The following is a 54937-nucleotide window of genomic DNA, read 5'->3' as shown; positions in this document are numbered from 1 at the left end:
CCTATGCCTGCCGGTCTGTGATCTGCGACACGGGGTCAGGCATCTCGTTTGTGATCTCCACCACCACACGAACGATCATGAAGTCGGATGAGCGGTGATCTACATACGCGAAGCGCCCGGGCGGTCACCAGATGTGACATCTGGAGGTGTTACCGCTGGTCGGAGGGGTTGTTCACTATCAAGGAGCGGCACGCTCAGGCAAATTGGCGATGGACCGCATCGGGTGATAGTGGACGCCTGTTCACTCGACAGTGGGACGCCGTGGACGGGGGTGGACAGAGGGATGGCGCGTGCACACGTTCACGAAGTCCTCGCACCCCCCGCACGTTGACCATTCTGTGACCTGCGTCACCCGTTACCGGATCGCGATAAAAGCGGGCTTGGCCAACGGTGCGAAGCGGTGGTAGGTGCGGGGCAATCCGGACCTTTTATTTAAAGCACATGATCACGGCCCTGATCGCGCGTGCCGGTTTTGTCCGTTACGGCGTCAATAAGGGCCGCTGGAGGGCGGATTCAGAGGTTCCGGCCGTAACTGTGGCGCAACACACGTTTCTTGAAGGGAACCGCCAACCCCTGATAGCGGTTGTCCTCATGTCCCGTACCGCTCACATACCCAGCCACCGGAAACCCCGCCGGAGCGCCTCGACGATGGCGATCCGCGCCGGAGTTGCCGGTGGCTTCCTCGGCACCATCGCGGTGGCCGGTGCTGCCGGGCCGGCGAACGCCGACCCGGTGACCGAGACCATCGAGATCCCCGTTCTCACCTCCGAGATCTCCGCCGCGGTGGAGAAGTCCGCGGAGGCCACGCAGCAGGTCGCGCTCGACCTCCAGCTGCAGGCCCACGAGGACGCCGCCGCGGCCAAGGCCGCGAAGGCCGCCAAGAAGGCCAAGGCCGAGGCGGACCGCAAGGCGGAGGCCAAGGAGAAGGCAGAGGCCAAGGCGCGCGCGGCAGCAGCGGCGAAGGAGCGTGCCTCCCGCACCGCGGAGCGCACGACGCTCTCCGCGCCGAGCTCCGGCAGTTCCGCCTCCGCGCCCGCGAGCGGCTCGGCAGCCACCGTCGTGGCCTTCCTCAAGGCGCAGCTCGGCGACGCGTACATCATGGGCGCCACCGGCCCGAACGCCTGGGACTGCTCCTCCCTGGTCCAGGCCGCGTTCCGCACCGTCGGTGTCGACCTGCCGCGCGTCTCGCAGGACCAGTCGGTCGCGGGCACCCAGGTGGGCACCTCCAACCTTCAGGTCGGCGACATCCTGTACTGGGGCAGCGCGGGTTCCGCGTACCACACGGGTGTCTACATCGGTAACGGCCAGTACCTGGACGCCGCGAACCCGGGCAAGGGTGTCGTGATCCAGGACCTCTCCGGCTACCCGGCGACGGGCGCGGTCCGGGTCCTCTGACACCACCCTGCACATCTGTGCCGAAGGCCGTCGCTCCCCGAGGGGAGCGACGGCCTTTCGCGCATCCGCCTGCCACACTGCCCTGGTGATCCGTTTCCGGTTCGACCTGCACCCGGTCGCCGGCATCCGGGCGTGGGGCGGCGATGACCCTTCCCTGCACCGGTTCGCGCTGACGGAGGGTGGTACTGGATCGCGGCGGGCGGTCACGAGCTGCTGCGACCGCGCTCTGCTCGCCGCGATGGACGAACACATCACCGCACTGGAGGCCGCGGGCCCGCCTCCCGGTGTCGACCTGGACCTGCGGCATCTCCGCCGTGACCAGCGAGAGCGAGCGGGGAGGCTGCGGCAGGCACGGGCGCGCGAGTGCGACACGGACCGGGACGTGATCAGGGCCGGAGCCCGTGAACTCCTCGCCTCCGGGGCCGGCCCCGCGCCCGGATCCTCGTGACTCGAGGCCCCGGGCGACGTGGGCCGGCCATCACGCCTTCGGAGCCACCTTCGACAGGCCGTTGATGATGCGGTCCATCGCGTCGCCGCCCGTCGGGTCCGTCAGATTGGCCAGCATCTTCAGCGTGAACTTCATCAGCGTCGGGTGCGTCAGACCGCGCTGCGTCGCGATCTTCATGACCTTCGGGCTGCCGATGATCTTCACGAAGGCACGGCCGAGCGTGTAGTAGCCGCCGTACGTGTCCTTGAGGATCTTCGGGTAGCGGTGCAGGGCCAGTTCGCGCTGGGCGTCCGTCGCGCGGGCGTGCGCCTGGACGATGACGTCCGCGACGATCTGGCCGGACTCCATCGCGTACGCGATGCCCTCGCCGTTGAACGGGTTGACCAGGCCGCCCGCGTCACCGACCAGAAGCAGGCCCCGGGTGTAGTGGGGCTGCCGGTTGAACGCCATCGGAAGGGCGGCGCCGCGGATCGGGCCGGTCATGTTCTCCGGCGTGTACCCCCAGTCCTCGGGCATCGAGGCGCACCAGGCCTTGAGGATCTCGCGCCAGTCCAGCTCCTTGAAGGACGAGGAGGTGTTCAGCACGCCGAGGCCGACGTTCGACGTGCCGTCGCCCATGCCGAAGACCCAGCCGTAGCCCGGCAGCAGCCGGTCCTCGCCCGGACCGCGGCGGTCCCACAGCTCCAGCCAGGACTCCAGGTAGTCGTCGTCGTGGCGGGGAGAGGTGAAATAGGTGCGGACGGCGACGCCCATGGGGCGGTCCTCGCGGCGGTGCAGGCCCATCGCCAGTGAGATGCGCGAGGAGTTGCCGTCGGCCGCGACGACCAGTGGGGCGTGGAAGGTGACCGGGGTCTTGTCCTCGCCGAGCTTCGCCTCGACACCCGTGATGTGCCCGGTGCGGTCGTCGATGACCGGCGCGCCGACGTTGCAGCGCTCGTACAGCCGCGCACCCGCCTTCTGTGCCTGCCGGGCCAGCTGCTCATCGAAGTCGTCCCGCTTGCGGACCAGTCCGTAGTCCGGGTACGAGGCGAGATCCGGCCAGTCCAGCTGGAGCCGGACCCCGCCGCCGATGATCCGCAGACCCTTGTTGCGGAGCCAGCCGGCCTCTTCCGAGATGTCGATGCCCATGGCGACGAGCTGCTTGGTGGCGCGCGGGGTGAGCCCGTCGCCGCAGACCTTCTCGCGCGGGAACGCGGTCTTCTCGAGGAGCAGGACGTCGAGGCCTGCCTTGGCCAGGTAGTACGCGGTCGTGGAGCCGGCCGGGCCTGCCCCGACGACGATCACATCGGCAGTGTGCTCGGAGAGGGCTTCGGTCACGGCGGGTTCTCCCGAGGATTCGATTCGATATTGCGTACCGAACGGCACAGGACGTGTGCAGTCTATGGGGGCGTACTGATCAGCCGACTGAAGGGCTCCGTCTATGAGCAGCAGGCCGCTCCCCGTCGTACAGCTGCGTGTGCCCACCGATGAGGACGCCCTGGCGTGGCACCGGGTCTTCGACGACCCCGACGTCATGGAGTTCCATGGCGGCGCCACGGCGGAACTGTCCGTGTACGAGGAGCTGACGGCGCGCCAGCGGCGGCACGACGCGGAGCGCGGTTTCTGCCTGTGGACCCTGCTGGACGAGGACGGAGAGGTCGTCGGCTTCACCGGCGCGCAGCCATGGCCGCACGAGGGCTTCGGGCCGTACGGCGAGATCGAGATCGGCTGGCGGCTCGCCCGGGCGGCGTGGGGCAAGGGGTACGCGACGGCCGCCGCCCGCACCACGCTGGAGCGGGTACGGGCGGCGGGTGTGGAGCGGGTGTTCTCGATGATCGACGCTCGCAACGAGCGGTCCATCGCCGTGACCCGGCGGCTCGGCATGGAGGTCGTCGAGACCTTCGCGACGCCGGATTCCGGGCGGAAGGGGTACTGCTTCCGGCTGGACCTCAGTCGATCCTGAACGTCCTCAGGGCGGTGGAGAACACCACGTCCTTGTCGGCGTCCCAGCGGTCGGCGCGGCCGGCGGCGAGGATCGCGTACTCCGTGCCGTCCGGGGCGACGAACGCCTGGTCGATGACGTGCCGCTGGAGCACGCCCTCCTCCGGCTCAGGGACGTGGACGAACTCCCAGAGCGCCCCCGGCCGGTCCTGATAGGTGTTCTCGGTCAGCTGCTTGCGCTCGTACCGGGTCTCCGGGGTCTCCAGGTGCTTCTTCTCCAGGCCCACGAAGTTCTCGTACGACGTCATGGGGGTGTCCTTGATGACGCCGATCTGGAGGTAGTCGCCGCCGGTCGGCGCCTCGTAGAAGACCTGGCTGCCGGCCTGCCGGCGCGTCCAGCCGTCCATCACCGCAACCGTGAAACCCGCCGGGTCCTGCTTGAGCACCATTCCGGCGGGCAGCGGGCCGTCGTCCGCCTGGGTCGCGGAAGGGGACGCAGATGCGGACGGGGACGGGGATACGGAGGCGGAAGCGGATCCGGAGGGGGAAGGCGAGGGGGACCGGGTCGCCCGGGCCTTGCTGTCGGCCTCCTGGGACGGCTGGGACACGGTGGTGTCGTCCTTCTTGTCCTGGAACAGCAGCAGACCGGCCGTGGCACCGCCGCCGACGACGAACGCTGCGACGAGGGTTGCCGTCCAGACGAGGACCTTCCGACGCCGGCCGCTGCCGGCCTCGGCGTCCGGGGCGGGGGCGACGTGCGCGGTGGCGGTCTGCGCGACGGCGACGGCGTACGGGTCGGGAGCCGCGTACGGCGTACCGGTCTGAGCCGCGACCTGGGGATGCGAGCCGTACGGCTGCGCCGTGGGACCGGGTTCGGCCGCCTGCCCGGCTGCACCCGGAACGAACCCGGCGGCTGACGCCGCCGCCGGGCCCGCGGGCGCGGGCGGCATCCCAGGTGCAGCCGGTCCGGTCGGCGTTCCAGCAGGTGCCGGGACGCCTGCCCCGGGCACCGCGGGCGACCCGGCCTGTGCCTCGGGCACGGCGGGAGCCGCGGCCGCCCCGGGCCCCGCAGGCGCCATGGGTACGGAGTCGGGAGCCACCGCCGGGGCCTGCGCTTCGACCGCGCCCGCAGGCGTGGGGAGCGTCCCCGGTGCAGCCGGTCCGGCCGGCGACGTGAACGGCGGCGTCGGCACTCCCGGCGGCCATACCTGGCCGGGGCCGTGTACCGGCGGAGCCGGGTGGCCGCCCGTCAGCCGCAGCGCGTACGGGCCCAGCAACGTCGCCCCGCCCACCCACAGCAGACCGAACAACAGCACGTCCGGGACGCTCGGCGCGAGCTCGGAGCTGCCGGGCGACCCGAAGTCCCGGACACCGCCCCCGAGTTCGACGGAGAGTCCGCCGAGGCCCGCGCCCAGCAGGATCAGCCCCAGAGCGAACGCCCCGGCCAGCACCTGCTCCCGCCGGTCGGCCGAGCGGCGGGCCGCCAGGACGCCGATGACCAGTGCACACACCGCGCCGAGGGCCAGCGCCCCGGCCACCGCGCCGCCGCCCCACACGTCGGAGATCTCGCCGAGTCCGAAGCTGCCGTGCCCCGCACCGGACCCGAGCACGCTGAAGTGCTGCCCGTCGATGGCGTAGTCGACGGGCGCGCCCCAGCTCAGGCCGAGCACCGCGAAGCCGATGTTGGGCAGGATCGGCAGGGCGATCAGCAGCGCCTGACCGTCGACGTCATCCGCATTGGCGTACAGGACGAACCCGGTCAGCGAACACAGCGCCAGCACCACACCGAGCGCGCGCACCGCCGTGCCCAGTGCGCGCACCGCCGACCGGACTCCCGGCCGCTGTGCCGTCCACGCGGCGAGCCGATCGCGCTGCAGCACACCCGCACTCACCACAAGGGAGATGCCGAGCGCACCGAGCGCGGCGAGCAACGGCGCCGAGGAGATCGCGACACCCTGGACCTCGGGCTGGGCGAACAGGCCGAGGACGAGTACCTCGCCGGTGACCAGCAGCGACATCCGTACGGCAGCCTCCAGGCCCTCGCCGCGTCCGCGCAGCATCCTGGCGCCCACGAGCAGTGCCGCCACGAACAGCACGGTCACCGTCATAGGCACCAGGGAGAACGACACCACGCCCTGGCCGATCGACTCCGTGCCGGAGCGGGAGTAGTCGGATCCGGAGTAGCCGCCGCCCGAGTAGCCGCCCGGGCCGTACGGCGAAGAACCCGCCGCCGCCAGCTCGATGCCTCCGCCGACGCCCTGCAGCAGCATCGCGAGGGCGATCCTCATCCGGTCGCTCCAGCCGACGACGATGTCGTCGTCCTGCCCGTACGTGGGCAGGGCGAGCACGGCCGCGAGCACGAGCAGCAGCCCGGCCGGCCAGATCGTCGCCTTGGCCGCGCTCAGCCAGTCACCGCGGAGGACCCGGCCGATGAACTCCCCCACCGGGGAAGGCTGCATCGGCCCCGGCGCATACGCGGGCGGTGCGGCATACGACGGGGCCGGCACGGACGGGACGGCAGGCGCGGACGGGGGAACCGGCGGTGGCGCCGCGGGCTCCGGCAGTCGCTCGCGACCGCACTTCATGCAGAAGCGTGCCTCGTCCGGGGACGGGTTGCCGCAGTGCGGGCAGTACGACGCCATAGGGGACTCCGAAGTGGCAGGTGGGGACAGCGAGATAAGGAAGCCGTAAACAACTGACTCATCTTCCCCGTCCACCGGTTCCCGTCAACTTGCCTTTCCGGCACGGGAGATGGGCTGCAGGTCAGAACACCGACAGACCGGTCAGCGTCGTGAAGCGGTCCAGCGCCGCCACCCCCGCCACCGAGTTGCCCCGTGCATCGAGGCCGGGGCTCCACACGCACAGGGTGCAGCGCCCCGGCACCACCGCCACGATGCCGCCGCCCACGCCGCTCTTGCCCGGCAGCCCGACCCGGTAGGCGAAGTCGCCGGCCGCGTCGTACGTACCGCAGGTGAGCATCACGGCGTTGATCTGCTTGGCCTCACTGCGGGTCAGCAGCCGGGAGCCGTCGGCGCGCAGCCCGTGCCGGGCCAGGAACCGGGCCGCGAGCGTCAGGTCCGCACAGCTCATCTCGATCGAGCACTGCCAGAAGTAGTGGTCGAGGAGGGTGGGCACCGGGTTGGCGATGTTGCTGTACGAGGCCATGAAGTGGGCCAGGGCGGCGTTGCGGTCGCCGTAGGCGGACTCGGACTCGGCGACCTTCGGGTCGAACGCCAGGTCGGGGTTGCCGCTCTCCTGCCGCAGGAAGTCGAGGAGCTCGCTGCTCGCGTCGCCGGTCAGGCTCTGCAGGGCGTCCGTGACGACGAGTGCGCCCGCATTGATGAACGGGTTGCGCGGGATGCCGTTCTCGTACTCCAGCTGCACCAGGGAGTTGAACGGGTTGCCCGAGGGTTCGCGGCCGACGCGCTCCCAGAGACTGTCGCCGCCGCTGGCGAGAGCCAGGGCGAGGGTGAAGACCTTGGTGATCGACTGGGTGGAGAACGGGTGCCGCCAGTCACCGACCCCGTACACCGTTCCGTTCAGATCCGCGACGGCCATACCGAAGCGGCGGGGGTCGACGGCGGCGAGCGCGGGGATGTACTCCGCGGGCGTCCCGCTGCCGACCAGCGATGCCACGTCGGCGGCGATCTGCTCCAGGAGTGCCTGGTAGTCCACGGCGAGTGCCGCCGAGCTCTCCACCGCGGTCTGCCTAGAGGGGCTTGGTGCCGCGGTGCAGCGCGACCACGCCGCCGGTCAGATTGCGCCAGGCGACCTGGGCCCAGCCCGCCTTCTGCAGCAGCCCGGCGAGTTCCGCCTGCTCGGGCCACGACTGGATGGACTCGGCGAGATAGACGTACGCGTCCGGGTTGGACGACACGGCCCGAGCCACCGGCGGCAGGGCCCGCATCAGGTACTCCTCGTACACGACCCGGAACGGATTCCACGTCGGGTGCGAGAACTCGCAGATGACGACGCGCCCGCCCGGCTTGGTCACCCGGAACAGCTCGCGCAGCGCCGCGTCCGTGTCCTGCACATTGCGCAGCCCGAAGGAGATGGTCACGGCGTCGAAGACGTCGTCGCGGAACGGCAGCCTCGTCGCATCGCCCGCGGTGAGCGGCAGCCACGGGTTGCGCTTCTTGCCCTCACGCAGCATGCCGAGCGAAAAGTCGCACGGCACGACATATGCACCGGTCCTGGTGAACGGCAGTGACGAGGTACCGGTGCCGGCGGCCAGATCGAGGATCTTCTGCGCCGGGCGGGCGTCCACCGCCTTGGCGACCTCCTTGCGCCACCGCCGGTCCTGGCCGAGCGAGAGCACGTCGTTGGTGAGGTCGTAGTTCGCCGCCACGTCGTCGAACATCGAGGCGACTTCGTGCGGCTGCTTGTCCAGGGTTGCTCGGGTCACGCCCCCCATTGTGCAGCCCGGCCGGTCCCGGCAGCCGACCAGGGCCGGTCGGCGCGCGGAGCACGGCCCCGCTGCCGGATCCGCATGCAGGCTTCACCGCGCGCGGGCGCTCAGGACAGGGATGACGGCCACGATCCGATGACTGCCGCGATCAGCACGGTCAGAGGGGGCCGATGCCACCCGACAGCGAGCACGCCGTCGAGGCATTCGCCCGGTCGAGCCTGCGCAAGCCGTACCGGACGGCGTACCTGCTGTGCGGCAACGCCGATACGGCGCGCGATCTCACCCGGACCACCCTTGCCGGGCTGTGCCGGCACTGGCGCCGGGGCGCCGCCGCCGGCCCCGCACTCCTCGATCTCGTCCGGTACGCCGACGAGCAGCCGACGGAACAGGACGGCACACCGGTCAAGGGCGGCTGACGGCCGTACGGCACAGGGGGCGCGCGGACACGGCCACGGCGAGGCACCGGGGAGTCCTCGCGGTGGTCATCCGCCGGCCACCGGGCCGCCCTCGGTGTCGCGGGGGCCGACGCAGGTGTCGTGCGCGGCGATCAGCTTCGGGTCGTGGCTCTTCATGGCCTTGGTGAGCTCGGGGGTCATCTCGAGCTCACCGGTGGTCGGGTCGGGGTCCGGGTAGCCGGGGAAGCCGTTCTTCCGGATGCACTCGCTGGTCTTGCGGGCGGACGCCAGCGTCTCCTCGTCGACCTGCCGGTCCTCACCGGACAGCAGGTGCTTGCAGGCGTCCTGAGCCTTCAGCAGCTCTGGCTCCTTCATATTGTCCTTGTCCACCCGCAAGTGGCCCGCATCGGACCTCGTCAGAGCGATGCCGTTCTCTTCCAGGCACCGGTAGCGGGCCACGTCCTCCCTGCTCTGCGGCGGCGACTTCTCCGCGTCGGGTTCGCCCGGACCTCCACAGCCGGCGAGAGCGGTCAGCAGCAGGACAGCCGCGGCGCAGTGCCGCGGTGAGGCGAGAGGCATCAAGGTACTCCCGAGAGCAACTGAGGGAACTCCAGGCGAAGTTAAGACCTCGAACACAGGTGCGTCTACTGCCCCGGAGGACAGTAGACGCACCGCCCGGCGGCTTGTTTCACTGCTCTGCCGTTGACCGTCGAGCAACAAACCGACGCAAGGATGTGGAGCATGAGCAAGCCGTCGCTCGGACGCCGTCTGACCACCCTCGCCGCAGCGTTCTCGGCGGCCGGCGGACTGGCCTTCGCCACGGGAGGCACGGCGCTGGCCGCCAACCAGGACGGAAGACTGGAGGCGAACGAGTTCGGCCTGTACTACTCGGCCGGCCGCGCGGGCTGCGTCCATGACTCGTTCACCGATGACAGGACGCTCGACAACAACGAGTTCAAGGGAAGCTGCACCGGTACCGGCGACGAAGTCGAGGACAACACCGAGTCGTACTGGAACCGCTCCCTGCTCCAGTGGTGCGTGTACACGAACACCGACTGGGGCGGCTCGTACGGCGCGCTCCCCGCAGGTCACATCGGCAATGCCTCCAGCACGTTCAAGAACAAGATCTCGTCCCATCACTGGGGCCGGTGCGGCAGCTGATCCGCCGATGCCCGTGTCCGCCCTCCGCCGTCTCGCCCCCGCCGTGCTCATGCTGCTCGCCGTACCGCTCGGCGGCTGCGGCGCCGGGGGCGGGGACGGCGGCACGCACGGCGAGCCGGTCGTGACCTCGACGCCCGCCGTGCTGCGCACTCAGGACCTCCGTTTCCCGCTGAGCGCCTACGACCGCAGCGAGGCCGACCAGGAGCAGCTCGGCCAGGCCCAGCAGATGCTGATCAGCCGCTGCATGGCGCGCTACGGCTTCACCTTCCGCGCACCGTCCGGCCTCGGCGGCGCACCGCACGGCCAGGCAGGAGCCCGCCGCTACGGGGTCTCGGACGCACAGACCGCCGCACGCTACGGCTATGCACCGCCGCCCCGCCCCGGGGCCGCCAGGCGACCGCCGTCGCAGCCGGAGCTGAGCGAGAGCGGCATGCTGGCCCTGCACGGGGCGGCGGACCTGCGGCCCGAGGACGTACCCAAGAGCCAGCAGGAGGCCGAACGCCGCCCCGGCGACGTCAAGGTCAACGGCAGGGCGATCCCGATCGGCGGCTGTCTGCGCGAGTCGTATCTCAAGCTGTACGCCCCGAGACCGGACAGCGTCGATCTGCTCTTCGTCTTCGAGCTCACCGCCGAGGCCGAGACGCGGTCCCGTGAGGATTCGCGGGTCCGGGCCGCATTCGGCACATGGGCGGCGTGCATGAAGGAGAGCGGATTCTCGGTGAGCAATCCGGCCGCCGTTCCGGAACAACTCGGGTTCGACGAGGCGGAATTGTCGAGTCCGCGGGCTGTCACCGCGGCAAAGGCCGATGTCGCCTGCAAGCAGCGAGTGAATCTTGTCGGCGTGACATACGCGGTGGAATCGGCGTACCAGCGTGAGCTCATCGACGAGCACGCGGAGGCACTCGAACTCATCAGGAAACAGGGTGAGGAACGGCTCCGACTCGCCGCGTCGCTCGTCGGCGAATAGGCCGCACAGGCAAAGGGACCGCACACGAAAAGGGAAAACGGGCGAAGGGAAAACGGGCGGACAGCCCAACAGCCGGAATACGCCGTCCCGTTGTTTGCCCGAAAACCGTCCAGCCCATACGTCACGGTGATCGTAGGATTACGCGGCGCGACTGATCCAATCCAGGGCTGGGGGGCGGATGCCGGATACGCACACATGGACCGCGTACATTGCGGGACGGGACGACGCGCACGCTTTACGGAGCGCGGCCGAGCGGATCGCCGACTTCACCGGCCAGGAAGTCATGCTGTTCGCCCGGCTGCACACCGCTCCGTCGAACGAGGAACTCGCGGCATCACTGCACATCTCCGTGCGCACCGTGAAGTTCCATGTCGCCAACATGCGCAGGAAGCTGGGAGACGTGTCCCGGCTCCAGTTGTGCCTGCTGGCGGCGCTGCGGGACCTGGACGCCGCTACGCGCGGAACCCGGACCCCTTGCGCAGGCGGTACAGGGCCAGGCCGCCGAACACGACGACGATCGTGACGACGATGCCGAGCGCGGTCCGGCCGGACATCGTGTTCTTGCGGTCGTCCTCGTCCTCGTCGTCGGTCGAGCCGTTCTCCTCGTCGTACTGCTCCTCGGCCGTCCCCGAGACGACCGCGTCCACGAAGCGCGGCAGCGAGACGTCGAGCGGCTCGTCGTACTCGCCCAGCAGTTCGGCGGTGGCCGCATCGCGGTCGACGCCGTACTCCTGGGAGACCGGCTGGTCACCGTCCTCGCTCGCCGCGACATAGACGCCGTCGCGACGCAGCCGGTCGTGGACGAAGGACAGCAGGATCTCGGGATCGCCTTCGTACGGGTCCCGCGAGTCGTAGTTGCTGCGGGCGACGACGACGAAGACCGGCACCTTGGAATCACGGATCTGCCGGCGCATGCGCTGCTGCACCGACGCGGCGAGCTGCCCCGCACTCTCCGCGTCGACGTAGACGGGGTCCTCGGCGAGCCGCTCGGCGATCACCCGGGCCCGATCGGGCTGATCGGCGGCAGCTGCGGGTGCCGCGCCCGCCAGGGCGGCGAGCAGCGCCGGCGGCACCAGCGCAGAGAGACGGCGTACGGCGGTCATCGGACTCCCTCCAGCCGGGCGTCGAGCTCGGCCATGGCCCGCCGGGCCTTACGGGTGGGCTGGGGTCGGCGGCGTACGAGCCGGACCACCAGCAGCACCAGCGGCCTCAGCACATACGCACCGACAAGCGCGCCCGGGATCAGCACGGCCGAGATCCTGGCCCAGTCGCCGAGGGACAGCCGGTCGTCGGGGTGCTCGCTCGCGCTCTCGTCGGTGTCGTCGTCGGTGGCCGGCTCGTTCCAGGTGGTCGGGCCGCTCAGCTTGCCGGGCGGGGCATCTGCGAGCCGGTCGGCGGCCCGCGCGTAGTCGAGCGTGAGATCGCGGATCGCGGCGCTGGTGGCCTCGCACTGCTGCGGGATCTCCGGAGGGTCCTTCTTGGGCAGCGTCTGGGTGTTGACGCCGAAGCAGCCTTGGTCGGTGACCAGGATGTACGCGCCGTCCCGGCCCGTCTGCTCGGCGAGCAGGCGGTTGCGGGGTGCGTTGATGTAGCCCTGGGGCACGCCGGGCAGCACCGCGAGGAACACCGGGGCCTCGAGTTTCCTCAGCCCGTCCTCGACCTTCGTCCGGTCCTCGGGCGTGAGGAGGTAGCCGAGATCGGGATCGACATGCACGGGCCGTTCGCGCAGCGCGGCGGCAGCCCGCTCGACGGGGTCGTAGGGGGCGGACGCGCCGACGCCGAGCAGTGCGGCGGCGGCCAGCACAAGCCCTGCCGTCCTTCTCATGAGCGGGCCTCCCCTTGGTGGTCGGTGCCCGGTGCGGCGGTAGGGGCGGTGCCCTGATCCCGGGCGTCGTCCGGCTCCACGTCCGGCTCGTCGTCGTCGAACTCCTCGGCCCACCTCCCCAGGAACTCGATCAGGTCCTCCGGAGGCCAGTCGGGCGATGTGGCTCCGTACCCGGTCACCGACCACATGGCGTTCGTGTGCTCGGCCCCGTAGTACGGCACCATCCCCTCCTCCGTCGCCACCAGCAGCGGATCGGGTCCGTGCTCGGCGCACGCGGGGCAGACGGCGATCTCCGTGACCTCGCCGTCGTCGCGGGTCCACGGGGTGCGGGCGATCCCGCGCTCGTGCAACGGGTTGTGGTAGCAGGGCGGTTCGACGGTCAGCGGCACCCCGTCGCGCTGGGCGGCCAGGGCCAGCATGCCGGTCCTGCTGACCTCGATCGCGGCAAGAAGGTCGGGCAGATCGATGCCCTGCACCAGCGCCAGCCGCTCCTCCCAGAAGGCCAGGCCCTTCTCGGCGACGATCTCCGGGTCGGGTTCGAGCGTCGGCGGCAGTGAGGAGATGACCAGGTCGTCGGCGAGGTCCCAGGCCTTGTCGGCGAGCGAGGCCACCATCTTCAGCCCGGCCGACTCCGCCGTCACCACCGCATCCCTCAGGGCGTCCGTGCGACGCTTCGCCAGGTCGTAAAGCGTGTCGTACGAGTGGTCCGGAAGAGCCGGGGCGGAACTCCAGTCGACATCGGGCAGCGGCTGCGGCGTGCGCCTGCGCCTCGGCCACAGCGGCACATCCGTGAAGCGGTGCAGCAGCATGAGAGCGGCCACTGCGGCCGCACCGGCCGACCCGACCCACAAAGCTGCCTTCTCCGCCCGGTACTCGGGGCCCCGGTGGGCCCGCTCCTCCGCGATCTGATTCCTGTTGCGCGGCACTTGGCCGGTGCGCAGCCCGTCGAGCGCGACCACGGCGATGTCGGCGAGCGAGGCGCTCTCGTCGTCACTCCAGTCCTGGACCTTGCTCTCGATGTCCGAATCACGGCCACCGGACGCCAGGGCACCGTACTCGCGCAGGCGCGCATCGCCGTCCTCTGCGACATGGAGGTAGACGCCGTCCTTGCCGAGCCGGTCGTGCAGCAGCGCGAGATACGCGACGCCGAACTCTCCGCTGCCGTCTCCGTCCCACACCGGGCTGACGGATACGTAGACGGGCGTACCGCCGGCCTCCACCTTTCTGGCCGCCGCCCGGATGCGCTCGATGTCCTTCGGACCCAGCGCGCTCGGGTCGATGTGCGGGCTGATGTGGACGGAGTCCTTGCGCAGCGCCTCGGCGGCGATGTCGGCGCGTGTGGGCGGACGTTCGACGGCGTGCGCGGCACCGGCCGTTCCGGTGAGGCCGACGGCCGCGGCCGCCATCAGCAGACCGAGCGCAACACCCGCCACTCGTATCACGTACGCCACATCAGCCCCTCCCGTCATGTGGTCGTCCACCCTAGCGGTGGGCCTGTCGGCGACAATCGTCGGCGCTCTTCCCCGGGCGGGCGGACTGTCAACGGGCAGGCGGAGCAGCCCGGTTCACCGCCGCCGGAAGACCAGCCGGCCGCCGAGCACCGTCGCGACGCAACTGCCCGCACCGCTCAGCCGCAGTGCACGGGACGGGAGTTCATCCACCGGAACGTCGAAGACGGCAAAGTCCGCAGGCCCGCCGACCGTGATCTCCCCGTCGATCAGGGCACTGAGCGGGAAGCCGGCGAACGGATCGAGCGAGAGCGTCTCGCGCCCCTGAAGGACCCGTGGTGCGCGCACCCGCAGCCCCGACCTGGCGACCGCCGTACGTACCGCGGGCCGTTCGAACGGCCCGGCGACCGCGGTCACTCCGTGCCCGAGCAGCCGCTGCAGCCCGCGCCGGGCGCTCGCGCCCCAGCGCGCCTCGTCCATCGCAAGGGCCGCCAGAGCGCCGCCCGTGAGCGGTTCGGTGCCGAGCTCGTCGGCCTCGCGCGGATCGGGGTGGTAGGCCGCCTCCAGCAGGGCGACGGCCTGCGGGTGCCGCAGACCGGGCATCAGCAGCCCGGGCCATCGCCGTACCCGGGCGTGCGGGCGCGCCGCGACCATCGCCTCGTGCGTGCCCACCGCGATGATCAGCCCGGCATCCACGGTGACGGCCGCTGCCTCGTCGCGTCCGCAGAAGACCCGGTCCGCGACGTGAATCGTCAGCAAAACGGCCTCAGTTGGAGGCGAGCAGCTTCAGCTCGGGATGCGCCGTGCCGCCCGCGATCGCCGTGGACGAGATGTGCGAGGCGACCCGCTCGTCGACCGGGTCGTTCGCCGGGTCGTCGTGCACGACGAGGTGCTCGTACGTCGTGGTGCGCTGCGCCGGGACCCGGTCCGCCTTGCGGATCATGTCGATGATCTCGAGGAGGTTAGAGCGGTGCTTGGCCCCCGCCGAGGAGACCACGTTCTCCTCCAGCATGATCGAGCCGAGGTCGTCCGCGCCGTAGTGCAGCGACAGCTGACCGATCTCCTTGCCCGTGGTCAGCCACGAGCCCTGGATGTGGGCGACGTTGTCCAGGAAGAGCCGCGCGATCGCGATCATCCGCAGGTACTCGAAGATCGTCGCCTGCGTACGGCCCTTGAGGTGGTTGTTCTCAGGCTGGTACGTGTACGGGATGAACGCGCGGAAGCCGCCCGTACGGTCCTGCACCTCACGGATCATCCGCAGATGCTCGATGCGCTCGGCGTTGGTCTCGCCCGTGCCCATCAGCATGGTGGAGGTGGACTCGACACCGAGGCCGTGCGCGATCTCCATGATCTCCAGCCACCGCTCACCCGACTCCTTGAGCGGGGCGATCGCCTTCCGCGGCCGCTCGGGCAGCAGCTCGGCGCCGGCACCCGCGAAGGAGTCGAGACCGGCCCGGTGGATCCGGGTGATGGCCTCCTCGACGGAGACCTTGGAGATCCGGGCCATGTGCTCGACCTCGGAGGCACCCAGCGAGTGGATCACCAGCTGCGGGAAGTCCTTCTTGATGGCGGCGAAGTGCTTCTCGTAGTACTCGACACCGAAGTCCGGGTGATGGCCGCCCTGGAACATGATCTGCGTCCCGCCGAGCTCGACGGTCTCGGCGCACCGGCGCAGGATGTCGTCCAGGTCGCGCGTCCAGCCCTTGGCGGTGTCCTTCGGCGGGGCGTAGAAGGCGCAGAACTTGCACGCCGTCACACACACGTTGGTGTAGTTGATGTTGCGCTCGATGATGTACGTCGCGATGTGCTCCGTACCCGCGTACCGCCGGCGCCGTACAGCGTCCGCGGCCGCGCCCAGGGCGTGCAGGGGCGCGGACCGGTACAGCTCGAGCGCCTCCTCGGGCGTGATCCGTCCGCCTGCGGCGGCACGGTCCAGGACGGCTGCGACATCAACGGTCGTAAGGTCGGCCTTCTCGGTCACCGGGCGTCACCCTTCGGCGGTTCTGCTGTGGATCTACGGACCGATCCAGGCTACGCCACGGCCCCGGATGACTCGGCTGCGCCTCCCGCCCGCGCCTACCTCGCCGGCGCCGAGGCACGCCTGCGCAGTCCGGCGCAGAGGACCGCACCGCTCGTCGCGCCGAACAGACCGGCGCCGATCAGCAGCGTCAGCCGCGTGGTTCCCTCCTGGTCCGGACCGTCCGGAAGCCGCGGCTCCAGCAGGCCCAGCGGGTCGACGTGCAGCGTCACACGCTGGAGCATCCGGATGTGCCCGAAGCAGTTCTGTTGCTGCGACACCTCGTGCACGGTCCGGCTCTCGATCTCGACGACCCGGCAGTGCAGCACCTCCTCCTTCTCCTCGATCGCGGAGACCATCGCGGGGACGGGTTCGCCGAGCCGCTTCATGTACAGCTCGTAGAGCCCCGGGCCCGCGAAGAACATCAGCGCGAAGCCGCACACGCAAGCGAGCGTCGCGGCACCCGCCCGGTGCCAGCGGCCGCCGAGCAGCACGGGGGTCACCGCCAGGGTGCCGAGCCCGAGGACCACACCGACCGGTGTCCCGAAGGGGTACTGGGCGGCGAGGCTTGCGAGGGTGAGCAGCCCGGGGACGATGAGCGCCCACATCAGTGAGTTCCTCCGGATCTGCGCCCGGGTCGGAGGCGGCGGCAGCTCCTGGCCCGCCGCCGGCTTGTTCTGGGTCATGTCCACAGTTCAGTCAGCACCCTTGGTGAGCGTGGCGGACGGCCGTGCGGCCGCCGATTCCTGCACGGTCGCCGATTCCTACACGGCCGGCAGCGCGTACAGATGGTCCTCGTGGGCCACCAGGATCCGGTTGCCGGCACGGGCGATCTGCCATTCGCTGTCGGCCTCGACCCCGTCGTTGTACGTCCACCGCAGGGTGCCTGTCTTCGCGTCGAAAGCGTAGACGCCACCATGTTCGAAGAACGAACCGATGTAGAGGGAGTCGGCGGCGCGCACGATCCGGTCGCCGAAGGGACGGCGGCCCATGTCCTCGTTCCGCCAGATCCTCTTGCCGGACGTGGGGTCGACGGCCCAGACACCGCTCTCGTAATCCATGGCGTACAGCACGCCGTCGAGAACCGAGGGCCGCTGGAAGCCTCGCCGCCCATCGGCGGACAGGGACCAGCTGTCCCGGCCGGACTTCAGGTCCACGGCCAGCAGCCGCTCGTCGCCGCCGAGGTACACCCTCCCGCCGAAGAGGGTCGGCTCCACCTCGTCGTCGGTGATCCTGCGGTTCCACACCTGCCTGCCGGTGGCGGCGCTGCGCACGGTGAGGTTGTACCGCTCGTCGGCGATCGAGCCGTGTGCGTAGACCAGGTAGCCCCCTCCCACGGTGAGCGCCACCTTGTCCTGGGTCCCCTCGTCGCGCTGCTCCTGCCAGACCACCTTGCGGCTTGCGATGTCGACCGCCGCGATGGCGTTGAGGCTCCTGGCCGGGTCGCTGTGGTCGAGATCGGCGATCACATAGATCCGTTTGCCGTCGACGGCCGCGACCTGGACGCCCGTGGTCATCTTTCCGCCGAGCTGGGCACGCCAGTGCTCCTTGCCCGTGCGGATGTCGTAGCCGACGATGGTCCCGTCGTAGTCCCCGCCGGGCAGGAAGAGGGTGTTGCCGGACACGGTCATGGTGTCCGCGGGGCCGGAGATCTCCTTCCGGGACCACTTCTGCCTGCCTGTCCTGACGTCGTACGCGGACGTGGTCTCGCCGAGCACCAGGAAGAGGTCACCGAACGCCTGTGGCGGAACGTCGTAGTGGCGGGAGAGGCCTGGCGCCTGCTTGTGCCAGAGAGGCTGCGGGGCAACACCGTTCGGCGGAGTGGTGAAGACCTCCGGCTCCTGGCTCTTGCGGCCGTCCTTGTCCGTGGTGTCCTTCGCCTCGGGCCGGTCACGGTCCCCGGCCAGCCACCAGGCCGCACCCCCGCCCGCCAGTGCCACGCCTGCGGCACCACCCGCTGCCAGCCCGAGGAATCGCCGGCGGGACGGCACGGCAGTCGTCCGGCCATCGATCCGCACCGTGCCGGCGAGCGATGAGCCCGCGGTCGGTGAAGCGCCTGCCGCTGTGCGCGGGCCGGGGGTGTCCAGCGTCGTCGGGGTACGGCCGGGACCTGCCGGGGCCGGTGCGGCGGCGGACGGTGTTGCCCGCGGGTTCCCGTGGGCCGGAGTCTCCAGGTCCAGGATGCCTGCGGCATGGGTCGCGATCGTCGACGAGACCGCTGAGGGAAGCCAGTCCGCCAGGATGCTGCCCGTACCCTCCGGAGCCAGGGACCGCAGGATCTCCGCCGGGGCCGGCCGGGCAGCCGGGTCCTTGGCGAGGCATGCCCGTATCAGGCCGGTCAACTGCTGGGGGGCCCCGGCGAGATCGGGCTCCGCGTGGACAACCTGGTAGAGCATGGCCGCCGGTGCCAGCTCGCCGAACACGTTGTGCCCCGTGGCCGCGAAGGCCAGCACCGCGCCGAGCGAGAAGACATCGCCCGCCGGGCCGAGATCCTGCCCCAGCGCCTGCTCCGGAGGCATGTAGCCGGGCGACCCGACCACAACTCCCGTCTGTGTCATACGGCTTCCGTCCACGGCCCGCGCGATGCCGAAGTCGATGACGCGGGGCCCGTCGGGGGCGAGCAGTACGTTCGACGGCTTGAGGTCACGGTGGATCAGACCGGCCGCATGGATCTCCTGCAGAGCGGCGGCGAGCCCGGCGCCGAGCGCACGCACCGTGTGCTCGGGCAACGCACCATGCACGGAGACGACGTCGGTGAGATCGGGGCCCAGGACGTACGACGTGGCGAGCCACGGCAACCGGGCCTCCGGGTCCGCATCGACGACCGGGGCGGTGTGGCGTCCGGAGACGGCCTTCGCGATGTCGACCTCGTGCCGGAACCGCTGCCGGAAGCTCTGATCCGCTGCCAGGTCGGGTCGGACCACCTTCACCGCGACCGTACGTCCGCCGGGCGAACGGGCGAGGTACACGCGCCCCATGCCACCCGCACCGAGCCGCGCCAGCAGCCGATAGGTACCCAACTCCTGTGGATCGTCCGCCTGCAGCGGTTCCATGTCCGCATCCCCCGAGCGTTTGCGCTGCCGAATTCCTGTGACTTCGGTCCACAGTAGAGGTGCAGGGGATCACCGGGTCTGCTGGGTATCGTTCGCCGACGCTGCGAGGCCCGGGTGCGGCACCGGGCCACGAAAGCGGGTTCACATCCACAACTGGGGGAGAGCATGGGCAGTTCGGCCAAGCCGGTTCGGCGAAGGGCGGCCGCGCCGTCGCTCGTCCGGACTCCGCAGAAGTCCCGGCCCCGCCGGGGCCCGAGCAGGAACAAGAGCAAGGACAAGGACAAGTTCACGGCGGCGGGCTGCGGAGCTGTTCTGGGCATCATCGCCCTGGTCGTCCTCTGGATCCTGGGGGGCATCACATGGGGCGAGACGCTGTGGAGGGAGGTCGGTCAGGACTGGCCGGGCGGAGGGTACGGGTTCGGGGCCACGGCGGGAGCGCTGCTGCCCTGCGCGCTGGCCGCCACGGGAATGGCCGTGGCGCGTATCAACTGGCGCACGCAGAAGGTTCGTTCACTTGGCCTGGGCACACTCGCATCGGGCGCCGCGGGTGCGGCACTGGCGATATCCTTCGTGGCCGTCGCAGCCCTACCGCCCAAGAGGCGGAGCAGCCGCGCAGATCACTGGGTCCACAGCCACTACCCCTCCGTCTGGCTCGTCGGCCTGCTGGCCACCGTAGCGGCGACAGCCCTGCTTCTGTGGCTGTACGACATCTCCCGACGGGCCGCAAAGTCCGCAGTGACGTCCGACGCCTCGCAGCCGCAACCGTGAGAACGGTCATCGACGGCGGCCACACGCACCGCAGCAACTGCCTCAGCCCGTCGGCTTCTTCACCAGCGTCGCGTACGGGTTGCCCGCAGCGTCCTCCTGGGACCGGTAGCGCAGGGTCCCGCCCTTGGCGAGTGTGTACGTCACCGTCGTGGTGCCGCTCGTGCACAGCGGCGACGGCGGTCGGTCCGGATCCGTTCTCTCCGTGACACGCAGCTCCCGTTCCGTCCCGGAGGCGAGCTCCCCCACACCGTTGCATTCGAGCGGGCCGAGTGTCACGGAGGTGCGGACGACGTTCTCACCCTTCTTGCCCTTGGTGATCACTGCGGTGAGCAGGCCTCCCGAGAGGCCGTTGTCCTGGGTGATCTCCCCCTGCCAGGTGCCGACGAAGGCCGCCGGAACCGCATCGACCAGCCTGGGCGCGGTGGACGAAGAGCCGCTGCGGGTGGGGGCAGGCCCGGTCGACGCGGGCGGCTCCACCGCCACGTCGCTGCCTCTGTCCGCGTCAGCTCCGCGCCACAGGTCGTTCAGCATTCCGGTGCCGAGCGTCACCGCGGCGAGTGCGCCCGCGACGGTCAGCGCCACCGTGCAACTGATGCGCCGGCCCCGCCGGGCTCCGTCCGTGCCCGGGTCCGGGACGGCGCTCGCCGATACGGAGAACCCGGTGCCCCGCCCGGAGCCGGTCCCGGTCTGCGGTGTGCGTGCCGGCGGCACCTCCGGGCCGGCCGACGGCCGCAGTGCGGACGGCCGCGGTGCCGGCTGCGCCACGGGCGGCCCCGGTTGCGGCTCGACCGGCGGCCCGAAGACGCCGATCGCCGGGCTGCTGAACGCCACCGGCCCGGACACCACCGGGTCGGGTACCGGCCGCGCCTCCAGGTTCAGCAGTTCCACGGCCGCCCGGCTGATCTGCTCGACCAGCGGCCCCGGCAGCCGGCCCGCCCTGATCAGCGCCGCCGTCCCGTCCGGCGCCAGCCGGGTCACGATCTCGTCGGGCGTCGGGCGCGCCGCCGGGTCCTTGGCGAGACACGCCGCCACGAGCTCCCGCAACCCACCTTCCAGCGTGCCCAGCTCCGGCTCTCCGTGCACGACCTGGTAGAGCAGCGCGGCCGACGAGTCACCCGGGAAGGGGGCTTCGCCCGTTGCCGCGTACGCCAGGACGGCGCCCAGCGAGAAGACGTCCGCCGCGCCGGTGACGCCCTTGCCGAGGATCTGCTCCGGGGACATGTAGCCGGGAGAACCCACCGAGACACCGGTCGAGGTGAGCGAGGCCGTGCTGTCCGTGGCCCGGGCGATCCCGAAGTCGATCAGCCTCGGGCCCTCCAGGGTCAGCAGCACATTGGACGGCTTCACGTCCCGGTGGACCAGGTCCAGGGCATGGACCGCCACGAGGGCCTGCGCAAGTCCGGCGCCCAGCGCCCGTACCACCGCATCAGGAAGCGCGCCGTGCTCGGCGACCGCCTGGGACAGCGACGGTCCGGCCACGTACCCGGTGACCACCCAGGGCGTGGTGGCGTCCGGGTCGGCGTCCAGCACCGGCGCGGTCCATTCACCGCCGACACGCCGCGCCGCGGCCACCTCGCGCCGGAACCGGGCCCGGAACTCCTCGTCGAGCGCGTAGTGGGGGTGGACGACCTTCACCGCGACCGTACGGCCGCCGGTGCTGCGGCCGAGGTAGACGCGGCCCATGCCGCCCGCGCCCAGCCTGCCGAGCAGCCGGTAGGCACCGATACTCCTCGGCTCACCCGGATCCAGCGGCTGCATTCGAACTCCCCCGGTCGCGCTGCCGATTACGAGAACTCAGCCTAGGGGCGGCCCGGCCCCGTGCGCAGCACGCGAAGGACACGGCCGACAGCGGGCGAAGGACACAGCCGGCGGCACACCAGGAACTCAGCCGTCGAGCAGATGCACCACGACATCGGCCGGGAACCCGGTCGTCGGCCCGGTACGCCGCGCGAACTCCCGCACACCGGCCAGCTGCTGCGCCCCGAAGCGGAAGTCCAGTGTCGTGAAGTAGCGTTCCAGCAGCTCGGCGTCGAACGCCTCCCAGCGCGCGGCCTGTTCGGCGACCTTGGTGACCTCCTCGAGGGACAGGTCCCGGGAGGCGAGAAACGCCTCGTGCACCTTGCGTACGACGAGGGGCTCTCGCGCCAGGTAGTCCTTGCGCGCCGCCCACACGGCGAACACGAACGGCAGCCCGGTCCACTCCTTCCACATCTGCCCGAGGTCATGGACATGGAGGCCGAGGCGCGGTGCGTCGTGCAGCGAGGCACGCAGCGCGGCGTCGCCGATCAGGACGGCCGCTTCCGCCTCCTGCATCATCAGGCCGAGGTCGGGCGGGCAGGTGTAGTAGACGGGCTCCACCTTGTACTGCTCCGCGAGCAGCAGCTGGGCGAGCCGTACGGAGGTACGGGAGGTCGAGCCGAGCGCCACCCGGGCCCCGTCGAGCCGCTCCAGCGGCAGCTGCGAGACGATCACACAGGACATCACCGGACCGTCGCAGCCGACCGCCAGGTCGGGAAAGGCGACCAGCTGATCCGCATTGCGCAGGAATTCCACAAGGGTGATCGGCGCGATGTCGAGATCGCCGTTCACAAGCCGCTCGCTGAGCTTCTCCGGGGTGTCCTTGGTGAGCTCGAGATCGAGAAGAGTTCCGGTTCTGGCCAGCCCCCAGTAAAGAGGCAAACAGTTCAGGAACTGGATGTGTCCCACACGTGGCCGACTGCGACGGTGATCGGTTGCGGTTGCTGTGCTTTCTCCAAGGCTGTCCACAGCGCGAGGCTAGACCCGCGGCATACCGACGACACCGCCGGGGCTCGGCGATCCGCGCGCACCCCCCGTCCGAGCTGCGGTTCCTCGCCGCGGACGGTCAACACATCAAGATCAAGTCAAACATCCGGGTGACGTGATCTTTCCCTCTACCGCTGCGCACACGCTGCGTGCTAGGCTCGACGCAAGTTGCAGTTTGGTTTCCCTTGCAGTACAGAGCCTGCGGAGCATGTAACCCGCAGGCTTTTGTAGTTTTCAGACTTCTTGCAGGTTCTGGAGCAGGGCAACCCTTTGGCCCAAGGAGGGCTTATGGCTACCGGAACCGTCAAGTGGTTCAACGCTGAAAAGGGCTTCGGCTTCATCGCCCAGGACGGCGGCGGCCCGGATGTCTTCGTCCACTACTCCGCGATCAACGCGTCCGGGTTCCGCTCCCTCGAGGAGAACCAGGTCGTGAACTTCGACGTCACTCAGGGCCCGAAGGGCCCGCAGGCGGAGAACGTCACCCCGGCCTAAGTTGCCTGGGTCGGCGATCGCGAACGACTTAGCAGTACCCAAGGAGCCCCGCTCCGTACGGTTTCGTACGGCTCGGGGCTCCTGCCTTTCCCCAGGGCGGCCTGCGCGCATGACCGCCGCCGATGTCGCTGAAGCGCGTCCCGGACGACTGCCAGGCCCGCCACGCGGACTCGATGCGCCGTCTCTGCACCGCGGGGCGTGACGGAAGCGCCGGAGCGCCACGCCCCACTCCCACTTCTCGACCCGTGGTGTCGGACGGGAACTGTCTGCTGCGGCTGATCGGCGGCCGGCGGGGCTTCGTAACCCCGGGCGTGCCCATGGATCGCCCCTGGCGGATGCGGAGCGGGCAGGCGGACCGGCGGCAGCCGCCGAGGCGGAGTTCCCGAACTGCTCCCGGCCGACGTCACCTACGCGGCCCGCAGAACCGCGCCCGGCACGGTCTTCCGGCTGCGCGGCGCCGACGGCCGCATGCATCTCGCCGATGGTGTCAGCGGTGGGACCAGCGCTCACCGCGCATGAGGCCGCCCAGGCCCGTCCAGGCGAAGTTCATCATCATGCCCGCGGCCTCCTTGGCCGAGACCCCGCCGGTCTCGTTCGCCCACCCGGCGAGCGACTCGGCGGCGCCCACCAGCGCCTGGGCGAGGCCGGCCATGTCGCGGTCGGCCAAGTCGGCTTCCCGGCGCGAGGCCCGGGGCACGCCCTGGCGGGCTGCGGCACCGATGAGACCGGTCACGAAGTCGGCGATCTCCTCCCGCATCCTGGTGACCTCGGCGGCGAACGGCTCGCCGTGGGTACGGGCCTGGCGGTGCAGCACGGACCAGCCGTCCGGATTCTCGGCAGTGTGCCGGAAGAACGCCTTCAGCCCCGCCCACATCTGCTCGTCGGCCGGCAGCTCCGGCTGGATGGCCGCCTGCACCGCCTCGGTGAGCGCCTTCGCCTCGCGCCGGATGCAGGCGGTGAAGAGCTCTTCCTTGGAGTTCAGGTACAGATAGACCAGCGGCTTGGACACCCCGGCCAGCTCGGCGATCTCGTCCATCGACGCCGCCCGGTAGCCCCGTTGCCCGAAGGTCTGCACGGCGGCGTCCATCATCTGCTGCTCGCGCACCGCGCGCGGCATGCGCTTGGCCTTCGCGCCCTTCACAGCATCCATGTCAGAGATCCTCCCCCACGCCTTACTCGGCGGTAAGCCTACGGCCCCCCTTCACGGCGACCGTAGCGTGGTGCGGTGAGCGGCCGCAGCGAGCACCGTCGCGCAGATGTGGTGGCGGCAGGCGCCGGCGCCGCGCACGACCCTGGCAGAGCCCCGGAACACGGCCCCGTAACCGCCGCACACGAAGACGCGTGCTGCACCCGCGGAACGGGCACAGCACGCGTCGTCACGATCCCGACCGGGTCAGGAACGCTTCATGCTCCTCGGGAGGGAGTTCAGCGCGCCCAGAGCACCTTCGAACTCGCTCGCACCGAAGGCGAGCGGCGGTCCTCCTGCCGGCGGAGTCTGAACCCAGGGTTCGTCCCAGGTGATGTCGTCAGCGAGAACGTCTCCGTGTGTCTCCCACAGGCTTCCGTCCGGGGCGACCACTCTGACCCACGCGTTTACCCCGTCCACCGAGATGTCGACGCTGCAGGAGCCCACGGGGAAGAGCAGGTTGTTGGCGTCGTCGAGGTCCTCCCACACCGGGCCGTCGGCCTCGTCCTTGATGAACGCTCCGTCGTCGTTGACCACGGCGACGTGCTCACGGCCGGTGTCGAAGGTGAACGAGTCGGTGTCGTGGCAGTGCCCGGTCGGACCCGTCGGACCCGTCGGACCCGTCGGACCCGTCGGACCCGTCGGACCCGTCGGACCCGTCGGGCCGGTCGGACCCGTGTCGCCCGTCGCACCCGTCGGGCCGGTCGGACCCGTGTCGCCCGTCGCACCCGTCGGGCCGGTCGGACCCGTCGGACCCGTCGGACCCGTGTCGCCCGTCGGACCCGTCGGACCCGTCGGACCGGTCGGACCCGTGTCGCCCGTCGGGCCGGTCGGACCCGTCGGACCCGTCGGACCGGTCGGACCCGTGTCGCCCGTCGGACCCGTCGGACCCGTCGGACCGGTCGGACCCGTGTCGCCCGTCGCACCCGTCACACCCTGCGGACCCGTCGGACCCGTGACACCCGGGTCACCCTGCGGACCCGTCGGCCCGGTCGGACCCGTGACACCCGGGTCACCCTGCGGACCCGTCGGCCCGGTCGGACCCGTGTCACCCGGGTCACCCTGCGGACCGGTCGGACCCGTGTCACCCGTATCACCCGTATCACCGGTGTCACCAGTGTCACCGGTGTCACCCTGCGGACCCGTCGGGCCGGTGGGACCTGTGGGGCCCACCTTGCACTTCTCGTCCTTGCCCTTGTCCCTGTCCTGCGGCGAGGCCTCCGCCGCCCTGGGCCTCGGCTTGGCGACGACACACTTGTCCCTGTCCCTGTCCGACGGGCTGGCCAAGGCAACGTCGGCGGTCGCCGGGGCGCCCTGCGCAGCGGCAATCGTGGGGCTGGCAATCCCTGTCAGCACGAGCGCGAGCGACGCGATCGTTCCGCCGGTCAGCCAAGCGCGTCGCCCTGGAAGCGGGCCCAGAGGGGACTTGGTCCTGTATTCAGGACTCATACACTGCTCCTTCTTGAACCAGTTCGAGTGACTCTCCGGAAGCGAGTTCGGGCTTCCCTCGGCATCATCGGTTCGCGGACGCAACGGCTTGAGAAACTTGCGAAGTTATCAACGTAATGGACTATGAGGCACACACCAATGGGTGCGTACACGGCAGCGAACGCGAAAAGGCTGTCGGCGTGCCGTCCCCGGGCCGGTAGGTCCGCTGCATAGGGTCACCGCCGGACCGACCCGCCGGATTGGTGATGCCGTGAAACCGTCTGTGTGCCTGTGCATGATCGTCAAGAACGAATCGAAAGTCATCGAGCGATGCCTCGCGTCCGCACTACCCCTGGTGGACACCTGGGTGATCTCCGACACCGGCTCGACCGACGGAACCCAGGAGCTGATCCGCAACGCGCTCAAGGGCATCCCGGGCGAGCTGCACGAGGAGCCGTGGGTCAACTTCGGCCACAACCGGAGCCTCAATCTCCGCCACGCCCGCGGCAAGGCGGACTATCTGCTGCTCCTCGACGCCGACCTGGTACTCCGCCAGGACGCCCCGCTGCCCCGCCTCAAGGCTGACGCGTACATGCTGCGCCATGAGGGCGCGACCGAGTACCGCATCCGGCGCCTGGTCCGCGGGTCGCTCCCCTGGCGCTACGAGGGCGTCACGCACGAGTACCTCACGGCCGACCGGCGCGAGACCCAGGAGAACCTCGACGCGCTCGTCATCGAGGACCATCATGACGGCGGCTCCCGCCACGACAAGTTCGAACGCGACCAGCGCCTGCTGAGCGCCGAGCTCGAGCGCGACCCGTCCAACACCCGCACGGTGTTCTACCTCGCCCAGACCCTGCGCGACATGGGCAGCACCGCGGAGGCGATCGACCTCTACGAACGCCGGGCGAGCATGGGCGGCTGGGCCGAGGAGGTCTATTACTCGCTCCTCCAGGTCGGCATCCTCCAGGCCGAGTCCGACGACTGGCCCGCCGCCATGGACTCTTTGTCCCGCGCCTGGGAATTCCGGCCGGACCGCCTCGAAGCCTGCTACGAACTCGCGTCCCGCCTGCGCCGCATGGGCCGCCATCGCTCCGCACACGCCTTCGCCACCGCGGGCCTGCACCGTCGGCAGCCGGACGACCTGCTGTTCATCCAGCCGTGGGTGTACCGCTGGGGCATGCTGTTCGAGTTCTCGATCACGGCGTACTGGGTGGGCGAGTACGAGACCTCACTTCAGGCCTGCGACCGCCTGCTGGCGATGCCCGACCTGCCGGAGCAGTACCGGAAGCAGACGCGGATCAACCGTGGATACGCGGTGCAGCGGCTGGGGCCGGCCGCCCCGAGGACCGAAACGGTCGTGGGTCTCCCCCGCTGACGGGAGAGACCCACGACCGGCCGGCCTGCGCCGTCACTCCGCCCTATGCGGCGACCGGAACGGCCGGCTTCGCGTCGGGCACCGCGTCGTACGCATCGGCGCCGTCGATCGGCGAGGAGGTGGCGGCGTTGTACGCATCATGGTCGAGGATCTTCTCGCGGGCCGCGACGAGCACCGGAACCAGAGCCTGGCCGGCCACGTTCGTCGCGGTCCGGATCATGTCCAGGACGGGGTCGATCGCCATCAGCAGACCGACACCCTCCAGCGGCAGGCCCAGGGTGGAGAGGGTCAGCGTCAGCATGACCGTCGCACCGGTCAGGCCCGCGGTGGCGGCGGAGCCGACGACCGAGACAAAGGCGATCAGCAGGTAGTCCTGGACGCCCAGCTGCACATCGAAGATCTGCGCGATGAAGATCGCGGCGAGCGCCGGGTAGATCGCGGCGCAGCCGTCCATCTTGGTGGTGGCCCCGAACGGCACGGCGAAGCTCGTGTAGTTCTTCGGTACGCCGAGGCGCTCGGTGACCTTGACCGTGACCGGCATCGTGCCGACCGAGGAGCGGGAGACGAAGGCCAGCTGAATGGCGGGCCAGGCACCCTTGAAGAACTGCAGCGGGTTGACCTTGGCGACGGTCGCGAGCAGCAGCGGGTAGACGCCGAACAGCACCAGGGCGCAGCCGATGTAGACATCGGCGGTGAAGGTCGCGTACTTGCCGATCAGGTTCCAGCCGTAGTCCGCGATGGCGAAGCCGATGAGGCCGACGGTGCCCAGCGGCGCCAGGCGGATGACCCACCACAGGGCCTTCTGCAGCAGTTCCAGCACGGACTCGCTCAGGGCGAGGATCGGCTTGGCCCGCTCGCCGAGCCCCAGGGCGGCGATACCGGCGACGACGGCCATGAAGACGATCTGAAGGACGTTCAGCTCGGTGAAGGGCGTGATGACGTCCGTCGGGACGATGCCGGTAAGGAAGTCGATCCAGGAACCGGAGCCCTCCGGCAGCTTGCCGTCCTTCGGCGTGAGGCCGGTGCCTGCGCCGGGGTCGGTGACCAGGCCGATGACCAGACCGATGGCAACCGCGATCAGCGAGGTGATCATGAACCACAGGAGGGTGCGGCCGGCCAGCCTCGCTGCATTGTTGACCTTCCGCAGATTGGTGATCGACACCAGGATCGCGAAGAAGACGAGCGGCGCGACGGCCAGCTTCAGCAGCTGGACGAAGATCGAGCCGACGTGGTCGAGGGTGTCCTTCAGCCAGGCGATGTCCTGGCTGCGGGCGAGCCAGCCGAGCAGGACGCCGAGCGCCAGACCGGCGACGATCTGGGCCCAGAAAGGAACCCTCGGTATGGGGAACCTCGGTATACGAGAGCCGGAGCCGGACGGCTTTCCGGCAGGGGTGGACGCGGTGTTCGCGGACACGGACGCACTCCAGAAGGGCGTGAAAGGGCACTGAAGGGGGACGGGGGTGCGGCGTCCGGTACGCGAGAACGCGTGGCGCCGCTGTGTGATGCCGGGTCGAACCCAGGGACAAGCCCTAGCGGCAACAGACCGCGGACATACAGCGGCACAGATCGACATGCAGGCGCGCCACGAGCGGGATGCTCGCGGCGTCGTCAGGGCGCGCTGCTGTCTTCACGCCAACACGTTAACACTTGAACTTTGAGAACCTCAAAGCCACCCTTGGGGGCCGTCGGCCCCGGCCCGTCCCCCTTACTGGGAGGCGGCGTCCTCCTGGGTGCGGTTGGCCTCCAGCCGGGCCTTGGCCTTGTCGACCTTGGTCACGATCTGCTCGGACATGGCGTCACGCTGCTTGCGCAGCAGCACGAAGCTGAGCGGCGCGGACAGGACGAGGGCGAGCAGGAGGACCCAGACGAAGTTCGACTCGCCGAGCCCCTTGGGCAGGATGCCGTACTGCACCAGGCCGGCCACGACGACGAAGCAGCCGACGAAGATCGCGAGCCGCATGGCGGTGTACTTGAGTGCGGCGCTCGTCTTTCCAGCGGACACGGCGGGCCTTCTCTCTGCAAACGACAGACGTGCCCGTCCAGTGAAGCATGCCGCCGACGGATCAATTCAGGTGGATCGGTTCAGGGGCAGCAGCATGATGATGTCGTCCCGGTCGTCGCCCTCGGCGACCCGGATCGCGCCGGGCACCCGCCCGACCTCCTTGTAGCCGCAGGAGGCGTAGAACCGGTCGGTGCCGGTGCCGCCGCGACAGGTGAGCCGTATCGCCTCGATGCCGTCGAGGCGACGCGCCGCGTCGGCCGCCGCGGCCATCAGATCGCGCCCGTATCCCTTGCCCTGGTGCCGCGGGTGGACCATCACCGTGTAGAGCCAGACCCAGTGGGTCATCAGCCGGTGCGCGTTGAGCGCGAGGAACGCGGTGGCGGCCACCTCGCCGTGCTCGTCGTAACCGACGAGCAGCCGCATGCGGCCCTCGGCCATGGCCGTCAGATGCTGCCGCCACTGAGGCCTGATGTCGTCCGCGCTGACCGGCGGTACGAAGCCGACGGCGCCGCCCGCGTTGGAGACATCGGTCCACAGGGCGAGGACGCCGCGGCCCAGCGCGGGCCCGCCGCGCGGGTCCAGTTCGAAGGTGAGGGCCATGGCGCCGATCGTAGGAAACGGAAACCCCGGCATGCGCCGGGGTTCCGCTGGGCGAGACGGCGCATCGCCGCGCCGCTCAGAGACGCATGGGCTGCGGCGACTCGCGCCGGTCGGCGTCGGGGCCGGGGTACTCGCGGATGATCTCGTACCTGGTGTTGCGCTCCACCGGGCGGAAGCCGGCGTCGCGGATCAGGTCGAGCAGATCGTCGCGGGTGAGCTTGTTCGGCGTGCCGTAGTTGTCCGCGTCGTGCGTGATCTTGTACTCCACGACCGATCCGTCCATGTCGTCCGCGCCGTGCTGCAGCGCCAGCTGTGCGGTCTGGACGCCGTGCATCACCCAGAAGACCTTGACGTGCTGGACGTTGTCGAACAGCAGCCGCGAGACGGCGAAGGTCTTGAGCGCCTCGGCCCCGGTCGCCATGCTGGTGCGCGCCTGGAGCCGGTTGCGGACCTTGCCGTCCTGCATGTCGACGAAGTCGTGCTGGTAGCGCAGCGGGATGAAGACCTGGAAGCCGCCGGTCTCGTCCTGCAGTTCACGCAGCCGCAGTACGTGGTCGACGCGGTGGCGGGGCTCCTCGATGTGCCCGTAGAGCATCGTGCACGGGGTCTTGAGGCCCTTCTCGTGCGCGAGGCGGTGGATGCGCGACCAGTCCTCCCAGTGGGTGCGGTGGTCGACGATGTGCTGCCGAACCTCCCAGTCGAAGATCTCCGCTCCGCCGCCGGTCAGCGACTCGAGACCGGCCTCGATCAGCTCGTCGAGGATCTCGGAGGCCGAGAGCCCGGAGATGGTCTCGAAGTGGTGGATCTCGGTGGCGGTGAAGGCCTTCAGAGAGACGTTCGGGAGGGCCTTCTTGAGCTCGGACAGCGAGCGCGGGTAATAGCGCCAGGGCAGGTTGGGGTGGAGCCCGTTGACGATGTGCAGCTCGGTGAGGTTCTCGTTCTCCATCGTCTTGGCGAGGCGGACGGCCTCCTCGATGCGCATCGTGTACGCGTCCTTCTCGCCCGGCTTGCGCTGGAAGGAGCAGTACGCGCACGAAGCGGTGCACACGTTCGTCATGTTGAGGTGACGGTTGACGTTGAAGTGCACGACGTCGCCGTTCTTACGGGTGCGCACCTCGTGGGCGAGACCTCCCAGCCACGCCAGGTCGTCCGACTCGTAGAGGGCGATGCCGTCCTCGCGGGTCAGCCGTTCACCGGCCCGGACCTTCTCCTCCAGCTCGCGCTTGAGGCCCACATCTTTGACAGATGCAGTCATCGGCCGCCTCCCATGTGTCTCGTAACAGGCTCCGCCCACCGTATCCCTAGCTCTCCTCAGGCAGTTCGCCGACCCGGTTCTCCCACTTGGTGGAGAGCACGATCGTCGTCCGCGTACGGGAGACCCCGCGGGTCCCCGAGAGCCGGCGGATCGTCTTCTCGAGCCCGTCGACGTCGTTCGCCCGAACCTTGAGCATGTACGAGTCGTCGCCCGCGATGAACCAGCAGTCCTCGATCTCGGCGAGGTCGCGCAGCCGGCGCGCCACGTCCTCGTGGTCGGCGGCGTCGGAGAGCGAGATACCGATCAGGGCCGTGACGCCGAGGCCCAGCGACGCGGCGTCGACGGTGGCGCGGTAGCCGGTGATGACGCCCGCGGCCTCGAGGCGGTTGATGCGGTCGGTGACGGAGGGGCCGGAGAGCCCGACGAGCCGGCCGAGTTCGGCGTAGGAAGCCCTGCCGTTCTCACGCAGGGCCTGGATGAGCTGCCTATCCACGGCGTCCATATGCCTGAGCCTTCCATTATTCAGCGATACCGCAAGTTTACGTGTAGAATCTAAGGCATGCAGGGCCGACACCCTGCGAATCATTCAAACGATCAGACGATCCATACAGATCAATACAGGAGATGACACTCATCGTGTACACGATCGAGATGGCCTACGCCCACATGCGACAGCTGCAGGAGCTGGCCAACCGCTCGCGTGCTCACCACCCGGAAGCCGCCCGCCGGGTCGACAGGACGCGCCGGCCGCGTCTCGCCAAGAAGCGCTAATCGCCTCCGGAACCTCCCCCTCGCTCCGCCGGGAGGTTCCCCCGCAGCTCTCCTTCCCAACGGCGGTACAGCCGGTGCGGCACCCCTGCCGCATCGAGCACCCGCCCCGCGACGAAGTCCACCAGGTCCTGGATGTGCGTCGCCCCCGCGTAGAACGCCGGAGAGGCGGGCAGCACCACGGCGCCCGCCTCGTCCAGTGTCACCAGATGCTTCAGCGTCTGCCCGTTCAGCGGGGTCTCCCGCACGGCGACGACCAGCTTCCGCCGCTCCTTGAGGGTCACTCCGGCGGCCCGCTGCAACAGATCCTTGGACAGCCCCAGCGCCACACCCGCCACACAGGCGGTGGACGCGGGCACGATCAGCATCCCCTTGACGGGGTACGACCCCGATGACGGACCGGCGGCGAGATCCCCCGCGGCCCAGTGCCGTACGCCGTCGACATCCACGGCGAACGTGTCGGGCTTCCCGTCGGCGCCCCGCGCCAGCCAGGTCCGCAGGTCGTCGCGCCAGCGGGCGTCGCGGAACGCGATGCCGGTCTCGTCCAGGAGAGTGAGCCGGGAGGCCCGGCTGACGACAAGGTCCACGCTCTCACCGGCGGCGATCAGCCCGCGCAGCACGGCGGCGGCGTACGGGGTGCCGGAAGCACCGGAGACTCCCACGACCCACGGCCGGCGACTGTTCTCTTCCTGCGGCTCCACACGGTGAGCCTATCCGGCCTCCGATGGCCGGAACCGAGTAAGGTGCCCCGGACGTTGAGGGGGAGGGAAAGCGCATCACCTCAGGGGGACCGTCATGGCAGACACGCAGCTCGAACGGAGCGGGACCGAGCGGGCAAAGACGGCCGGCATGGTGATGGTGGCCTGGGTGGCGCTGCTCTGGGCGCTGGAGGCCATCGACATCGCGACCGGCCATGCCCTCGATCCGTACGGGGTCACTCCTCGCGACGTGAGCGAGCTGCGGGACATCGTGCCTTCCGCCTTCCTGCACGACGGTTTCGGCCATGTCGCCGCCAACACGGTTCCGTTGCTCGTACTCGGCTTCCTCGCCGCGCTGCGCGGCATACGCCGCTTCGCCGGTGTTGTCGCCATGATCATCCTGGCCGCCGGTCTGGGAGTCTGGCTGACGTCCCCCGGCGACACCGTCTCACTGGGCGCGTCGGGCGTCGTCTTCGGCCTCTTCGGCTATGTGGTGGTCCGCGGCTTCGTGGACCGCGACGCCGTGGACGTGGTGGTCGGCCTGCTGATCGCGGCGTTCTACGGCTCGATCCTCTGGGGCGTACTGCCCACCGACGCGGGCATCAGCTGGCAGGCACACCTCTTCGGCCTGCTGGGTGGAGTAGGGGCGGCATTCGCCTTCCGCCGGCGCACCCGCCCCTCGCTGGTGGTCTGACTCCCGGACGGCCCGCGCCGCCACCTACTGGGCCCTGGCCTAGACGGTCAGACCGCGCACCAGCAGATCGAGCAGAGCGCACACGAAGAGCGCGATGCCGATGAACCCGTTGACCGTGAAGAACGCTCTGTTCAGGCGGGACAGGTCATGCGGCTTCACGATCGTGTGCTCGTAGAGGAAGGCCACCGCCACGATCGCAAGGCCCAGCCACAGGAACAGGCCCGCGTCCGTGGCGAGCGCGTACCAGACCAGCAGCGCCATCGTCACGGCGTGAGCGGCCCGGGCCCCGTACAGCGCCGCCGGGATGCCGAAGCGGGCCGGCACCGACTTCACGCCGTGGGCACGGTCCGCCTGGACGTCCTGGCAGGCGAAGATCAGGTCGAAGCCGCCGATCCAGACGCCGACCGCGAGCCCCAGGATCACCGCGTCCCACGACCACTCCCCGGTGACCGCGATCCACGCGCCGACCGGACCCATGGCCTGGGCCAGCCCGAGGATGGCGTGCGGGTAGTCGGTGAACCGCTTGCCGTACGGATAGACCACCATCGGGATCACCGCGACAGGGGCCAGGGCCAGGCACAGCGGGTTCAGCAGCGCCGCCGCGCCGAGAAAGATCACCAGCGCGATCCCGGCCCCGGTCCAGGCGGACTTGACGGAGACGGCACCGGTGACCAGTTCGCGTCCGGCCGTGCGCGGGTTACGGGCGTCGATCTCCCGGTCGATGATCCGGTTGGCGGCCATGGCGAAGGTCCGCAGGCCCACCATGCAGACGGTGACGAGGAGCAGCGTCCACCAGCGCACGCTCCGGTCGGCCTGGAACATCGCGGTCAGGGCTGCGATGTACGCGAAGGGCAGCGCGAAGACCGAGTGCTCGATCATCACCAGGCGCAGGAAGGCCTTGGTGCGTCCGGGCTGCGGTACGGCAGCGGCGGTGGAGGTCACAGCCCGTACTCCTTCCAGCGACGGTCCACCTTCGCCGCCGTCTCCGGGTCCGACTCGACCATGTCCGGCCAGCCGCCGTCCCGGGTGTACCCCTCCTCGGGGAGCTTCCTCGTGGCGTCGATGCCCGCCTTGCCGCCCCAGAACTGCTGGTAGGAGGCGTGGTCGAGATGGTCCACCGGGCCCTCCACAACCGTCAGGTCGCGGGCGTAGTCCGTGTTGCCCAGCGCGCGCCAGGAGACTTCGTGCAGATCGTGGACGTCGCAGTCCGCGTCCACGACCACGATCAGCTTGGTCAGCGACATCATGTGCGCGCCCCAGATCGCATGCATGACCTTCTGCGCGTGTTTCGGGTACTTCTTGTCGATCGAGACGATCGCGCAGTTGTGGAAGCCGCCCGACTCCGGCAGGTGGTAGTCCACGATGTCCGGGACGATGATCTTGAGCAGGGGCAGGAAGAAGCGCTCCGTGGCCCGGCCCAGCGGACCGTCCTCGGTCGGCGGGCGGCCCACCACGATCGACTGGAGCAGCGGGCGCCGCCGCATCGTGACGCAGTCGATCGTCAGCGCCGGGAACGGCTCCTGTGGCGTGTAGAAGCCGGTGTGGTCGCCGAACGGGCCCTCCGGCAGCATCTCGCCCGGCTCCAGCCAGCCCTCCAGCACCACCTCGGCATTCGCCGGGACCTGCAGCGGGACCGTCTTGCAGTCGACCATCTCGATCCGCTTGCCCGCGACGAACCCGGCGAACAGATACTCGTCGATGTCGCCCGGCAGCGGCGCGGTCGAGGCATAGGTGACGGCCGGCGGGCAGCCGAAGGCGATCGCGACCGGCAGCCGCTCCCCCCTCTTGGCGGCGACGGCATAGTGGTTGCGGCTGTCCTTGTGGATCTGCCAGTGCATACCGATCGTGCGCCTGTCATGACGCTGGAGCCGGTAGAGGCCGAGGTTCCTGACCCCCGTCTCCGGGTGCTTGGTGTGGGTGAGGCCCAGATTGAAGAAGGATCCGCCGTCCTCGGGCCAGGTGAACAGCGCGGGCAGCCGGTCCAGATCGACGTCGTCGCCGTGCAGGACCACCTCCTGCACGGGCGCGTCCTTCACCTTCTTCGGCGGCACATGCACCATCGAGCCGAGCTTGCCGAACGCCTCCCGCACCCCGACGAACCCGTGCGGCAGCTCCGGCTTGAGCAGCCCGCCGATCTTGTCGCTGATCTCCGCGTACGACGTCAGGCCGAGCGCCTTCAGCAGCCGCCGGTCGGTGCCGAAGACGTTCATCGCCAGCGGCATCGCTGAGCCCTTGACGTTTTCGAACAACAGGGCCGGGCCACCCGCCTTGTTCACCCGGTCGACGATCTCCCCGACCTCCAGAAAGGGGTCCACTTCGGCCTTGATGCGCTTCAGGTCGCCGTCGCGCTCCAGTGCCCGGAGCAGGGAGCGAAGATCGTCGTAAGCCATAGGGCCAAGTATCTGTCACCCGTTACCCTGGGGCCGTCACCGGGGCCGTGGAACACGGCCTGCACGTTGCTTCCAGGGGGCTGTCGCACATGTTCAGGGCACTGCTGTACATCCTGCCGCTGGCGTTGACGATCTACGCGTTCATCGACTGCCTCAACACCCCCGAGGACGAGGCCAAGCACCTTCCCAAGGTGGTCTGGGTCATCATCATCCTGCTCTTCTGGATCGTCGGGCCCATCGTCTGGTTCGCCGCCGGCAAGATGCGGCACGCCCCGGCCGGTGGCCGCACACCCTCCGAGTGGCACCGCAACCACCGCATGGAGTGGGTCGCACCGGACGACAACCCCGACTTCCTGAAGTCGCTCAAGGAGGAGAACAAGAAGGACGAGTCCCTCCTCAAGGACTGGGAGGCCGATCTGCGCCGCCGAGAGGAAGAGCTCAAGAAGCGCGAGCAGGGCGACGACTCCGAGAAGTCCTGACCGGCCGCCTTCCGGGCAGGTCGGGAACGGTCCCGGCAGACATGACCCGCCCCGGACGGCGCCACGTGAAGTCGCTGCCCCGTGCCGGATGCCGCGCCTGCGACGCTACGGGCGGAGCACGCGAGCGGTCCACGAGGCAGTGGGGCGCCCTGCCGACGGCATGCCCCGGACGGAGTGAACCCATGGCGCACAGCACGTACGAGCAATGGCTGGCGACAGCCGTCGAGGAAGCCAGGGCGGGGCTCGCCCAAGGCGGCATCCCGATCGGCGCCGCTCTGTACGGCGCGGACGGCACACTCCTGGGACGCGGCCGCAACCGCCGCGTCCAGGACGGCGATCCGTCCATGCACGCGGAGACCTCGGCCTTCCGAGCGGCCGGCCGGCAGCGGTCGTACCGGGGCACGACGATGGTGACCACCCTCTCCCCGTGCTGGTACTGCAGCGGTCTGGTGCGGCAGTTCGGCATCTCCCGGGTGGTGGTCGGCGAGACCGCGACATTCCACGGCGGCATCGACTGGCTGGCCGGGCACGGCGTGGAGACCGTGGTGCTGGACGACCCCGGGTGCACGGCGATGATGCGCGACTTCATCGCGGCCCGGCCCGAGCTGTGGAACGAGGACATCGGCGAGGACGGCTGACCTGCCGTCAGCCTGCCCGGACATCCCGTGACCTCGCCGGGGCGGTGTGACGGTCACCGGCGACCGCCCCGCGGTCCGGGAGAGAAGAGGAGCGATCACCTCCGGGACGGACGCTGACCGGCCCCCGAAGCGGCGTTCGGCGCGGGGTTCCTTGCCCGACAGGTCCGGGCACTGGAAAGTTGAGGGGTGACCATCCCCACCATCGATCTGCGCCCTTGGTTCACCGCCGACCCCGCGGCCCGCGCCGGGACCGCCCAGGTCGTCGACCTGGCCCTCCAGTCGGCAGGGTTCCTGCTGGTCACCGGGCACGGCGTCGACGATGCCCTGCGCCGGCGGATCCGTTCGGCCGCGCGTGAGTTCTTCGGGCTGCCGGCCGCCGTGAAGGAGCGGTACGAGGTACGGGTCGGCGAGCGCGGCTGGCTGGGCCCCGGCGCGGAGGCCAACGCCTACGCGGAAGGCATCGAGACCCCGCCGGACCTCAAGGAGTCGCTGTCCTTCGCGGCGGACGAGCCGACCGGTGACCCGGCGGTCGACGCGGAGTGGTTCCTGCCCAACACATGGCCGGACGAGGTGCCCGTGCTCAAGGCCGCCGTCACGGAGTACGTCGCGCAGATGCGGGTGCTGTCGGACCGGCTGCTCGAACTGCTCGGCGCCGCACTCGGCGAGCCGGAGTCCTTCTTCACTCGGCACACCGGCCACTCGACCTGGGGTTTCAACATCAACTGGTACCCGAGCAGACACGCGCTGGGCACGCCGCAGCCGGGCCAGTTCCGGATCGGCCCACACACCGACTTCGGCACTGTCACCGTCCTGGACCGCGAGGCGGGCCGCGGCGGGCTGCAGGTGTTCACGGACGACGACGGCTGGCAGGACGCGCCGTACGACCCGGCTGCCCTCACCGTCAACATCGGGGATCTGATGGCGCGCTGGACGGGCGACCGCTGGCGGTCCGGCCGCCACCGGGTGCTGCCTCCGCCCGCGGACGAGCCGTCCGAGGAGCTGATGTCGCTGGTCTACTTCTACGAGTGCGATCCGGGCACGGTGGTCAGGCCGCTCCCGGAGCCCAAGGGGCAGGTCGCCTACGCTCCGGTGGACTCGCACGCGTATCTGCGGGCCAAGCTGGATTCGATCTCGGTGCCGGGGGGCGGTTCCTAGGCCCCTTGGGCGTAGGACTCCCGCAGCTGCTCCCAGCGCTCGGGCGTCCAGGTCGACCAGTCCGTGGTCGGCTTCCCGTCGAGCGCGTCGGCGAGCAGTTCGAAGTGGTTGTGCCAGCCGGCCAGGCAGTCGAGGAGCACGTCCTTTGTGCACCCGAGCTCGTTGGTGAAGCGCAGTACGGTGCCGTCCTCGCCCTGCGGTTCGAGATGGAAGCGGATCCGGCCGTGCACGGTGACCGTGTACTCGGCCACCCGTTCCATGTCCCAGGCGGTGACGGTTCCTTCGGCGACGGTGTGGCGGCCGTCCGCGTCGGCGTTCAGCCAGCGCAGGACGACCGCGCCGCCGATTCTCGGTTCGAGCAGGTCGGCGGCGCAGAGCCAGGTCGGCAGGCCTTCGGGGGTGGCGACGGCGGCCCATACCCGTATCACCGGATGCGGCAGCCGCAGCTCGAACCGCATGAGGTGAGTGCCGTCTTCCCGGGTCTCACTGGTTCCCTGGGGGATCGCCTGACTCATGACTCAAGCGTCGCTCCCCCGCGGCGTGGGCGCTACCTCACTCGACGCCCGCGTACGAGTGCAGGCTGTTCACGAACATGTTCACGCCGTAGTAGTTCCACAGGAAGCAGAGGAACGCGACCAGCGCGATGTAAGCGGCCTTGCGGCCCTTCCAGCCGGCGGTCGCGCGGGCGTGCAGATACGCGGCGTACGCGACCCAGGTGATGAACGACCAGACCTCCTTGGCGTCCCAGCCCCAGTAGCGGCCCCAGGCGTCGCCCGCCCAGATCGCGCCCGCGATGATCGTGAACGTCCACAGCGGGAAGACGGCCGCGTTGACGCGGTAGGAGAACTTGTCGAGCGAGGCGGCCGCCGGCAGCCGCTCCATGACCGAGGTGGCGAAGCGGCCGGGCTTGCCGCCGAGCGTCAGCTTGCGCTCGTAGGAGTCACGGAACAGGTAGAGCGCGGCGCCGACCGCGCCCAGGTAGAAGACCGCGCCGCAGAAGATCGCGGTGGAGACGTGGATCCACAGCCAGTACGAGTCGAGGGCGGGAACGAGCTGGTCGCTCTCCGTGTACAGGTAGGTGACGGCGAAGCCGAGGTCCAGCAGCACGGTGGTGATCAGCGGCAGTCCGGCCCAGCGGACGTTCTTCCTGGCCAGCAGCAGCGCCAGGTACACCCCGACCGCGACCGTCGAGAAGGTCGTGGAGAACTCGTACATGTTGCCCCAGGGCGCGCGCTGCACCGACAGGGCGCGGGTGAGCACGCCGCCCGCCTCCAGCAGGAAGGCGAGCACGGTCAGGGACACCGCGATCCGGCCGTACAGATCGCCCTTCTCGGTGCCGCCGTGGGCGCCGGGGCCGTCGGGCACGTCACGGGCGCCGCTCACGGCGCGCGTGATCACCTTCGGCTTGTCCAGAACGGTGGTACCGCCCGCGCTCCTCACCCGGACCGCGGGGGCGGCGGGCTGTGCCGCGCCCGCGGGTGCGGTCAGCGCGGCGGCGGTACGGGCCACCTTGCTTCGGCTGCCGAAGATCCACTCGGCGATGTGCGCGAGAAAGGCCAGTGTGTAGACGGCCATCGACGAATAGATCAGGTAATTGCTGATCTGCGCCAGATTCTCGTTGGTTGCGGCGGCGAGAGTCACTTCTCAGCCCCTTCGGCAGGAACATCGGCGGGTACATCGACTGGTTCAGGCGCGGTCGGCGCCTGCGCGTGCAGGGTGGCGGCCAGGTCGGCCAGCTCTTCGGGAAGCTTCGCCGACTCGCTCCGGCCAAGGCCCGCCATCTCCACGACGGTGATCCCGTCCTCGCCGCGCACCGCCCGCACCCAGATCCGGCGGCGCTGGATGAACAACGAGCCGACGAGTCCGGCGATGGCGGCGATCGCGCCGGCCAGCGCCCAGCCGTTGCCCGGCTGCTGCGAGATCTGGAAGCTCGCCCACTCCTTAACCTCGTTCTCGAAGGTGATGGAACCGGCGCCGTCCGGGAGCTTCATGGTCTCGCCGGGCAGCAGGCGCGCCTTGAGGATCTCGCCGGTGGAGTCCTTGAACTGCTTCATCTTGCGGGTGTCGAGCTGGTACACGTTCTGCGGAAGTCCGGCGTCGACGCCGAGGCTGCCGTGGTAGCCGGTGAGCGCGAGCACCGGGTACTCGAGACCGGGGAACTGCGAGAACATGTTGCCGTTGCCCGCGCCGGCGAAGGTCGGCACGAAGAAGGCCTGGAAGCCGAGCTGGTCCCTCGTGCCGTTCTTGTCGCGGTAGCCGTCCATCACCTTGATGGCACCGGTCGACGTGACGTTGTTGTCGATCGGGAGCAGCGGCACCGCGCCGTTGAAGACGACCTTGCCCTTGCCGTCCCGGATCGTGACGACCGGGGCGTAGCCGTGCGACAGCAGATAGACCTTGGTGCCGTCGACGACCAGCGGCTTGTTGACCTCGATGACGGACCTGCGGTCGGGGCCGGTGCCCTTCGACCAGGTGACGGCGGCCTCGAAGGTGCGCGGGGTGCCGCGCTGCGGCCCGCTCTTGGCGTACGTACCGGTGAAGCTGTCGAGCTTGAAACTGAACGGCACCAGTTCGTCCGGCGTGAACAGGGAGCCGGACTTGAAGTCGTCGTACATCGGGAGCACGTTGGAGAAACCGTCGCCCTCGACGACGAGTTTGCCGCCTTCGGACTTGAACAGCTGGCCACTGGCGAACGCCACCAGCATCACGATCAGGGCGACATGGAAGACCAGATTGCCCGCTTCGCGGAGATAGCCCTTTTCGGCGGCAACCGCGTCACCGGCCGCATCCGCGCGGAAGCGGCGTTTCTTCAGCATCGCGAGCGCCGCCTCGCGCACCTGCTCGGGCTCGGCCTGGGTGCGCCAGGTGGTGTACGCGGGCAGCCGGGTCAGCCGCTTGGGCGCGCCCGGCGGCCGGCCGCGCAGCTGTCCGACGAACTGCCAGCTGCGCGGGACGATGCAGCCGATGAGGGAGACGAACAGCAGGATGTAGATCGCCGAGAACCACACCGAGCTGTAGACGTCGAAGAACTGGAGCTTCTCGTAGACCGGCGCGAGGACGTCGTGCCGCTCCTTGAACGCCTGCACCTTCAGCTCGTCCACGCTGTTCTGCGGGATGAGGGAACCCGGGATCGCGCCCAGGGAGAGCAGGAACAGCAGGATCAGTGCGACCCGCATGGACGTCAGCTGGCGCCAGAACCACCGTGCCCAGCCGATGACTCCGAGGGCCGGACCTCCGATGCCGTCCTTTTCCTCGCCGGGCGCGGTGGACAACTGGGCCCCGGCCGCGCCGAGGTCCTGCTGCTCTGCCGCTTCGGTCTTGCTCATCGAACTCAGATCCCCACCTGGAAGCCTTGTGCCCAGCCCTGCATCTCCTGCACAAGGCTGTCCCACGCACCTGTGAGCAGCAGCAGACCGGTCGCGATCATCATGCCGCCGCCGATCCGGATCACCCAGACGTAGTGCCGCTTGACCCAGCCGAACGCGCCGAGCGCCTTGCGGAAGGCGACCGCGGCGGCGATGAACGGGAGGCCGAGCCCCAGGCAGTACGCGACCGAGAGTACGGCCCCGCGTCCGGCGCTCGCCTCGCTGAGAGCGAGCCCGTTCACTGCCGCGAGGGTGGGTCCGACGCACGGCACCCAGCCGACGCCGAACAGGGCGCCCAGCAGTGGGGCGCCGACCAGTCCGGTCGCGGGCCGCATGTGGAAGCGGAATTCGCGCTGGGTGAGCCAGGGCATCAGGCCCATGAAGAACACGCCCAGCAGGATCATCAGCACACCGAGGAGCCTGGAGATGATCTCCCGGTGTCCGAGGAGGGTGTTGCCGAAGTAGCCGAACAGGGCGCCGCCGGAGACGAACACGACCGTGAAGCCGAGTACGAAGAGGGACGCGCCGCTGACCATCCGGCCGCGCCGGGCGTCCGCCAGGTCGGTCCCGCTGACTCCGGTGACGTACGAGAGGTAGCCGGGCACCAGCGGCAGTACGCAGGGCGAGAAGAACGAGACGAGGCCGCCGAGCACGGCGATGGGCAGCGCGAGCACCAGTGCCCCGTCGCGCACCGTCTCGGTCACGCCGGGCGCCGCGGCGAGAATTTCCACAGGATCACTTCTCCGCGATCAGCGGGTCGAGCATCTTGCGGAGTCCCTCGTCGTCGAGCTCCCTCAGCGACCGCGCCGCCATCTTTCCCTCGCGGTCGAGGACGATCGTGGTCGGAACGGACTGGGGATTGAGGCTGCCCCTGGGGAAGCCGTTGACGAGGAGCTTTCCGATCGGGTCGTACAGACTCGGATAGCCGACTCCGTAATCCTTCTCGAAGGCGATCGCCGGGCCCTTCTCGGTGTCCCGTGTGTTGATCCCGACGAATTGGACGCCCTTGTCCTTGGTCTCCTTGGCGACCTTGGCGAAATACGTCGCTTCGGCACGGCAGGGCCCGCACCACGATCCCCAGACGTTCAGTACGACGACCTTGCCCTTGAAGTCGGCGACGTCGAGCTGCTTGCCGTCCAGGGTCTCCCCGGCGAGCTTGTTCGGCGCCACGCGCTTCCCCTTGGCGACGGTGTCGATGCCGCCGGTGTTGGTGACGAAGTTCGTGTCACCGCCGCCGCCCGACTTTCCGCCGTCGCCACAGGCCGACAACGTGAGCGCGCCGACGGCGACCAGGGTGGTCAGCAGGGCGGCGCGAGGGGCACGGCTTAGGCTCATGTGAAAAGTTTCGCATGGCCCTGCCGGGGATCTTCCGCACCCCCCTCGATGCCCGCAGACCCTGAGGAAACGCGGCACAGAGGGCAACCCACCACGCCCCCGGCACAGGTCCACCACAAGAGCGCCGCGAGTCAGGCAGCGTTGAAGAAGGTGTTCCAGCCGCCCGCCGGGGCCTGGCCGACCTCGAGTGTGCGGAGCTTGGCGAGCACCTGCGGGCCTTGGACGTCGAGCCAGTCGCAGAACTGCCGGAAGGACACCAGCCGTACGTCCGGCTTGTCGGCCATGCCCTTGATCGCTTCCTCCACGGCATCCATGTAGATACCGCCGTTCCATTGCTCGAAGTGGTTGCCTATGAACAGGGGCGCGCGATTGGTGTCGTAGGCCCGTTGGAACCCGTTGAGATAGGCCTCGGTGGCCTGCTTCTTCCAGCGCGGATAGTTCGCGGGTACGCCATTGGTCGAATTGCGCGACTGGTTGGCGAGGATGTTGTAGTCCATCGAGAGGACCTCGAAGGAATGCCCGGGGAACGGGATCTGCTGCAGCGGCAGGTCCCAGATCTCCATCTTCTTGTCGGGCCACACCTGGCGGCCGCCGGGCGAGCTCGCGTCGTAGCGCCAGCCGAGCTGCTTGGCCATGGGCAGCAGCTTGTCCTGGCCGAGCAGACAGGGAGTGCGCGCGCCGACGAGTTCCTTGCGGTAGTCGAAAGGCAGCGGGTCGATGTCGCGCCAGCCGCTGTTGGTACGCCACTGGGTGACGAACGACACAGCCTGCTCCGTCTCGTTGCGCCAGTCCGCGGACGACCAGTTGCCGACCGATCCGGAACCGGCGCAGAAATGCCCGTTGAAGTGGGTGCCTATCTCATGGCCGTCCAGCCATGCCTGGCGTATGTACTTCAGCGTGTCCTTGATGTGGTCGTCGGTGAGATAACCGATGTCGGACGCACCGATGCCGTTGTTCGGCGGCTTGTAGAGCGTCTTCTTCGACTCGGGCAGGAGATAGATTCCGGAGAGGAAGAACGTCATCGCCGCGTCGTGGTTCTTGGCCAGTTCGAGGAATCGCGGGAAGAGACCGTTGCCGACCTCGCCCGCGCCGTCCCAGGAAAAGATGACGAATTGCGGGGGCGTCTGGCCCGGTTCGAGCGGTTCGGGCCGCTTCGGCTGGTGCGGCTGCTTTCCGGTGTCGGAGGTGGAACCGTCCCCGATCAGCCGGCCCTCGCTCTTGGACGGGGACGGCTTGCCGCCCTTGCCCGGGTCGCCGCCGCCCGACGGCCCGGCCTGCCCCGGCTCGGCACCGACGTAACCGCAGCCGGCCGCCCCGATGGCGGCCGCGGCCCCGAGCCCCGCCCCGAGCAGACCCCTTCGACTGATCTCGCGCATCTCGCCGCCCCCACCCCCGCGCTCTCTTCTGGTCCGGGAGAGCCCTCAAAGCCGGTGCCGGTGTTTGTCCGACACCGGTTGAGATGAGGATCGGAACACAAAGGTTCCTGGAGCGGATGCGTATTTTTCTGATCAGCTCTTAACCGACCATGAACAACTAGGCGCCGAATGCCTTGGCCTTCCCCTTCACGGGTTTGGCACCCGCGAGAAGATGCGCCGGAACAAGATCGCGCGCCGGCTCCGAGTAACCGACCGAGACGATCCTGTCGCCCTGGTACGTGAAGGTCGTGAGCGAGGCGAGTGTGCACTGCCTGCGGCGCGGGTCGTGCCACAGGCGGCGGCGCTCCACGAAGCTGCGCACGATCCAGATCGGGAGCTGGTGGCTGACGCACACCGCCTCATGCCCGCGGGCGGCGTCCCGGGCCGCGGCCAGCGCGCCCATCATCCGTACGACCTGCTCCACGTACGGCTCGCCCCACGACGGGCGGAACGGGTTGGTCAGATGCTTCCAGTTGGCCGGCCTGCGCAGTGCGCCGTCTCCCACGCCGAAGGTCTTGCCCTCGAAGACGTTGCCCGCCTCGATCAGCCGCTCGTCCGTGTCGAGGGTCAGCCCGTGCGCCTTGGCGACCGGCGTGGCCGTCTCCTGGGCGCGTTCCAGCGGGGAGGCGACGACGTGCGCGATGTCACGGCCCGCGAGATGCTCGGCGACCCGGTCGGCCATCTGCCGCCCGAGCTCCGAGAGGTGATAGCCGGCGCGGCGGCCGTAGAGCACGCCGTCGGGGTTCTCCACCTCGCCGTGGCGCACCAGGTGGACGACGGTGATCTCGCTCATGCGGACACCTCGCTCGCCCCGGCGGCGGCACGGGCGGCGGCAGGCAGTGCTGCTGCGATCCGCTCGATCGCACGCTCGTCGTGGGCCGTGGAGACGAACCACGACTCGAAGGCGGACGGCGGCAGGTACACGCCGTCGGAGAGCATCGAGTGGAAGAAGGCGTTGAACCGGAAGGCCTCCTGCTTCTTGGCGTCCTCGTAGGTGCGCACCTCCTCACCCGTGAAGAACACCGAGAACATGTTGCTCGCCGTCTGCAGCCGGTGCGCCACGCCCTCCTTGGTGAGCGCGTCCGTCACCAGGCCCTGGATCTCCTGCGAGACCTTGTCGACCTTCTCGTACGCGGCGTCGTCGAGCAGGCGCAGCTGCGCGAGGCCCGCGGCGGTGGCCACCGGGTTACCGGACAGCGTGCCCGCCTGGTAGACGGGACCTGCCGGGGCGAGATGCGCCATGACGTCCCTGCGGCCACCGAACGCGGCCGCCGGGAAGCCCCCGCCCATGACCTTGCCGAAGGTCATCAGGTCGGGCTTCACGCCGTCGATCCCGTACCAGCCGGCCCTGGAGGTACGGAAACCGGTCATCACCTCGTCGGAGATGTACAGCGCGCCGTTCTTCTCGCAGGCGGCCCTGAGCCCCTCGTTGAAACCGGGCAGCGGCGGGACCACGCCCATGTTCCCGGGCGAAGCCTCGGTGATCACACAGGCGATCTCGCCGGGGTGCGCCGCGAAGGCGGCGTGCACGGCCTCCAGGTCGTTGTACGGCAGCACGATGGTGTCGCCGGCCTGGGCGCCCGTGACCCCCGGGGTGTCCGGGAGCGCGAAGGTGGCCACCCCCGAGCCCGCGGCGGCGAGCAGGGCGTCGACATGACCGTGGTAGCAGCCGGCGAACTTCACGACCTTGGCCCGGCCGGTGAAGCCACGGGCCAGTCTGATCGCGGACATCGTCGCTTCGGTGCCGCTCGAAACCAGCCGAACCTGCTCGACCGGTTCGATCCGGGCCACGATCTCCTCGGCCAGGGCGACCTCGCCCTCACCGGGCGTGCCGAAGGACGTGCCGCGGGCGACAGCCGCCTGGACCGCCTCGATGACGGCCGGGTGCGCGTGCCCGAGGATCATGGGCCCCCACGAGCAGACGAGATCGACATACTCGCGCCCGTCGGCGTCGGTGAGGTACGGACCGGTGCCCGACACCATGAACCGGGGCGTACCGCCCACGGCACGGAAAGCACGGACGGGAGAGTTCACGCCGCCGGGCGTCACAAGGGACGCGCGGTCGAAAAGCGTCTGCGAAACTGGGGCGTCATAGGGAAAGCTCACGGAATCCATGGTGTCAGAGCCCCGGACGATCTCGCGGTCGGGTGTTTCACCACTCGGGCGTGGGGGAGGTCACTGTCACGATGATCGGGTTGCGCGGCGGGGGCTGCGAATGGTCGGGTGGAGATATGCATCGCGGTGGCGGAGTGGGCGAGGGGACTGACGACCTGGGTCCTGAGCCTGCCCGGCGGGGGAAGCACCGGCGGGGCGACGCGGATGAGCCCGCGGAGATCAGGAGCGGCCGTGTGGGGGTGACCTACAAATACTTCGGCGCGCCCGACGGAGCCACAGCCGCCAGGGTGCCGATCTCCATGCGCCCCGAGGAGCTCGGCGGCGACGAGCTCGGCATGGGCGGAATGTTCACCAAGATCAAGCCGGAGACCATAGCCGCGATGGTGCTCACCGGCATCCAGGGCATGCCGCTGCACAAGGTTCCGCCGCTGGAGCTGGTGGTCCTGCACCCCGACTACGCGGTGGTCAAGCTGCCCATGACGGTCGTCGACCCGCTCCGCGGCATCGGCGAGGAGTCGGTGGGCGCGGCTGCTTTCATCTGGTCGACGGTCCCGGACCGCGGCGGGCCGCGGGACGCGTTCAACGTCTATCAGCTGCTGCACGAATGGCAGGATTTCAGCCATCGTCTGCATGAGGCGGGCCACCAGCCGTACTGCCTGGTGTGGCCCTGAGCCCGTTCAGCGGTGTGGGGTTTTCTACCCCCCTCTCTCGTCGTCATGTGCCGGGAAGGGCCGTCTGACGGCCAGGGCACATTGAGCGCGCATTGGTTTCGTTGAGGGCACCCGTGTGCCCTCGGGAGTCCGCGTGTGCCCGTCCTCTTCGTTCTTGGCTTCCGTGAAGGCGTCATCGATCGCCTTGCGGGTGTGTCTCCCCCGATTCCGAATCCGCCGAGCAGTCCGGCTTGGTCGGTGAACAGCACCGGTCGGTGGACGAACGTCTTCCATCGACCAGGGGGTCGCGGACCGTGCGTTCGACGACGACCCGGATGACGGTCCGCGCCGGCGGCGCCGGCGAAGTGGGCGAGTGTGCGGGCCAAGGTCCAGCCGCAGGTGTGGAACGTGCCCCGGTTCCGGCCGCCTCGGCAAATCACCGGGTCATGAACGGGGTCTGCGGGCGTGGAGGACGAAGGCTGGGGGTGTGTTGCGCCATATGGTGCGGCTGGGGACGACTTCTTCGAACCGGTCGGCCAGCAGCTCCCGGAACCGACGGGCGGGAGTGAGGGGCACGGCGTGGAGGTAGGTGAACGCGGTGAAGGCACCCGCCGGGGCGAGCACCGCGGCTGTCGCGTCCATCAGCTGGTGTTGGGCAGCGTAGGGAAAGAGTGCCCAGGGCAGGCCGCTGACCACCACGTCGGCCCTCTCGATGCTGCGCTCGTCCAGCAGGTGACGCAGGTGCACGGCGTCGCGCTGGATCACCTCCGCCCCCGGGTGGCGGTGGCGCAGGCGCTGAGCGAGGAGTGGATCGATCTCGACGGCCAGGTGGCGGCCGCGGCCGCCGAGCCGGCGCTGGATCTCGGCGGTGAACGCTCCGGTGCCGGCACCCAGCTCCACCACGACGGGCTCGCCTCGCTCGGGCACCGGGGCGCAGACCGCCTCGGCCAGGTGCCGCGAGCTGGGGGCGATGGCCCCCATGCGGGCCGGGGCGCGCACCCACTGCCGCAGGAACAGGGTGTAGTCGTTCGGCTCCTGCCCGGGCTTGCAGAGACGGCAGTGCCGTGGTGTGCGGTGCGCGGTGCTGGTGGTCATGTCGGATGCCCTTGTCGGGGTGTGCGGGTGGTCGACCGTGTCGGCGTGAAGGGGCAATGTGCGGTGTGGGGGTCCAGTTGGTGGCGCGGTGGCCGGTTCTGTTGAGGGCGGAAGGACTGGAAGGGCGACGTCGGCCGTGGCAGGCGCGGAACCTTCTACCGGCACTTCGTCCCCAAGGACGACCTGGTCGTGGCCTGTCTGCTGACCAAGGACGCCTCCTACAAGACGGTGGCCGAACCATCGACCGCCGCGCACTCGCCCGCGGAGGCGATCGACCTGATCTTCAAGGCGATCTCCGAGCACGCCCGCGAGCGCGGATTTCGCGGATCGCTGTCATGAACGCGGCCGCCGGGTACCCGGACACCGACCACCCGGTCCGCAGCCTGGCGGCGTCCAGCGCATGCGAAGGCAGGCGGGCGGCGGTCAGCGCAGCCGTGGACCTCGTGACACTGGTCTGGATTCGTGGGTCAGGACAGCTTCTTGAGCGCCCCGCAGATGCGGGCACCCCGGGTTCCGTACTGGTTACTCGATCTGGTTACTCGAATTCGGCCAAGGCACCGAGAATCAAGTCGCTGACGGCCTTGGTGGACACCGGGTTCTGGCCCGTGATCAGGCGGCCGTCACGCACGGCATGCGGCGTCATCGGGACAGTGGAGCGCACATACTTGGCTCCCTTCGCGCGCAATTCGTCCTCCAGGAGGAACGGCACCCTGCTCTTCACGCCGGACAGTCTTTCCTCGACCGTCGCGAAGCCTGTCACGGTGCGGTTCCGGACGAGCGGATTCCCGTCGGCGTCCTGCAGGTTGATGAGGGCGCAGGCGCCATGGCAGACCGATGAGACGATGCCGCCGCCGGCGTAGATGCCCTGGGCTTTTCGGTGCAGTTCAGCACTGTCGGGAAAGTCCCACATAGTGCCGTGCCCACCTGTGAAGAAGATCGTGGAGTAGTCGTCCGGATCTGCGTCGGCAACAGACGCCGTGGCTTTCAGGGCGGTCATGAAGGCCGGGTCGGCGAGATAGTTGCGAACCGTCCGGTCGGCGAACAAACGGCCGAGGCTACGAGGGTCGAGTGGCACCTCGCCGCCTGCCGGGCTGACCACATCCACGGTGTGACCGTCCTTCACCGCCTTGTCGTAGAAATGGACGAGTTCGCCCAGCCACAGGCCGGTCCGGTGCTTGCTCGCCCCGTAGGTGGCCTGATTGGTCACCACCGCCAGAATCCTTTTCCGTCTCACTTTTCCCACATCTCCTTTGCAGGCCAACGACACATTCGGGACCGGTGCGGCAGAACGCCCGCCGGAGCGCCCCGCGCCAATTGCTCCAGGCCGCCTCCGAGCGCGACGGCAGTGGCCGGCAGCAGGCAGACACGGACGATGGTGCCGGCCGGCGTGAGAGAGGTGTGGGCCGCCATCATGTCTCCTTGCCTGCCTCGGAGTTGGCCACGGGAATGGCGCTCAGACCTGCTCGGTAGGGCGTACGAGCAGCTCGGCGACGGCCACGTGCCGGGGGCGGGTGACGATGTAGCCGACGGTGTCGGCGATGTCCTGGCCCTGCAGCCGATCAATGTCGCCCAGGGAGGCGGCGATGTACTGCTGGACGACGGCTGGGTTGTGCGTGCGCAGTTCGGTGTCGACGCTGCCCGGCTCGATGACGGACACGCGGACGTGCTGACGTGCCAGTTCCTGCCGCAGCGACTCGCTGAAGGCACCGACGCCGAACTTGGTGGCGCTGTACACGGCGGACATTGCGTAGGCGTTGCGGCCGGCGAGCGAGCCGATGTTGACGATGTCGGCGACCTGACGGGGCTCCTCGGCGGCTGCCTTGACCAGGTGGGGTACGGCCGCGTGGGCGGTGTACATCAGGCCCATGAGGTTGATGTCGATCATGCGCCGCCAGTCGTTCAGGTCCGCGCCAGGGGCGGGCCCGAGCAGCATGAGGCCGGCGTTGTTGACCAAGGTGTCCAGGCGGCCCAGGCCCTCGACGGTCCGCTCGACCGCTTCCGCGGCGGCCTGGGCATCGGTGATGTCGGCGGGCACGACCAGGGCCTTCCCGTCGGCCTTGGAGATCTCCGCGGCGAGGTCGGTGAGCCGGTCCTCGCGCCGGCCGACCAGGGCCACGGAGGCGCCCTCGCGAGCAAGCTCAAGAGCAGTAGCGTGGCCGATACCGCTGGAAGCCCCGGTGACCAGGGCGACTGTTCCTTCAAGACGACGAGTCATGGTTCAAGCCTTTCGATGAAAACGGCCACGTTGCTCGGGCCGTACTGGCTAGGGGAGATGGCCCTCTTGGCGGGAGCCGTATGGGGGCGCAGGCCGCTCAAGACCGAGCCAAAGGCACAATGGGGAAGTGAGCATCAGCGGGCAGAAGACCACCGACACCACGCGTCAAGGGACCAAGCAGGACGGAGAGCTGCCGCCCCGCGAACGCCTGGTCCGGGCCGCGTCACGCCTGTTCTATTACGAGGGCGTACGCGCGATCGGCGTGGAGCGGCTGATCGCCGAGGCCGGGGTGACCAAGGCGACCTTCTACCGGCACTTCGCCTCCAAGGACGACCTGGTCGTGGCCTATCTGCTGACCAAGGACGCCTACTACAAGACGGTGGCCGAACCGCTGGCCGCCGCGCACCCGCCCGCGAAGGCGATCGACCTGATCTTCGAGGCGATCTCCGAGCACGCCCGCGAGCGCGGATTTCGGGGATCGCCGTTCATGAACGCGGCCGCCGAGTACCCGGACGCCGACCACCCGGTCCGCGGCCTGGTGACGTCCCACCGGGACTGGATCCGCAACCTCTTCCAGGAGCTGCTCACCCGGCTCGGCCACACCGACCCGGAGTCGGCCGCCGGTGCACTGCTGATGCTGTACGACGGCGCGATGGCAGCGGGCTACCTGGACGACTCGACGGCCGCCCACAAGACCCTGCTGGACGCGGTCCGACTGATCCGATCGGGAGGCTGACCCCGTCGGGACCGCGTGAAGCAGCGGCTCTGTGCGGGGCCCCGGCCGGGCCGGGGCACGGATTGGCTTCATGGAACCTTTTTGGTCTCTCTTCGATGTACACCGGCGACCTATGGCAGCTCTCCGCCTGGAGGCAGCCCGGCCGGGAAGGCCGATACAGCGCACCCTCCAGAAGGTAGGAAGACCGGTCGTTCTACCTCTCGACGATAGCCGCCTCAGCGTCCGCGCGCCACCGATCGACCCTCTTGTGGGATCCCTCACCCGACCGCCGCCGGCTCTCGAGACCGACCCCGCCAAGAAGCCCCAAGGCCGGCACCTTCCCCCTTCCGGCCACCTGGCACGCCCCGCTCTCGTCGCCGCCGCATCCGGACTGTCACTCTCCGGCGCATCTTTCGGACATGGGGCGACTTGCCCTGCGGGGCCCTATGCCGCAACGCGGCCGTTCCCGGGACAACACCGCAGGTCAATGCCCCCTCGTTGAACGGCCGGTCCTCGACGGCGGCGCCAAGGGGCACCTTGCCGGTGGGCGGTGCTCCTGCGAGCATCCCAGCGCGCGCTCTACGGCGGCCGGGGCACGGGACAGACCCTGGTTGGCCCCCCACCCGTTGGTTCTGCCCGTCGGACGACCAACTCAGGAGTGCATTCCCATGCTGCGATCGAAACTCCGGTCCTTACTGCTCGGCGCCGGCACCGCGGCCGTCGTGCTGGGCACCGCCCTCGCCCCGGCCACCGCGTCGGCCGCGCCCGCGGCCCCGCTGCCCCCTGCGGCGGACAACGCCCCGGCGGCGGCCCCGGCCGAGGCGTCCGCCGCCGCCGGCTTCTGGTCCTGCACGATCCCGCCCGGCTACACCTACAGCAACACCCAGAACACCCTGTCCTGCTCGACCAGCGGCGGGTTCCGCACCATGTACTACGTGCAGCCGCCCGCGGACGGCCTGTGGGCATGTACCACGATGCCCGGCTACACCTACAGCAACACCCAGAACACGCTGAGCTGCTCGACCAGCGGGGGGTTCCGCACCATGTACTACCTGCGCGCGCCCCGGACGGGCCTGTGGGCGTGCACGGTCCCGCCGGGCTTCACGTACACCGGCACGCAGAACACCCTGTCCTGCTCGACCAGCGGCGGGTTCCGCACCATGTACTACCTCAGGGCGTTCTGACGGGCCGACCGCAGCGCGCCCGCCCGGTCCTCCGGGCGGGCGCGTTCTCGGGCACGGCGGCCGTGTCCGGCGAGGGTCGAAGCGGTCGGCGTGCTCAGACCACCGGCGGGCGGCCCAGGCGGGCCATCAGCCACACGGTGCTCCAGCGCATCGGCCGACGCTGACCGCACGGCGTACGCACCCCTTCCGCGAAGCCGCTGAACCAGGCACGCAGCCCCGGCGCCGACCGGGTACGGGCCAGCGTGAGCGCGGTCCAGGCACCGAGGTACACCGGGACGAGCGGGGCGGGAAGATTCCGCTTCGCCAGCCAGACACGGTTGCGTGCGGTCATCCGGTAATAGACGCCGTGCCGGGTCGGCGCGGTGCGCGGATGCTGCAGCACCAGCTCGGGTGCGTAAAGGATCTTCCATCCGTCGTCCAGCGCACGCCAGGCGAGATCGGTCTCCTCGTGTGTGAAGAAGAAGTCCTCCGGCCAGCCGCCCACCCGCTCGAGCATGGGCATCGACAGAGCGTGCCCGCCGCCGAGGAAGGTCGTCACATGGCCGCCGCGCATCGGGTCGCCGGAGCCGATGCGCGGGATGTGGCGCCGCTGGGTGAACCCGGTCTCGTCCGCGATCCGGAAGCTGACGATACCGAGCGCGGGGTCCGCGGCGTACATGTCGGCGAGCCGGCTGAACACGTCGGGGGCGATGAGCAGGCCGTCGTCGTCCAGGTCGACGAGGATGTCGACGTCGCCGAACTCCCTCAGCCGCTCCATCGCCACATTGCGGCCGCCGGACACACCGAGGTTCTCCGGCAGCTCGACTCCCGTGACGTGCGAGGGGAGTTCGGGCAGCGGGGCACCGTTGGAGACGACGACGACCCGGGTCGCGGGATGATCCTGCGCAGCCACGGAGTCGAGCAGGGCACGCAGTTCGGCGGGGCGCGTGCCCATCGTCAGCACGGCCACACCCACACGGGATCGGGTCACGTCCACATCTCCATCGGTCGACTGCTCGGCCGCCGGTTCCCCGGCGATCCGTGACCCGGGAGCTTAACGGGATTCGTCCAGCAGATGTACGGCAGTGAGCTTGTCAGGGTTGCGTACGACGTCGATGTCGGTGATCCGGCCGGTGTCCACCGTGAACGCGACCACCGACAGATTGCCGTCCGCATCGCTGACGACGAGCCCCGGCGCGCCGTTGACCTGAGCGATCCGCAGCTGCCGCAGCGGGCGCCTGGTGAACCCGATCAGCAGCCTGGCGACATGCCCGGCGCCGCGCTCGATGTGGCGCACCGCACTCACCTTGCCACCGCCGTCACCGCGCAGCCGGACGTCGGGATCGAGCAAGGCGAGAAGTCCTTCCAGGTCACCGCCCTGGCAGGCGTCGGCGAACGCTGCGGCGATTTCACGCTGTTGGCCGATGGTGGGCGGGAACCGGGGCCGCCCGAGCTCGACGTCCCGCCGTGCGCGGGCGGCGAGTTGGCGTACGGCGGCAGGGGTACGCCCGACGACGTCGGCGACCTCGTCGAAGGGCAACCCGAAAACGTCGTGCAGCAGAAACGCGGTGCGCTGGGCGGGCGACAGCTGCTCCAGCACGACGAGCAGCGCCATGCTGACGGACTCGTCGAGCGTGACGCGCGCGGCGGGGTCGTCGGCGGGGACGGCCTCGACGAGCGGCTCGGGCAGCCAGGTCCCGACATAGCGCTCGCGCCGCACGCGCGCACTCCCCAGCGCGTCAAGAGCCAAGCGCCCCACAGTGGTGGTCAGCCAGGCCCGCAGATCCCGGATCGCGCCGGGGTCGTCGAGCCTGCGCAGCCGGAACCAGGCCTCCTGTACGCAGTCCTCGGCCTCGGCGACGGACCCCGTGGTGGCGTACGCCACGCGCACCAGGCGCGCCCGCTCCCGCTCGAACGCTTCGTCAAGGTCGCGCTGGTCACGGGCGGCCGCCTCATCGGCCTCCTCGTCACGCACGCGGTCGTCACGGGCCGCCTCCTCGCCGGACCGCTCGCCGCGCGCGGGGTCGTCGCGGACGCGCTCGCCGATTGGCCGCTCGTCGCTGGACCCCTCGTCGCGGGCACGGTCGTCACAGGCGCGCTCGTCCCCGGGTCGACTGCTCATCGTCCGTTCACCTTGCCCGTCGTGGTCTGCGCGCGGAGCCAGTCGTCGAAGCGCACCGTCCCGCGGACATCCGCACGGTCCGACGTCGCCGCACCCGACCGCAGCGCGCGCCCCAGAGCCCCTGGCAGGGGCAGCGGAACGACCAGCGCCCTGCGCCCCGTGATCGCGCGCCAGCGACGGGCGAGTACGCGCAGGTCAGTCGTCTCGGGGCCGGTCACCTCCACACGTCCGCGCCGCGGCCCGCCCTCGACGACGTCGGCGACCACGCGCGCCACCTCCGCGCACGCCACCGTCTGCAGCCGCGCCCGCGGCACCGGCAGCACCCGCGTCCTGCCGACCGCGGCGAAGCCCATGGCCAGCAGCTCATGGAACTGCGTGGCACGCACCACCGTCCACGGCACCCGTGCGCTCTCCACCACATGTTCCTGCTCCGCCTTGGACCGGTAATAGCCGAGCGGCAACTGATCACAGCCCACGATGGACACACAGACGTGATGGCCCACTCCCGCGGACTCCTCGGCCGCGAGCAGCCGCCGCGAGCCTTCCACCAGGATCTGTTCGGCCTGCTTGGGCGACCGGCTGTTGCTCGCGTCGACGACGGCGTCGCAGCCCTCGATCGCCTCGGCCAGCCCGTCCCCGGTGGTCAGATCGACCCGGTACTCCGGTGCGTGCCGGCTGAGCACCCGTACGTCGTGCCCGCGTCCGCGCAGCTCCTCGGCGGTCTCCCGGCCGAGCGTTCCCGTTCCTCCAGCGATGGCGATCCTCATACCCTCAGGACGACACAGCCCGCGGCTGTGTGACATCCGTGCTCCGCCACACGTACGTACCTCCGCGACCGCCCCCGGGGCCCGGACCGGCCGCCGTGCCACGGGCCGGACACGACCTCACCGGGCATTACACCTAGGACTTGTCCGGTCGATCATGTGCGGAGCAGGAGTGGATCTATCCTGAGCGCCTAGGGAGGGGGTGCTGTGGAGCGGGATGTTCAGCTGGTA

The 54937-nt window shown here is 69.7% G+C and carries 57 protein-coding genes and 1 pseudogene; 19 read left to right on the top strand and 39 right to left on the bottom strand.

The window, feature by feature from the left end; genetic code table 11:
• Positions 1-591 precede the first annotated feature (591 nt).
• On the top strand, positions 592-1395 hold the full coding sequence (locus ABZ208_RS26845) for a C40 family peptidase (protein WP_356912025.1): 804 nt from the start codon (positions 592-594) through the stop codon (positions 1393-1395).
• Between the two features lie 85 nt (positions 1396-1480).
• Positions 1481-1843: a DUF5984 family protein gene (locus tag ABZ208_RS26840; protein ID WP_356912024.1), complete on the top strand. Its 363-nt coding sequence runs from the start codon at positions 1481-1483 to the stop codon at positions 1841-1843.
• Between the two features lie 30 nt (positions 1844-1873).
• Here the strand turns inward: ABZ208_RS26840 and ABZ208_RS26835 are convergent, their stop codons facing one another.
• A complete protein-coding gene (locus ABZ208_RS26835) occupies positions 1874-3160 on the bottom strand; it encodes a geranylgeranyl reductase family protein (protein WP_356912023.1) in 1287 nt (428 codons plus the stop codon).
• A gap of 103 nt (positions 3161-3263) precedes the next feature.
• On the opposite strand from ABZ208_RS26835, the gene ABZ208_RS26830 reads away from it, so the two are divergent.
• Positions 3264-3785 carry a GNAT family N-acetyltransferase gene (locus ABZ208_RS26830; protein ID WP_356912022.1) on the top strand — a complete coding sequence of 174 codons (522 nt, stop codon included), beginning with the start codon at positions 3264-3266 and terminating at the stop codon, positions 3783-3785.
• Here ABZ208_RS26830 and ABZ208_RS26825 read toward each other — a convergent pair.
• The 4 genes and pseudogenes from ABZ208_RS26825 to ABZ208_RS26810 form a co-directional block, all read right to left on the bottom strand.
• Positions 3772-6207 carry a hypothetical protein gene (locus ABZ208_RS26825; RefSeq protein ID WP_356912064.1) on the bottom strand — a complete coding sequence of 812 codons (2436 nt, stop codon included), beginning with the start codon at positions 6205-6207 and terminating at the stop codon, positions 3772-3774. The two genes, ABZ208_RS26830 and ABZ208_RS26825, sit on opposite strands and share 14 nt — an antisense overlap.
• Positions 6208-6360: 153 nt before the next feature.
• Positions 6361-6405, bottom strand: a pseudogene (locus tag ABZ208_RS26820) (hypothetical protein); the annotation flags it as partial.
• Between the two features lie 121 nt (positions 6406-6526).
• Entirely contained in the window at positions 6527-7438 is a 912-nt protein-coding gene (locus ABZ208_RS26815; protein WP_356912059.1) for a glutaminase, read from the bottom strand.
• Between the two features lie 34 nt (positions 7439-7472).
• Complete coding sequence (locus ABZ208_RS26810; RefSeq protein WP_356912021.1) at positions 7473-8168, bottom strand: demethylmenaquinone methyltransferase; 696 nt, start codon at positions 8166-8168, stop codon at positions 7473-7475.
• A 173-nt stretch (positions 8169-8341) separates the two neighbouring features.
• Here ABZ208_RS26810 and ABZ208_RS26805 point away from each other — a divergent pair, with 173 nt between their 5' ends.
• Positions 8342-8587: a hypothetical protein gene (locus ABZ208_RS26805; protein ID WP_356912020.1), complete on the top strand. Its 246-nt coding sequence runs from the start codon at positions 8342-8344 to the stop codon at positions 8585-8587.
• 66 nt (positions 8588-8653) lie between these two features.
• On the opposite strand, the gene ABZ208_RS26800 is transcribed toward ABZ208_RS26805, so the two are convergent.
• Positions 8654-9145: a hypothetical protein gene (locus ABZ208_RS26800; protein ID WP_356912019.1), complete on the bottom strand. Its 492-nt coding sequence runs from the start codon at positions 9143-9145 to the stop codon at positions 8654-8656.
• Between the two features lie 162 nt (positions 9146-9307).
• Between ABZ208_RS26800 and ABZ208_RS26795 the strand changes: the two genes are divergently transcribed.
• The 3 genes from ABZ208_RS26795 to ABZ208_RS26785 all read left to right on the top strand — a co-directional run bounded on the left by ABZ208_RS26795 (position 9308) and on the right by ABZ208_RS26785 (position 11217).
• Positions 9308-9727: a peptidase inhibitor family I36 protein gene (locus ABZ208_RS26795; RefSeq protein ID WP_356912018.1), complete on the top strand. Its 420-nt coding sequence runs from the start codon at positions 9308-9310 to the stop codon at positions 9725-9727.
• Between the two features lie 7 nt (positions 9728-9734).
• Positions 9735-10694 (top strand): hypothetical protein, encoded by a 960-nt coding sequence (locus tag ABZ208_RS26790; RefSeq protein ID WP_356912017.1) that lies wholly within the window; start codon positions 9735-9737, stop codon positions 10692-10694.
• Between the two features lie 178 nt (positions 10695-10872).
• On the top strand, positions 10873-11217 hold the full coding sequence (locus ABZ208_RS26785; RefSeq protein WP_356912016.1) for a LuxR C-terminal-related transcriptional regulator: 345 nt from the start codon (positions 10873-10875) through the stop codon (positions 11215-11217).
• Here ABZ208_RS26785 and ABZ208_RS26780 read toward each other — a convergent pair.
• From ABZ208_RS26780 to ABZ208_RS26750, 7 genes are all read right to left on the bottom strand, one after another.
• Positions 11147-11797 carry a hypothetical protein gene (locus tag ABZ208_RS26780; protein WP_356912015.1) on the bottom strand — a complete coding sequence of 217 codons (651 nt, stop codon included), beginning with the start codon at positions 11795-11797 and terminating at the stop codon, positions 11147-11149. The two genes, ABZ208_RS26785 and ABZ208_RS26780, sit on opposite strands and share 71 nt — an antisense overlap.
• Positions 11794-12519, bottom strand: a complete 726-nt coding sequence (locus tag ABZ208_RS26775) for a hypothetical protein (protein ID WP_356912014.1) — start codon at positions 12517-12519, stop codon at positions 11794-11796. Before ABZ208_RS26775 ends, ABZ208_RS26780 begins: the two co-directional genes overlap by 4 nt.
• Positions 12516-13988 carry a hypothetical protein gene (locus tag ABZ208_RS26770; RefSeq protein WP_356912013.1) on the bottom strand — a complete coding sequence of 491 codons (1473 nt, stop codon included), beginning with the start codon at positions 13986-13988 and terminating at the stop codon, positions 12516-12518. The genes ABZ208_RS26775 and ABZ208_RS26770 overlap by 4 nt, the downstream gene beginning before the upstream one ends.
• Before the next feature lie 96 nt (positions 13989-14084).
• Positions 14085-14726 carry a hypothetical protein gene (locus tag ABZ208_RS26765; RefSeq protein ID WP_356912012.1) on the bottom strand — a complete coding sequence of 214 codons (642 nt, stop codon included), beginning with the start codon at positions 14724-14726 and terminating at the stop codon, positions 14085-14087.
• 7 nt (positions 14727-14733) lie between these two features.
• A complete protein-coding gene (gene mqnC / locus ABZ208_RS26760) occupies positions 14734-15948 on the bottom strand; it encodes a cyclic dehypoxanthinyl futalosine synthase (protein ID WP_356912011.1) in 1215 nt (404 codons plus the stop codon).
• 95 nt (positions 15949-16043) lie between these two features.
• On the bottom strand, positions 16044-16670 hold the full coding sequence (locus ABZ208_RS26755) for a hypothetical protein (RefSeq protein ID WP_356912010.1): 627 nt from the start codon (positions 16668-16670) through the stop codon (positions 16044-16046).
• A 78-nt stretch (positions 16671-16748) separates the two neighbouring features.
• Positions 16749-19037 (bottom strand): serine/threonine-protein kinase, encoded by a 2289-nt coding sequence (locus tag ABZ208_RS26750; RefSeq protein WP_356912009.1) that lies wholly within the window; start codon positions 19035-19037, stop codon positions 16749-16751.
• A 165-nt stretch (positions 19038-19202) separates the two neighbouring features.
• On the opposite strand from ABZ208_RS26750, the gene ABZ208_RS26745 reads away from it, so the two are divergent.
• Positions 19203-19805 (top strand): hypothetical protein, encoded by a 603-nt coding sequence (locus ABZ208_RS26745; protein ID WP_356912008.1) that lies wholly within the window; start codon positions 19203-19205, stop codon positions 19803-19805.
• Between the two features lie 42 nt (positions 19806-19847).
• On the opposite strand, the gene ABZ208_RS26740 is transcribed toward ABZ208_RS26745, so the two are convergent.
• Together ABZ208_RS26740 and ABZ208_RS26735 are read right to left on the bottom strand one after the other, a co-directional pair.
• Entirely contained in the window at positions 19848-21563 is a 1716-nt protein-coding gene (locus tag ABZ208_RS26740) for a protein kinase (protein ID WP_356912007.1), read from the bottom strand.
• Between the two features lie 126 nt (positions 21564-21689).
• Positions 21690-22571 carry a menaquinone biosynthesis protein gene (locus tag ABZ208_RS26735; protein WP_356912006.1) on the bottom strand — a complete coding sequence of 294 codons (882 nt, stop codon included), beginning with the start codon at positions 22569-22571 and terminating at the stop codon, positions 21690-21692.
• 306 nt (positions 22572-22877) lie between these two features.
• Between ABZ208_RS26735 and ABZ208_RS26730 the strand changes: the two genes are divergently transcribed.
• A complete protein-coding gene (locus ABZ208_RS26730; protein WP_003967102.1) occupies positions 22878-23081 on the top strand; it encodes a cold-shock protein in 204 nt (67 codons plus the stop codon).
• A 487-nt stretch (positions 23082-23568) separates the two neighbouring features.
• Here ABZ208_RS26730 and ABZ208_RS26725 read toward each other — a convergent pair whose 3' ends face one another.
• Both ABZ208_RS26725 and ABZ208_RS26720 read right to left on the bottom strand, forming a co-directional pair.
• Positions 23569-24231 (bottom strand): TetR/AcrR family transcriptional regulator, encoded by a 663-nt coding sequence (locus ABZ208_RS26725; protein ID WP_356912005.1) that lies wholly within the window; start codon positions 24229-24231, stop codon positions 23569-23571.
• Positions 24232-24474: 243 nt separating this feature from the next.
• A complete protein-coding gene (locus tag ABZ208_RS26720; protein ID WP_356912004.1) occupies positions 24475-24804 on the bottom strand; it encodes a hypothetical protein in 330 nt (109 codons plus the stop codon).
• Between the two features lie 1162 nt (positions 24805-25966).
• Here ABZ208_RS26720 and ABZ208_RS26715 point away from each other — a divergent pair.
• On the top strand, positions 25967-27073 hold the full coding sequence (locus tag ABZ208_RS26715) for a glycosyltransferase (RefSeq protein ID WP_356912003.1): 1107 nt from the start codon (positions 25967-25969) through the stop codon (positions 27071-27073).
• 43 nt (positions 27074-27116) lie between these two features.
• Here the strand turns inward: ABZ208_RS26715 and ABZ208_RS26710 are convergent, their stop codons facing one another.
• From ABZ208_RS26710 to ABZ208_RS26690, 5 genes are all read right to left on the bottom strand, one after another.
• A complete protein-coding gene (locus tag ABZ208_RS26710) occupies positions 27117-28487 on the bottom strand; it encodes a dicarboxylate/amino acid:cation symporter (protein WP_356912002.1) in 1371 nt (456 codons plus the stop codon).
• 291 nt (positions 28488-28778) lie between these two features.
• Complete coding sequence (locus ABZ208_RS26705) at positions 28779-29075, bottom strand: DUF4229 domain-containing protein (RefSeq protein ID WP_328397833.1); 297 nt, start codon at positions 29073-29075, stop codon at positions 28779-28781.
• A gap of 66 nt (positions 29076-29141) precedes the next feature.
• Positions 29142-29675, bottom strand: coding sequence for a GNAT family N-acetyltransferase (locus tag ABZ208_RS26700; protein WP_356912001.1), 534 nt, complete (start codon positions 29673-29675; stop codon positions 29142-29144).
• A 76-nt stretch (positions 29676-29751) separates the two neighbouring features.
• Positions 29752-30930, bottom strand: coding sequence for an aminofutalosine synthase MqnE (gene mqnE, locus ABZ208_RS26695; RefSeq protein ID WP_356912000.1), 1179 nt, complete (start codon positions 30928-30930; stop codon positions 29752-29754).
• Between the two features lie 46 nt (positions 30931-30976).
• Complete coding sequence (locus tag ABZ208_RS26690) at positions 30977-31432, bottom strand: Lrp/AsnC family transcriptional regulator (RefSeq protein ID WP_328397839.1); 456 nt, start codon at positions 31430-31432, stop codon at positions 30977-30979.
• Positions 31433-31554: 122 nt separating this feature from the next.
• Here ABZ208_RS26690 and ABZ208_RS26685 point away from each other — a divergent pair, with 122 nt between their 5' ends.
• Entirely contained in the window at positions 31555-31701 is a 147-nt protein-coding gene (locus tag ABZ208_RS26685; RefSeq protein WP_328397841.1) for a hypothetical protein, read from the top strand.
• On the opposite strand, the gene ABZ208_RS26680 is transcribed toward ABZ208_RS26685, so the two are convergent.
• Entirely contained in the window at positions 31698-32399 is a 702-nt protein-coding gene (locus ABZ208_RS26680) for a UbiX family flavin prenyltransferase (protein WP_356911999.1), read from the bottom strand. The two genes, ABZ208_RS26685 and ABZ208_RS26680, sit on opposite strands and share 4 nt — an antisense overlap.
• Positions 32400-32493: 94 nt before the next feature.
• Between ABZ208_RS26680 and ABZ208_RS26675 the strand changes: the two genes are divergently transcribed.
• A complete protein-coding gene (locus tag ABZ208_RS26675) occupies positions 32494-33090 on the top strand; it encodes a rhomboid family intramembrane serine protease (protein WP_356911998.1) in 597 nt (198 codons plus the stop codon).
• A gap of 39 nt (positions 33091-33129) precedes the next feature.
• Here ABZ208_RS26675 and mqnP read toward each other — a convergent pair whose 3' ends face one another.
• Positions 33130-34032, bottom strand: coding sequence for a menaquinone biosynthesis prenyltransferase MqnP (mqnP, locus tag ABZ208_RS26670; protein WP_356911997.1), 903 nt, complete (start codon positions 34030-34032; stop codon positions 33130-33132).
• Positions 34029-35480 (bottom strand): menaquinone biosynthesis decarboxylase, encoded by a 1452-nt coding sequence (locus ABZ208_RS26665; protein WP_356911996.1) that lies wholly within the window; start codon positions 35478-35480, stop codon positions 34029-34031. The genes mqnP and ABZ208_RS26665 overlap by 4 nt, the downstream gene beginning before the upstream one ends.
• Positions 35481-35569: 89 nt before the next feature.
• On the opposite strand from ABZ208_RS26665, the gene ABZ208_RS26660 reads away from it, so the two are divergent.
• From ABZ208_RS26660 to ABZ208_RS26650, 3 genes are all read left to right on the top strand, one after another.
• Positions 35570-35959: a PLD nuclease N-terminal domain-containing protein gene (locus ABZ208_RS26660; RefSeq protein ID WP_356911995.1), complete on the top strand. Its 390-nt coding sequence runs from the start codon at positions 35570-35572 to the stop codon at positions 35957-35959.
• Positions 35960-36141: 182 nt separating this feature from the next.
• Entirely contained in the window at positions 36142-36597 is a 456-nt protein-coding gene (locus tag ABZ208_RS26655) for a nucleoside deaminase (protein WP_356911994.1), read from the top strand.
• 186 nt (positions 36598-36783) lie between these two features.
• Entirely contained in the window at positions 36784-37752 is a 969-nt protein-coding gene (locus ABZ208_RS26650; protein ID WP_356911993.1) for a 2-oxoglutarate and iron-dependent oxygenase domain-containing protein, read from the top strand.
• Here the strand turns inward: ABZ208_RS26650 and ABZ208_RS26645 are convergent.
• From ABZ208_RS26645 to hemL, 8 genes are all read right to left on the bottom strand, one after another.
• Positions 37749-38267: an SRPBCC domain-containing protein gene (locus ABZ208_RS26645; RefSeq protein WP_356911992.1), complete on the bottom strand. Its 519-nt coding sequence runs from the start codon at positions 38265-38267 to the stop codon at positions 37749-37751. The two genes, ABZ208_RS26650 and ABZ208_RS26645, sit on opposite strands and share 4 nt — an antisense overlap.
• 37 nt (positions 38268-38304) lie before the next feature.
• A complete protein-coding gene (ccsB, locus tag ABZ208_RS26640) occupies positions 38305-39393 on the bottom strand; it encodes a c-type cytochrome biogenesis protein CcsB (protein WP_356911991.1) in 1089 nt (362 codons plus the stop codon).
• The gene (locus ABZ208_RS26635) at positions 39390-41078 is read right to left on the bottom strand and encodes a cytochrome c biogenesis protein ResB (RefSeq protein WP_356911990.1); all 1689 of its coding nucleotides are present in this window, start codon (positions 41076-41078) and stop codon (positions 39390-39392) included. Before ABZ208_RS26635 ends, ccsB begins: the two co-directional genes overlap by 4 nt.
• Before the next feature lie 5 nt (positions 41079-41083).
• Positions 41084-41848 carry a cytochrome c biogenesis CcdA family protein gene (locus ABZ208_RS26630; RefSeq protein ID WP_356911989.1) on the bottom strand — a complete coding sequence of 255 codons (765 nt, stop codon included), beginning with the start codon at positions 41846-41848 and terminating at the stop codon, positions 41084-41086.
• A gap of 4 nt (positions 41849-41852) precedes the next feature.
• Positions 41853-42452: a TlpA disulfide reductase family protein gene (locus ABZ208_RS26625; RefSeq protein WP_356911988.1), complete on the bottom strand. Its 600-nt coding sequence runs from the start codon at positions 42450-42452 to the stop codon at positions 41853-41855.
• Positions 42453-42583: 131 nt separating this feature from the next.
• Positions 42584-43828, bottom strand: coding sequence for a hypothetical protein (locus ABZ208_RS26620; protein ID WP_356911987.1), 1245 nt, complete (start codon positions 43826-43828; stop codon positions 42584-42586).
• 157 nt (positions 43829-43985) lie between these two features.
• Positions 43986-44660, bottom strand: coding sequence for a histidine phosphatase family protein (locus ABZ208_RS26615; protein ID WP_328397868.1), 675 nt, complete (start codon positions 44658-44660; stop codon positions 43986-43988).
• Positions 44657-45982, bottom strand: a complete 1326-nt coding sequence (gene hemL / locus ABZ208_RS26610; RefSeq protein WP_356911986.1) for a glutamate-1-semialdehyde 2,1-aminomutase — start codon at positions 45980-45982, stop codon at positions 44657-44659. The genes ABZ208_RS26615 and hemL overlap by 4 nt, the downstream gene beginning before the upstream one ends.
• 116 nt (positions 45983-46098) lie before the next feature.
• On the opposite strand from hemL, the gene ABZ208_RS26605 reads away from it, so the two are divergent.
• Positions 46099-46653: a hypothetical protein gene (locus ABZ208_RS26605; protein ID WP_356912058.1), complete on the top strand. Its 555-nt coding sequence runs from the start codon at positions 46099-46101 to the stop codon at positions 46651-46653.
• Between the two features lie 423 nt (positions 46654-47076).
• Here the strand turns inward: ABZ208_RS26605 and ABZ208_RS26600 are convergent, their stop codons facing one another.
• Positions 47077-47727: a methyltransferase domain-containing protein gene (locus ABZ208_RS26600; protein WP_356911985.1), complete on the bottom strand. Its 651-nt coding sequence runs from the start codon at positions 47725-47727 to the stop codon at positions 47077-47079.
• Positions 47728-47916: 189 nt separating this feature from the next.
• Between ABZ208_RS26600 and ABZ208_RS26595 the strand changes: the two genes are divergently transcribed.
• The gene (locus ABZ208_RS26595) at positions 47917-48066 is read left to right on the top strand and encodes a hypothetical protein (RefSeq protein ID WP_356911984.1); all 150 of its coding nucleotides are present in this window, start codon (positions 47917-47919) and stop codon (positions 48064-48066) included.
• A gap of 196 nt (positions 48067-48262) precedes the next feature.
• Here ABZ208_RS26595 and ABZ208_RS26590 read toward each other — a convergent pair whose 3' ends face one another.
• Both ABZ208_RS26590 and ABZ208_RS26585 read right to left on the bottom strand, forming a co-directional pair.
• Positions 48263-48937, bottom strand: coding sequence for a type 1 glutamine amidotransferase domain-containing protein (locus tag ABZ208_RS26590; RefSeq protein WP_356911983.1), 675 nt, complete (start codon positions 48935-48937; stop codon positions 48263-48265).
• A 243-nt stretch (positions 48938-49180) separates the two neighbouring features.
• A complete protein-coding gene (locus ABZ208_RS26585; RefSeq protein ID WP_356911982.1) occupies positions 49181-49942 on the bottom strand; it encodes an SDR family NAD(P)-dependent oxidoreductase in 762 nt (253 codons plus the stop codon).
• Positions 49943-50069: 127 nt separating this feature from the next.
• Here ABZ208_RS26585 and ABZ208_RS26580 point away from each other — a divergent pair, with 127 nt between their 5' ends.
• Complete coding sequence (locus tag ABZ208_RS26580; RefSeq protein ID WP_356911981.1) at positions 50070-50678, top strand: TetR/AcrR family transcriptional regulator; 609 nt, start codon at positions 50070-50072, stop codon at positions 50676-50678.
• A gap of 647 nt (positions 50679-51325) precedes the next feature.
• Positions 51326-51841: a hypothetical protein gene (locus ABZ208_RS26575; RefSeq protein ID WP_356911980.1), complete on the top strand. Its 516-nt coding sequence runs from the start codon at positions 51326-51328 to the stop codon at positions 51839-51841.
• 94 nt (positions 51842-51935) lie between these two features.
• Here the strand turns inward: ABZ208_RS26575 and ABZ208_RS26570 are convergent, their stop codons facing one another.
• The 3 genes from ABZ208_RS26570 to ABZ208_RS26560 form a co-directional block, all read right to left on the bottom strand.
• Positions 51936-52811 carry a glycosyltransferase gene (locus ABZ208_RS26570; RefSeq protein ID WP_356911979.1) on the bottom strand — a complete coding sequence of 292 codons (876 nt, stop codon included), beginning with the start codon at positions 52809-52811 and terminating at the stop codon, positions 51936-51938.
• Between the two features lie 63 nt (positions 52812-52874).
• On the bottom strand, positions 52875-53942 hold the full coding sequence (gene sigJ / locus ABZ208_RS26565) for an RNA polymerase sigma factor SigJ (protein ID WP_356911978.1): 1068 nt from the start codon (positions 53940-53942) through the stop codon (positions 52875-52877).
• Positions 53939-54709, bottom strand: coding sequence for an NAD(P)H-binding protein (locus ABZ208_RS26560; RefSeq protein WP_356911977.1), 771 nt, complete (start codon positions 54707-54709; stop codon positions 53939-53941). The genes sigJ and ABZ208_RS26560 overlap by 4 nt, the downstream gene beginning before the upstream one ends.
• Positions 54710-54937: the final 228 nt, after the last annotated feature.

The organism is Streptomyces sp. NPDC006208 (assembly GCF_040613775.1).
In the GTDB taxonomy this organism is placed as follows: Bacteria; Actinomycetota; Actinomycetes; order Streptomycetales; family Streptomycetaceae; genus Streptomyces.
The sequence above is the reverse complement of the archived record's forward strand: the minus strand, read 5'-3'. Positions and strand labels throughout refer to the sequence as shown.

Excerpts from the sequence above, each read along its gene's own strand:
- ABZ208_RS26790 (WP_356912017.1), top strand. The coding sequence starts at position 9,735 with ATGCCCGTGTCCGCCCTCCGCCGTCTCGCCCCCGCCGTGCTCATGCTG.
- ABZ208_RS26625 (WP_356911988.1), bottom strand. The coding sequence starts at position 42,452 with ATGAGCCTAAGCCGTGCCCCTCGCGCCGCCCTGCTGACCACCCTGGTC.
- ABZ208_RS26585 (WP_356911982.1), bottom strand. The coding sequence starts at position 49,942 with ATGACTCGTCGTCTTGAAGGAACAGTCGCCCTGGTCACCGGGGCTTCC.
- ABZ208_RS26740 (WP_356912007.1), bottom strand. The coding sequence starts at position 21,563 with ATGCAGCCGCTGGATCCGGGTGAGCCGAGGAGTATCGGTGCCTACCGG.
- ABZ208_RS26655 (WP_356911994.1), top strand. The coding sequence starts at position 36,142 with ATGGCGCACAGCACGTACGAGCAATGGCTGGCGACAGCCGTCGAGGAA.
- ABZ208_RS26635 (WP_356911990.1), bottom strand. The coding sequence starts at position 41,078 with ATGAGCAAGACCGAAGCGGCAGAGCAGCAGGACCTCGGCGCGGCCGGG.
- hemL (WP_356911986.1), bottom strand. The coding sequence starts at position 45,982 with ATGGATTCCGTGAGCTTTCCCTATGACGCCCCAGTTTCGCAGACGCTT.
- ABZ208_RS26660 (WP_356911995.1), top strand. The coding sequence starts at position 35,570 with ATGTTCAGGGCACTGCTGTACATCCTGCCGCTGGCGTTGACGATCTAC.
- ABZ208_RS26665 (WP_356911996.1), bottom strand. The coding sequence starts at position 35,480 with ATGGCTTACGACGATCTTCGCTCCCTGCTCCGGGCACTGGAGCGCGAC.
- ABZ208_RS26675 (WP_356911998.1), top strand. The coding sequence starts at position 32,494 with ATGGCAGACACGCAGCTCGAACGGAGCGGGACCGAGCGGGCAAAGACG.
- ABZ208_RS26770 (WP_356912013.1), bottom strand. The coding sequence starts at position 13,988 with ATGACGGGAGGGGCTGATGTGGCGTACGTGATACGAGTGGCGGGTGTT.
- ABZ208_RS26685 (WP_328397841.1), top strand. The coding sequence starts at position 31,555 with ATGACACTCATCGTGTACACGATCGAGATGGCCTACGCCCACATGCGA.
- ABZ208_RS26775 (WP_356912014.1), bottom strand. The coding sequence starts at position 12,519 with ATGAGAAGGACGGCAGGGCTTGTGCTGGCCGCCGCCGCACTGCTCGGC.
- ABZ208_RS26690 (WP_328397839.1), bottom strand. The coding sequence starts at position 31,432 with ATGGACGCCGTGGATAGGCAGCTCATCCAGGCCCTGCGTGAGAACGGC.
- ABZ208_RS26645 (WP_356911992.1), bottom strand. The coding sequence starts at position 38,267 with ATGAGTCAGGCGATCCCCCAGGGAACCAGTGAGACCCGGGAAGACGGC.
- ABZ208_RS26620 (WP_356911987.1), bottom strand. The coding sequence starts at position 43,828 with ATGCGCGAGATCAGTCGAAGGGGTCTGCTCGGGGCGGGGCTCGGGGCC.
- ABZ208_RS26575 (WP_356911980.1), top strand. The coding sequence starts at position 51,326 with ATGCTGCGATCGAAACTCCGGTCCTTACTGCTCGGCGCCGGCACCGCG.
- ABZ208_RS26560 (WP_356911977.1), bottom strand. The coding sequence starts at position 54,709 with ATGAGGATCGCCATCGCTGGAGGAACGGGAACGCTCGGCCGGGAGACC.
- ABZ208_RS26845 (WP_356912025.1), top strand. The coding sequence starts at position 592 with ATGTCCCGTACCGCTCACATACCCAGCCACCGGAAACCCCGCCGGAGC.
- ABZ208_RS26750 (WP_356912009.1), bottom strand. The coding sequence starts at position 19,037 with ATGGAACCGCTGCAGGCGGACGATCCACAGGAGTTGGGTACCTATCGG.
- ABZ208_RS26600 (WP_356911985.1), bottom strand. The coding sequence starts at position 47,727 with ATGACCACCAGCACCGCGCACCGCACACCACGGCACTGCCGTCTCTGC.
- mqnE (WP_356912000.1), bottom strand. The coding sequence starts at position 30,930 with ATGACTGCATCTGTCAAAGATGTGGGCCTCAAGCGCGAGCTGGAGGAG.
- ABZ208_RS26730 (WP_003967102.1), top strand. The coding sequence starts at position 22,878 with ATGGCTACCGGAACCGTCAAGTGGTTCAACGCTGAAAAGGGCTTCGGC.
- ABZ208_RS26700 (WP_356912001.1), bottom strand. The coding sequence starts at position 29,675 with ATGGCCCTCACCTTCGAACTGGACCCGCGCGGCGGGCCCGCGCTGGGC.
- ABZ208_RS26780 (WP_356912015.1), bottom strand. The coding sequence starts at position 11,797 with ATGACCGCCGTACGCCGTCTCTCTGCGCTGGTGCCGCCGGCGCTGCTC.
- ABZ208_RS26605 (WP_356912058.1), top strand. The coding sequence starts at position 46,099 with ATGCATCGCGGTGGCGGAGTGGGCGAGGGGACTGACGACCTGGGTCCT.
- ABZ208_RS26725 (WP_356912005.1), bottom strand. The coding sequence starts at position 24,231 with ATGGATGCTGTGAAGGGCGCGAAGGCCAAGCGCATGCCGCGCGCGGTG.
- ABZ208_RS26800 (WP_356912019.1), bottom strand. The coding sequence starts at position 9,145 with ATGCCTCTCGCCTCACCGCGGCACTGCGCCGCGGCTGTCCTGCTGCTG.
- ABZ208_RS26755 (WP_356912010.1), bottom strand. The coding sequence starts at position 16,670 with ATGACCCAGAACAAGCCGGCGGCGGGCCAGGAGCTGCCGCCGCCTCCG.
- ABZ208_RS26795 (WP_356912018.1), top strand. The coding sequence starts at position 9,308 with ATGAGCAAGCCGTCGCTCGGACGCCGTCTGACCACCCTCGCCGCAGCG.
- ABZ208_RS26805 (WP_356912020.1), top strand. The coding sequence starts at position 8,342 with ATGCCACCCGACAGCGAGCACGCCGTCGAGGCATTCGCCCGGTCGAGC.
- ABZ208_RS26785 (WP_356912016.1), top strand. The coding sequence starts at position 10,873 with ATGCCGGATACGCACACATGGACCGCGTACATTGCGGGACGGGACGAC.
- ABZ208_RS26830 (WP_356912022.1), top strand. The coding sequence starts at position 3,264 with ATGAGCAGCAGGCCGCTCCCCGTCGTACAGCTGCGTGTGCCCACCGAT.
- sigJ (WP_356911978.1), bottom strand. The coding sequence starts at position 53,942 with ATGAGCAGTCGACCCGGGGACGAGCGCGCCTGTGACGACCGTGCCCGC.
- ABZ208_RS26745 (WP_356912008.1), top strand. The coding sequence starts at position 19,203 with ATGGGCAGTTCGGCCAAGCCGGTTCGGCGAAGGGCGGCCGCGCCGTCG.
- ABZ208_RS26615 (WP_328397868.1), bottom strand. The coding sequence starts at position 44,660 with ATGAGCGAGATCACCGTCGTCCACCTGGTGCGCCACGGCGAGGTGGAG.